The following is a 57,671-nucleotide window of genomic DNA, read 5'->3' as shown; positions in this document are numbered from 1 at the left end:
GCGGTGGCTCTGCAGACCGCGCCCAGCACGGTGTTCGGCCTGGCGGACGATGCGGCGAGGGCGCTGGGCGCCCTGGAACAGGTGATGCCCGCTCCGCTGCGTGCGGCCATGGAAGCCTTGCGCCTGACCAGGCTCCAGAACTACTGGGACTTCTCCGCACCACCCATCGACTCGACCGCGCTCACCGCCGTGGGGGCCGCAGTCCACCGCCGCCACGTGCTCGTCACCGAAACGCTGCGCGCCGACGGCTCACGCCCGGAACCTGGCGACGACGACTTCCTGCCCGCCCGCCGCATCGAGCCCCACCACCTGGTCGTCTGGGCCGGTCGTTGGTACCTGGTCGCCTACGACCTCGCAGACCACGAGTGGCGGGTGTGCCGCGTCGACCGCCTCCACCCGCGCCCAACGACGCGCCGCTTCACCGCACGCGAGCTTCCCGGAGGCGACCTCGCCCAGTTCGTCATGAGCAGCCACGACCGCGGGGACACCCCCGCCGCCTGGCCATGCACCGGCAGCGCCCGACTCCGCCTTCCCGCCGGCGTCGTCGCCCGCTGGGCGCCAGGCGGCTCGGTCGTCGAACACCTTGACAGCGAGCACTGTCGACTCACTCTCGGCGCCTGGTCCTGGGCTGGGATCGCCGGCATCCTTGCCACCTTCGATGCCGAACTCACAGACCTTCGCCCGCGCGAACTCGTCCAGGCATGCCGACGCCTCGCGCACCGATGGGTCGTCATTGCGGAGACCGGCGACAGCGACAACCCGACCCGTCTCCCCTAGCTGTAGCTGATGAACCGGCAGGTTCCTGACTTCATGGGCCGGTGCGGGTCGCTGGGGCGCCGCGCGGCGCGTGGGTCGCCGAGCCGGGCGGGGCCGCTGTGCGGGCGCTTGGGTCGGTCGGGCGCGACGGGGTGGCCGGTGGGGCGCTCGTGGTCGGCTCGTTTCGGCTACGCGTCGCGCCTGTGGAGCAGCAGGCTGCCGGTCAGCAGCGCGGCCGCGGCCCACGTGGCGAGCACGCCCAGGCCGGCCCATGGGCCGATGGGCAGCTCGTGCAGGTGGACGGTGGCTTGGACCGCGAGTCCGGCGGTCATGGGCGCGATCTGCTGGAGGTGGCGGTGCCACTCCGGGTCGCTGACCACCTGGGTGACGACCGGGAAGAGGTAGAGCAGCCCGAGCACGATCCCGATGGCGGTCGCCGCCTCCCGTACCGCCGTCGCCACGCCGAGGCCGATCAGGGCGATCAGGACCAGGTAGAGGACCGAGCCCAGGGCCGCGCGCAGGGTCGGGCCGTCGGCCAGGGACAGCGGGGCGTAGCCGTGCGCCTCGGTGAATCCGTTGCCGGGGAGGATGTAGCGGCCGGCGAGGAGGGAGGCCAGGATGGCAGCCGTCCCGGAGGCCAGGACGACCGTGGTGAGGACCGTCGCCTTGGCGGTGAGGACGGTGAGCCGGTTGGGCACCGCCGTGAGCGTGGTGCGGATCATCCCGGTGCCGTACTCGCCGCTGACGGCCAGTACCGCGACGACGGCGATGACCGCCTGCCCGACGGTGACGCCGGTCAGGGCGAGCCGGACGGCGTCCTGGCCGCACCACGAGTCCGGGCACTTCACGGCCTTGGCGGTGCCGCAGCCGACGGCCACGGTCAGCGCGACGGCGAGCAGGAGCAACCTGCCCGTGCCGCCCGCGGTGCGCAGCTTCGTCCATTCCGCGCGCAGGGCGCGGCCGAAGTCCCCCCGCCACGCGCCGTCCGCCGTGCTCGTGCCTCGTGCACCGCCCAGGAGACTCATACGTCCCTCCCGCGCAGCCGCACCACGGCCAGGCCGAAGGCGAGCGCCGCGTATCCGCACAGCACGGCGAGGCCGGCCCAGGGCGCCAGGGGGTAGTAGCCGGTCGACGGCTCGTACACGCTGAGCACCTGCGTGTACCGAGGCAGGGTCTGCTGGATGGCGAAGCCCGCTGCCGGAGTGACCCGCAGCAGCCACTCCGAGACGGCCGGGGGCAGTACGCCGGAGGTGGCGAGCAGGAAGGGCAGCACGATCGACGCGATGACCAGGGCGACCGCCGTACCGCTGCGCCGCAGCAGGGCACCGGCGCCGAGAGCGAGCACGGCGGCGGCTGCGCAGAGCAGGCCGGTGCCGACCATGACGCGCACTTCGGTCGCCGACGTGACGGGGAAGACGTGGAAGCCCCTGCCGCGCGCGCCGCGTTCCCCGATGGGAAGGGTGATCACGGCGGCCACCAGGCCGATGGCGAACGCGACACCCCCGGCCACCAGCGCCTTGGCGCCAAGCACCCGGCCCCGCTGGGGGGTTGACGCCATGGTCGTACGCAGCAGACCTCTCCGGTACTCGCCGGTGATGAACACCGTGCCCACGGCGATCACCACGATCAGCCCGGCGAAGGTGCCGACGAGGAAGTTCTCGACGGAGAAGCCGGCACCCATGACGGGCCCGCCGACGACGGGTGCGATGTCACCGGCTCCGGTCACGGTGAACCCGCCGCCGTCGGTCCGGGTGAAGCCGCCCTCGGTGGTGTTCGTGTAGCTGCCGGAGGTGCCCGCGTCGCCACCCACCTGTGTGCCGCTCCACGCACTTGGGGACCAGCCGCCGGTGAGGCCGGGAGGGCCGAAGGTGCCGGTGGCCACGGCGGGGCTGAAGCCCGTGCCCGCCGCGGTGTCCTGCTTCGCCTGAGGTGACGTGGCGAAGAGCCCGGCCCGCACGGTGCGCGCAAGCCCGGGCAGCTAGGCATGGCCGACCTCGGTCCAGTGGGAGCCGTCGGTGGAGGTGTGACCGGTGAGGATGTCGCCGGAGCGGACCAGTCGCAGCCAGCGTGGGGACTCCTGGGTGATTCTGCCGGATGGGCCCGCCGTGTCGTGGGTGTAGTCGTACTGCATGCGCACGCCGTGGCCGCCGGTGGCCATGACCGCCGCGTACGGGGATCCCTGGGTGAGGCTTTCCTTGACGATGACCCCTGCCTTCGCCCAAGGCTGGGCGCCCTGGGCCGTCTTGCCGTTTCCCGTGTCGGCCACGCCGGTCAGGGAGCGCAGGGCAACGGTGAGGGAGCCGTCGCCGGTGAGCGTCCTGTGGACGAAGTAGAAGCTGTCGTTGACGGCCTCGCCGCCGGGGCCCTTCGGATACGTGGCGGAGTCGGCGCCGCGACCGCCGGGGGCGGGGGCGGCCGTGCCGAGCAGGCCGACCACGATCGTCGCCAGGAGCGCCCCCGCCATGGCGAGGACCCAGCCGCGTACCGTACGGAACTTCGTCCACTCGGCGTGCAGCGTCCTGAGGAACCCACTCTGCGCAGCGCGCCTCGGGGCCGGGGGGCGAGGGGGGACGGTGGCGGTCATCGCGCGGCCTCCCCCGCCGGGATGCCCCGGTACTCCACCGCGTCCCGGGTGAGCTCCATGTACGCCTCTTCGAGCGTCGCCCGGTGCGTGGACACCTGGGAGAACGGCACCCCGTTCCGGGCGAGCAGGGCCACGATCTCCTCGTCGGGCAGGCCCGTGACGTCGAGGGTGCCGGGGCCGGTGGCGCGAACGGTGGCGCCCGCGCCGTGCAGGACCTGGGCGGCGCGCGCAGGGGCGGAGGTACGCAGGGTGACCCGGCCGCCGGACACCTCGGCGAGCAGCTCGGACACGCTGGTGTCCGCGACGACCCGGCCGCGGCCGATCACCACGAGATGGTCCGCGGTGTCCTCGAGTTCGCCCATCAGGTGACTGGAGACCAGGACGGCGCGGCCCTGCCGGGCCAGCGACGACAGGAAGCCGCGCATCCACACGATGCCGTCGGGGTCGAGGCCGTTGAACGGCTCGTCCAGCATGACGACCGGCGGGTCGCCGAGCAGCGCCGCCGCGATCCCCAGGCGTTGGCGCATGCCCAGCGAGAAGCCGCCGGCCTTGCGCCGGGCCGCCGTGCCCAGGCCGGTCTGGTCGATGACCTCGTCCACCCGCCGGGCCGGTACGCCCTGTGAGTGGGCCAGCCACAGCAGGTGGTTGCGGGCGGTGCGGCTCGGCTGCAGCGCGGAGGCGTCGAGCAGTGCCCCCAGGTGCCGCAGCGGGCGACGCAGCGTGCGGTACGGCACCCCGTCGACCAGGGCCTTTCCCTCCTCGGCCGCGTCAAGGCCCAGGATCACGCGCATGGTGGTGGACTTGCCCGCGCCGTTCGGGCCGACGAAGCCGGTCACCCGTCCGGGCCTCACGGTGAATGTCATCCCGTCCAGGGCAAGCTGTGGCCCGAAGCGTTTACGCAGGCCGATGACTTCGATCGTCGCCTTCGTACTCTCATCGCTCATGAGCCCCACCCTGTGGCGGAGCGAGTTACAGGGGCCGAACGGCCACTGTCATCTCGCTGTTAGGCGCCTCGGTCTAGCCTGGGCCGGTACGTGTTCTGATGCGTGTCCTGGTACGTGTTCGGTGCGTGTCCTGGTACGAGTTCTGGTGCGGTGGCGAGGGGGGAGCATGCGGATGACATGGGGTCCGCGCCGACGGCTCGCGGGCCTGAGTGCCCGGCTCGGCCTGCGCCGTGGCACTGCCCGCACCCGCTTCACCGCCTTGTACGTGACTCTGTTCCTGCTGTCGGGAACGGCGCTGCTCGCCATCGTGGCCGTGGTGGCATCCGGCGGATCGCGCTCCAGCCGGACCGCTCCCGATGGCGGCACCTATCAGGCCGCCACGGCGGCACAGGCCCAGGGCCGCATCGACGAGCTGGAGCAGCAACTGGCCCAGGCGCACGACATCCGGTCCCGGCAGATCCTGGTCGGCTCCGCCGTCGCCCTCGGCGTCATGGCGGTGATCTCGGTGGGCCTCGGCTGGTTCGTCGCCGGCCGGGTGCTGCGCCCGCTGCGCGTGATGACAGCGGCCACCCGCCGGATCACCGCCGACAGCCTGCATGAACGCCTGGCCATCGGCGGCCCCGGCGACGAGGTGAAGGACCTCGCCGACACCATCGACGACCTCCTCGGCCGCCTGGAGGGCTCCTTCGACGCCCAGCGCCTCTTCGTCGCCAACGCCTCCCACGAGCTGCGCACCCCGCTCACCACGATGCGGGCCTCCCTGGACGTGGCCCTCGCCAAGCCGGGCCCGGTACCCGAGGCCACGGCCACGCTGGCCGTCCGGATGCGCGCCGAACTCGACCGGGTGGACCGGCTGCTGGAGGGTTTCCTCGTCCTGGCTCGCTCCCAGCACGGCGAGTTCACCGACTCGGCGCACCTCTCTCTCGGCCGACTCGCGCTGACCGCCCTGACCGGGCGGGCGCAGGACATCGCGGCCAGGGGCCTTACCGTGCGTGAGAGCCGGATCGACGACTCCGCGTGGGTGTGGGGCAGCCGGACGCTGCTGCGCCGCGTGGCCGACAACGTGGTCGACAACGCGATCACGCACAACGATCCCGGGGGCTGGATCAGTGTCGCGGTACGGGCCGAAGGAGACGACGCGGGCGCAGTGTCCCTCGTCGTCGAGTCCAGCGGGCCGGTCCTCGACCAGCGGCGGGTGGCGGACCTCGCGCAGCCCTTCCGCCGCCTTGGCGCCGACCGGACCGGCACCGGCCACGGCAGCGGCCTCGGCCTCTCCATCGTCGCGGCCATCACCCGGGCCCACCACGGCACCCTGGACCTGCGCGCCCGCTCCGGCGGCGGCCTGCGCGTCACCATCACCCTCCCCCGTACGGACGGCAGGGAGACGGCGGAAGCCGCCGGCACAGGGACGGGCGTGGCGCGTTGAGAGTCCTGGTGGTCGAGGATGCCCGCCCCCTCGCCGAAGTCGTCGCCGAGGGACTGCGCGACCAGGGCATGGCCGTGGACGTGGCCCACGACGGGCTCGACGCCGCGGCCAAGCTGGACGTCAACGCGTACGACGTCGTCGTGCTCGACCGCGACCTGCCAGGCATCCACGGCGACACCCTCTGCCGGATGATCACCGAGCAGGACGGCCGCGTGATGGTCCTGATGCTGACCGCCGCCGACTCACCCGGCGACCGCGTCAGCGGCCTGACCCTGGGCGCCGACGACTACCTCGCCAAGCCCTTCCACTTTCCCGAACTCGTCCTGCGTATCCGCGCCCTGGCCCGCCGCCGCCCCGCCGCCCGGTCCCGCACCCTGAGCACGGCGGGCATCGAACTCGACCCGATGCGCCGCACCGCCAGCCGCGACGGCCGCCCACTCGACCTGTCCGTCAAGGAATTCGCGGTACTCGAAGCCCTCCTGGACGCGAGCCCCGCCTTTCTCAGCACGGAGAACCTCCTCGAACAGGTGTGGGACGAACACGCCGACCCGTTCACCAACACCGTCACGGTGACCATCAGCCGCCTGCGCCGCAAACTCGGCGCCCCCTCGGTCATCGCCACCACACCCGGTGTGGGGTATCGGATCATCGACTCAGGCGCCTCACCTGGCTGAGCAGCCGCCAGGGGCCGGACGCGGTCACCATCCCCGCGATGCGCAGGACGGGCGAGGACCCGAACCGACTCCTGCCCGGAGCAGGTCTCGTACGTGGACCGGCTCCTCTCAAGGCCGTCGACAGGATTGGATGTGGGGATGGGGAGATCCACAGTCTGGACACGCGGATGGGGGACGGCAGCGCTGATATGCGCGGCGGCGGTGGTCCTGCTTCCCGTCGTACGGTTCACCGCTGCCGCGCCGCGCGTCGACATGCTGGTCGCGATGGTGATGGCACTCGTGTGCGGCCTGGGGTGGGTGGCGGCCACGCGCCGGGCGCACACCATCAGTCCCTGTCGACATCACGCTCCGAAGGTCAGTAGCGCCCAAATGCTGTGTATGCGAATGAGTTCGGTCCTGCCGCTTCCCGTCCATGAGCCCGTTAGGGTGGCCCGGTGACCGACGCGATCATGGACAGAGTGAACCGCTTCCGGGCCGAGGCGGCATCCCGCGGTCTGCCGTCGGAGGAGGTGGAGGAATGGATACGGGTCGCCCGTCCGGCGGTGTACTTGGCGGAGGGCGGTGATGGTCCCCTCGTGGCCCAGATCGGCGGCGACCCCATGCTGCCGCACGGCGTGCCGAGGCCGTCCGATCACTTCGTGGCCTCCGTCGACCTCGCGGCTCTCCCGCCGGACGTCAATGGCCTCCCGCTTCCCGCCGACGGCCACCTGCTCCTCTTCTCCGGCACCGATGTGCACGGCATCGGCGGACAGGTGTCCGACGCGGTGCTGTACGTCCCCGCCGGGACCCCGACAACCCGGAGCCCCCTCGAACACAGCTGGCGCGAGCCGTACCAGCCGCGTGAGCTCCGCACGGTCTGGCACCAGCCGAGCGCGCAGATGCCGGAGAGCTTCGCCCTCGACAGATGGGGCGACTTCCCCGAGGACGAGCAGTTCGAACTCGCCGACGAACTCAGCGACGCCTGGGCGCACGTGGGCGGCCACCGCCCTGCCTGGGCCTTGCAGATCGGCGGCCACCCCGTCTCGCCCCAGAACGACCCCGTCCACTACGCCCGTGGTTCCGAGGAGGGCGGTCCCTTCGAGCAGGGCGGCACGGCCCACGGAGAGGGCGCCGATGACTGGGCTCTCCTGGCCACCTGGAGGTGCGGCGACGACGTGAGGGAACTGGACTCCGGCGTGGCCCACTGGGTGGTCCGCCGCCGAGACGTGGCGGCCCGGCGCTTCGACCGGGTCCACCGCTACGTCGAAATGGCCTGACCGTGCGGGGCAGGGACGGCCGGCTCCACGACGCTCATCGGCTGCCCTCCGGCCACGCCCATCCGGTCCGTGTCGTCACCATGCCGATCGTTCTGCTTGGGAACCCACTGCCGGCCCCCGGCCCCCGGCCAAGCCCGCCCGTGGAAGGGATACGGCCGTAGGCCCGGAGGGCGCTGCCCACGCCCTGGTGAGCGGCGCCGGGTTTTCCCGGGCAGCGCCCAAGACCCTAGGCAGGCGGGCGGTTCACCGGCCACCAGATCGCGGGGCCGGTCCGGTGGCCGGCAACGCGGGACCTGCCCGCCGCCTCTCATGGCTTGGGTGGAGGGCTCAGCGGAGCAGCAGGGCGCGGATCGCCTCGGTGATCTCGTCGGGCGCCTCCTCGGCCATGAAGTGCCCGGCGTCGGTCAGCCGGTGGTCCAGGTCCGGCGCCCAGGCGTGCCAGACCGATGCGGCGTCGTAGCCCAGTTGCGCGCCCCAGTCCTGCTGGACGACCGTCACGGGCATGGCCAGTTGGGAACCGGCGTCCTGGTCCGCCTGGTCGTGTGTGACGTCGATGCCCGCCGAGGCGCGGTAGTCCGCGACGATCGACGGCACGGCCGCGGCACTGGCCCGCAGGTACGCGGACCGGACCGGTTCCGGCATGGCGGCCGGGTCACCGGCCCAGGCGTCGAGGAAGGAGCCGAAGAAGGCTTCGGCGCTGTTGGTGATCATCGTCTCCGGCAGGCCCGGCGGCTGCGCCATGAGGAACAGGTGGTAGCCGACCGCTGCCGGGACACCGTGCAGGACGTTCCACATGTCCAGGGTCGGTACGACGTCGAGGATGCCCAGGTGCGTGAGGGTCTCGGGATGGTCCAGTCCTGCGCGGAAGGCGACCAGGGCGCCCCGGTCGTGGCCGACCAGGGCGAAGCGCTCATGGCCGAGCGCCGCCGCCAGGGCGACGACATCGGCGGCCATGGTGCGCTTGGAGTACATCTCGGGGCCGGTGGCCGCCGGCTTGTCACTGGCGCCGTAGCCGCGCAGGTCGGGGCAGATCACCGTGTGCTCGCCGACGAGCCGCTCGGCGACGTGCCGCCACATCAGGTGGGTCTGGGGAAAGCCGTGCAGCAGCACGACCGGGCTGCCATTGCCGCCGACGGCGGCAGCCAGCTCCACTCCGTCTGCGCCGGGCAGACGGACATGGTCGAAACCGGGGATGGTGAGAGTCATGAAAGGCCCATTCCTGGGGTCGGGGGACCGGCGAAAGCCCTGGTCCGGGGACTGACGGAATCAGCGTGGGCGACGGCGATCAGCAGCCGATCAGTACGCTTCGGCGCCGCAGACCCGCGGCACGGAAGATGGAGGCATGCGAATCGACGTACTCGGTGCCATGCGGGCCCTCCACGACGACGGCACCCCGGTCGACCTGGGCGGACCCCGCCACCGCGAGGTACTCGCCCGGCTAGTTGCCGCCGGGGGACGGATGGTCCCCACCGACACCCTCGTGGAGGACCTGTGGGCCGAGCCGCCGGTACGCGCCGTGGGTGCGTTGCGTACGTTCGTCGCCGCGCTGCGCCGCGCCATCGAACCTGGCCGGCCGCCCCGCACCCCGCCGCGCCTCCTCGTCACGGAAGGACCCGGCTATGCTCTGCGCCTGCCGCGCGACACCGTGGACGTCCACCGGTTCGAGGACGCCCTGGCCCGCGCCCGGCGTACCCCCGATGCGCTGACCGACCTCGACGCGGCCCTCGCGACCTGGCGCGGCCCCGCCTACGCCGACGTGACCGGCTCCGCGTGGGCCCAGCGCGAACGGGCCCGGCTGGAGGAGCTGAGGCTCGAGGGGGCGGAACTGCGCGCCCGCCTCATCCTCGACTCCGGTACAGGAGCCGAGCTGGTCGCCGAACTGGGCGCCCACGTCACCGAACACCCGTGGCGTGAGCCGGCCTGGGGGCTGCTGGCTCGCGCACTGCACCGGGCAGGCCGTCAGGCGGACGCACTGGCCACCCTCCGCCGCGCCCGCACGATGCTCGCGGACCAGCTCGGGCTCGATCCCGGTGCCGACCTCCGGCGCCTGGAGACGGACATTCTCCGCGGAGCTGCGACCCTCCAGCCCCCACGCACCGTGTGGACCGCGGGCGTACGACTCGGCCCGCGCACCACCGTCGAACTGGCCCGCATCCTGGCCCTGGCGGGTGGTGACGCCCTCATTCACTCGCGGCGCGACCGCCTGGCCGCCGTCCAGGCGGCGGAGCGCACTGGAGACATCGCCCTGACCGCCCGCGTCATCGGCGCCTACGACGTGCCCGCCCTCTGGAGCCGGGCCGACGACCCCGAGCAGTCTCGCGCGGTCGTCGCGGCGGCCGAGCGTACCCTCACCGCACTCGGCACCGACGGCCCTGCCGAATTGCGCGCCCGCCTGCTGGCCACGGTCGCGGTCGAGAGCCGCAGCGCCGATCTGTCCCCCATCGAACAAAGGCGCGCCGGGCAGGCGGCGCGCGAGGCCGAGGCGCTGGCAAGGGAGCTGGGCGATCCAGCCCTGCTGGTGTTCGCTCTCAACGGCGTGTTCCTCCAGTCCTTCACCCGGCCCGGGCTGGCGGCGGCACGGGACGTGATCGGCGCCGAGATCCTCGACGTGGCCGCCCGGCACGAGCTGCCGGACTTCGTCGTGCTCGGCCGGCTCATCCGCCTGCAGTCCGCCTCAGCTCTCGGCGACCTCGACGCCGCGACCGCACATGCCGAGGCCGCCGAGCGGCTCGCCGTCAGCACCGAGGCCTCTCTCGTCCCCGTACTCACCGGCTGGTTCCGGGCCCGGGTCACGGCCGCCCGCAGCACCGAACCGGGCGGGCCGACCGCCGCCACGGCCGCGGCGCACTACCGCGCCGCCGAAGACGCCCTCGCCGAGACAGCGGGCATGCCGGGGGTGCACCGGGGCCTGTTCGCCCTCGCCCTCCTGGGCCTACGTCTCCTGCACGACCGTCCCGCGCCCACCGATCCCGCTCTCGACTGGGGCCCGTACCGCCCCTGGACGCGCCCCTTGGTCCTGCTCGCCCACGACCGTGACGAGGAGGCCCGTGCCGCCCTGGCCATGACGCCCGAACCTCCCCTTGATCACATGCAGGAGGCACTCTGGTGCCTGACCGCCCACGCCGCCGCCCGCCTCGGCCAGCGCCCGGTCGCCGCCCGCGCGGCAACGGCCCTGCGCGCCGCCCGCCTCGAACACGCGGGCGGAGCGAGCGGGATGCTCACTTTGGGGCCGGTGGCGCGGTACCTGGCGGAGGCGGAGGCTTGCGCCAACAAAGGATGACCGACATCGTCCGCAGGCCCCGCCCCCACCTGCCCGCCCCACGCTGACCAGGCAACGGGCCCCCGGACCGGCCCAGCCCCCGTTCGCACAGCCAGGCCGTCAGCACCCCTCCGGAACCCATGCCGGTGACAACAAGCCTGCCCCGCCGGGAGATGCAGCCGGGCGCAGACATCCCCAGCGTGCCTACGTGGCAAGGGGGGTGGGCCAAGCCGCCGTTCGAGGGCGGCTTGCCCAGGCTCCGCTTGGCCTGCCCGCAGAGGCTGCGAGCGGCGGTTCCCGTGGAGGGGCTGTGCGCGGGGGGCCGGTCAGGGCGTGTCGCCGGAATGGCAGAAGCGGCACGTCACGCCGGGGCCGGGGGTGCGGGGTTCCCCGGGGCGGGTCGTACAGCGACCGCCCGCCGGGGCACCGCCCGAGCTCGGTGGCCAGAGCGGCGTCGTCGTCAATTTCCTCTGTCCGCCATCCCGTGATGTCCAGCAACAGTCCGTTCAGCGGCCCGCCTCTGAGCGCGGCGTAGCTCTGTCCGGGGCGCGGGCCCGGGTTGGGGTCGTCGTGGTCGTGGCCGTACACCCGGCCGCGCAGCATCTGCCCATCCTCGCTGTTCATGCACTCTGGAGGTTCGCCGTGGTCCCAGTCTCGGGCGGTGCGGCCTCGCGCCGATGGTCGGCGGCTCCTTACTCTCCCCGTCGGCGGAATGGAGCTGGAAGTCGACGACGACGCAACCAACCTGTCCGTCATCGGTGCGGCCGATCCAGACGGGGTAGGTCCCGTCGCCCCGGCCGGCGCGGAAGGCGATGAGGTTCGGCTCGGGCTCCGTGCTGGGCAGTTCGACGCTGAAACGGCTGTCGAGGGGTATGAACAGGTCCTCGTCCAGCCGGTCTTCGAACACCGTCCGCGTCGCATCCATGAAAGCCGCTGTGCCGGTATTCACGCCAGCCCGTAGAACTGGCCCTCGCCGAGCAGCCCCAGGTCCTCGTCGGGCCGGAGGGCCATTTCCCACTCGCGGGGCGGGATGTCGGCGGGGGCTCTCCGATCCAGCCGGGGTCCGAGACCGCCATCTGTCCTGACGTGATCCGCAGCAGGCCGGCGTCAACGGGCTCGACGACGGCCGGCCCATCCGGAGTGTCGCACGCACCCGGACTGAACAGTTACTCGATTCCGGTGGCGCGCAGCGGTCCCGATCCTTCGTCCACCGACACGTCGTTCAGGACGACGGTCGTGGCGGGCTCGTGGCCCTGCTGGGCGAGGAGCGGCGCGAACACCTGCCAGTCGCCGAATTCCGGTACGGGGTAGAGGAAGTCCTCGACGGGCGCCGGGAACCGCCGCACGGGGACGCTCGACGGGCCGGATGCTCGAGCATGCAGTGGCTCCGTCAACACTCCCCTCGGCCCGGCGAACTCGGTCCTCACCTCGACCTGCCCGTCGGCCGAGACGGCCGTGGTCTCCTGGACATCCCACTGCTGGGACGAGTACTCCATCGGGTGTTCCGGTGAGCCAACAACATCCCTGTGCCGTGCGGCTTGAGGTCGGTCATCTGCATGCGCCAGGACCTGTCGTCGAACAGATACACCCGCCACATCCGGCGCGGCCAGTACTCGACCAGTCTCAGCGGTCGCTCCCGTGCGGACAGCAGAACCGCGTAGTCCATCCCGGCAGCGTGTCTGCGTGCCTCGACCGCGCGCGACATCGGGTCCGGATGGGTCGCCGATGTTCTCGTTCTGGGCGACGAGGTGATCTGGGCCATGGACCTGGCCGACGGAGGGACCGCTCTCGTCCTGTGGGGACTTCTCCGAGACCAGCAGACCTACGAACTCACGCCACCAGCGGCAACAGTCGGATAGAGCCTCTCACCGATCGCAAACCGGATCGACCAAAGCCCACTTCTCAGGGAAGATCCCATCCGCACTGCCCTATGACGCTGAGGAGCCACCTGTGATCACGCAAGGAGTACAGGTCACAGGCCGGTGCAGTGCCTGCGGAGGCACGACGACCTGCGATGTCGGTCAGTTCTTCCACCACGGCATGCTCCGCTGGGGCACCGAAGGACACTGCGCGGACTGCCCGAATGCGTGGTGCGAGCAAGACAGCGGCCCCGTCACGCCCGAGAACATTCGACAGGCCCTGCTGCAAGCGCACGGACCCACACGGCTTCGCCTGTCTGGAGACGTGCCGAGCCTCCTTCCCGTGCTGCAGGCACTCCGCAGTGCACAGGCACTGTCCCTGGGCGAAGCACGGGCACAGGCCGCGGAACTCGCCGGAACGGGTCTCGTCGGCACACGCGTCGAGATGGAGATCCTGGCGATTCACCTTCGGAGACGAGCGATCGCGGTAAGCGTTGAACCAGCGGCGTAAGCCCGTCTGGACAGCGTCTGCTGCTGGCTTGACACCGGCATTGAGAAGTCTTAGAGCAACAGTCTGGAAGAGGGTGTGGTAGTCACAGGCGCTGCCGCGAGCGTGTCCAGCAGAATTTAGTGCCGCATCGGGCAAGGTTCGCCCTGCTGGCAGCCCCACCCGGACCCGGGGCAAGTCCTTCGTGATACGTTTCTGCCGCCGTGCACTGCTGCGAACCAAGGAGGTGAGACCCATCAACGCTTTGACAGGTCGGGCCTCCCTCCCCTGCATGGCCTAGGGAGTGCCCGCAGAGGCATCCCGAAAGGCTTGAAACGCTATGCGCTTCATCTCTGACACGTCGTCCGACGGCGTCCGCGAACAGCTCTTTACCCTCAGTGAGATCCCCGGCGTGCTGTGGACGCCGGAAGGTGCCGTCGACGCTCGTCCACTCGTCTTGATGGGACACGGTGGCGGTCAGCACAAGAAGGCCCCCGACATCCTGGCCCGTGCACGCCGCTTCGTGACAGAGCTCGGTTTCGCGGTCGTGGCGGTCGACGTGCCCGCCCATGGCGACCGGCCGAAGGTCGAGGAATACGACCGGATCGCGACCGAGAACCAGGCTCGCATCGAGGCCGGTGAAGAGCTGGCTCCGCTGATCGCCGGTTTCCAGGCGCTCGTGGCCCGCCAGACCGTGCCGGAATGGCAGGCGACCCTGGACGCGGTCCAGCAGCTCGACTATGTGGGCGCTGGTCCGGTGGGCTACTGGGGGGTTTCGTTGGGGTGCGGACTCGGCGTTCCGTTCGTCGCTGCCGAACCCCGAGTCCGCGCGGCGGTACTGGGCTTGGGCGGGGCATTGGCCTCGGCCGAGGCTGCCGCGGCCATCACCGTCCCGGTGGAGTTCTTGGTGCAGTGGGACGACGAGCGGGTGCCGCGAGTGCAGAGCATGGCGCTGTTCGACGCCTTGGCCTCGACCGAGAAGACGCTGCATGCCAATCCCGGCAAGCACGGGGAGATCCCGGCATTCGAGCTGGACAGCACGCTGAGGTTCTTCTCCCGGCACCTCGGCTAATACCCGCCGCCCGTGGTCCGTGGCGCGCCGTTGTCTGCGACTACTTCTCCCCGCACCTGACGACGAAGCGGTGCCAGCGTGTCGGCGACTGGGTGACGGCCAACAACGTCGAGATCGCCCACACCCCGACCAACAGCTCCTGGCTCAACCGGATCCAGGCCCAGTTCACCGCCCTGCGCTACTTCACCCTCGACGGCACCGACCACGCCGACCACGAGGAACAGGGCAGCATCATCCGCCGCTACATCATCTGGCGAAACCGCCACGCCGACGACCAGCGCCTGCGCGCCGTCCTCGGCAGGGCAAACGTTGCCTGATACGGCACTAGCGGCGTCGCGGATGGCTGCGCCGGCGTCCATTCCGGCGGTTGGTGGTGTCGCGTGGACGGCGTCGCCGAGTGCGGTGATCTGGCCTGCGGGCCATGGTGCCAGGTCGGCTGCGCGGGTCGAGGCGGCGTTGCAGCGGAAGGCGGCCACGCTGTGTGAGTCGGCGCGGGCGACGACCTCGAGCGTGTGCTCGGCCCAGCCCCCCTCACGGAACCGGTCCACCAGCGCGGCCTGCAAGTCGGATCTCGGCATGGTTGAGCGGGTGGGCGGGGCAGCGGGGCGTCCCGTCAGGTGGTGGCAGTGATGCTCCGCAAGCGACTCCCACGTCCCGGCGTACGTACCCTGTTTGCGATTGGGGCAGTGAAACGCTCCCCTCGTGTGACGTCGACGGCCCGATGGCCGCCCGCCTCCTGGTGGAGTCGGGCGGCCATCGGCGATCGGCATGTCACTGACCCGGCAGACCCGCCTGCTGCCGCGGCAGGCCGGAACGGTCAGTCGGGGGCCTGGCAGTTGTCGATGTAGGCTTCAGCGGCCACCGAGAACGTGGCCTCGACGGGGAACGCGTCTCCCGGTGCGACGAGCGCGGCTTCCCCGCGGCAGTAGATGTCGGTGAAGGCCCACCAGTAGGCGCCGGTGTTGTTGCGCACGCTGTGCGCCCCGTCCGGCATCCCCGTCTCGCGCAGGTCGTCGTGGTACCGCTGGAAGCTCTGCCGCGTCCCGCTCTCGTTGGGTCCCGCCCAGGCGCAGAAGTAGTTCCTCGGGCAGCCGGCCGCCTCCGCCGCCGACGTCGTGGGAGCAGTGCCGAGGCCCAGCGAGAGCATCGCCACGGCGGGCAGTGCGAGGCGCATCAGGCCCGTCCCGGGAATCCGGCGCTTGATCATGACGCTGTCCTTTCGTCCGTTGTCCGCACCCCCTTGGTGCGGACGACGGAACTGTCACGCGCCCGCTGTCCCGGGCACATGAGGCGCCGGCCTCATTCCCGTCCCGGTTTCCGTCCCGGCTCCTCGCCCAGCCCAGCGTTGCGGGCGCGGGCCACGGCCTCGGCCCGGTCACGGACGCTGAGCTTGGTGAAGATGTGCGAGACGTGGTTGCGGACCGTCTTCTCCGCGAGGAACAGGCTCCGTGCGATCCGCTGGTTGTCGTACCCGCGGGCCAGCAGGTCCAGGATTTCCCGCTCCCGGTCGGTCAGTTCAGGGAAGGCGCGGGGGGCCGCCGGTCCGGCGGGCCGGGTGAGGAAGGCCGTCAGCCGGTCGGCGACGCTTCCGCTGAACACGGCACCGCCCGCGGCCACCGTTCGCACCGCGTGCAGAATCTCCGAACGGCCCGCCAGTTTGACCAGATAGCCCCGGGCCCCGGCTTTGAGGGCCGCCAGGACCGTGGGGTCGTCCTCCGACATGGACAGCACGAGGACGGGCACGCCGGGCAGTCGGCGGATGGCGTCCAGGCCGCTCATGTCGGGGAGGCCGAGGTCCATCACCACGAGATCGGGTCGGAGTTCGGTGGTGAGTCGGATCCCTTCCTCCCCGGTGGCGGCCGTGGCGATCACCTCGATGTCGTCGGTGGCGGACAGGGCCGCGGCGATTCCGTCCAGATAGAGCGGGTGGTCGTCGCAGAGCAGAACGCGCAGGGTCATCGTCGTACCACCGCTCAGTCCAGTGTGCGCGGCAGCCGGGCGTGCACCCGGGTGCCGCGCACCCCGTCGTCGCGAGCACCAGCCGTCAGCGCACCACCGATCTCCTCGGCGCGCTCGGTCATGGATCCCAGGCCGACACCGCCGGGCCGCCGGCCGTCCTCGATGCCGATCCCGATGCCATCGTCCACGACCTCCAGGACCAGGTCGTGGTCGTCGACGACCAGGCTCACCGTGGCGGTGGACGCCTTGGCGTGCTTGACGACGTTGGTCAGGGCCTCGGCGGCGATGCGGTAGGCGGCGACCTCGCAGGCCGCTGCGAGGTCGGGAACCGCGTCGGGGATACGGGCCTGGACGCGCAGCGCCGGGTGCTCGGCGCGCAGCGTCAACCGCCGCAGTGCCTCCGCCAGCCCGTGCTCGTCCAGATCAGGGGGCCTGAGCCCGTCGACGAGCCGGCGCACCTCCGTGATGCTCTGCATGGTGTCGGCGCCCGCGTCACGCAGCAGGTCCCTGATCCGCTCCTCATCCGCCGACCCGACCTGCTCGGTCGCGGTCTCCAGCCGGAGCCGTACCGAGGCCAGGGTGGGACCGAGCCCGTCGTGCAGATCACGGCGGATCCTGCGGCGCTCCTCCTCCCGGGAGGCGACCACGCGCTCCCGGCTGGCGCGCAGTTCCTCGCGCAGGCCGAGGCCCTGGACGAGCGGCGCCAACTGGCCTCCCAGCACGTCGAGTACGGCCGCGTCGTGGGTGTCGAGCCGACGCTGCCCCGGCCGCAGCAGCACGCCGAGCCGGCCCACGGTGTCGCCCTGGTGGAACAGTGCGACGAAGTGGTGCGGCCGTGTCTCGTCCGGCTTGAGGGGATCACCGGCCCGCGCCAGTTCCCGTGCCCCGTGCCGGGTGTGGGCCCACAGCACGGCACCGGGCATGCCCAGCCGGGTCACGACGGTGTCGCACACGGTGTGGGCGACCTCATCGGCGGGCATGCGCCGGGCCAGGCCGTCGGAGAGGGCGTGCAGCATTTCGTACGGCTTGGCGCGGCGGCCGTAGAAGAGCAGGTCCACGATGCGCAGCAGGAGGGCGGTCGCGGGGCGCAGGGCGAGGGCGGCGAGGGCGGAGGCCAGCGCGGCGTTGGTGACGGGCGATCTGCCGGGCAGGGTCGAGAGGATCTCGTAGAGCCCGCGGTAGCAGTAGAAGAGCCCCAGGACCAGCGCGAGGGCGACGAGCACGGGGCGCAGGACACGGTCGAGCCCGGTGAGGTCGTGCGGTACGACGGCGGTGACGGTGCCAAGGGCGAGCGCGGCGGAGGCCGGACCGAGCATCAGCAGGTACATCCAGTGAGGTGGGCTGCCGTCCTGGCCGATGTCCTGGGCCTTGTCGGCGATCTGGACGCCCCAGTAGGTGCCGTAGCAGACGGCCATCACGGTGAGTTGGCGACGGACGAGACCGTCGGCCCGCCACAACCGCCACACCAGTCCGGCAAGCACCGCGACGGCGAAGAGCCGTGGCATCCACACGACCGGCTCGGTGATCGCCTCCCACCACGGCAGATGACGCGCCACGGTCCACCCGGACCATGCCGGGTCCCGCGAGCGCAGCCCGTACCACGCGATCGGGGCGAGATAGACCGCGTACACGCATGCCATCGCGGCTACGGCCACGCGCCAGCCCAGCGCGGGCTTCGCACCGTCCGGGAACCACAGGGGCAGGACGGCGAGGGTGCCGTGCAGGCCGAGGACGGCGACTCCCATGACCAGCCGCTGCCAGCCGATGTGGAGGTGACCGCCCACCCCGTCGAGCCCCCCGAGCGCGGGCGCCGTCCGTTCCAGCATCACCGCGACGGTGAACAGGCCCGTGGCCGCGGAAACAGCGAACAGGCACCGCGCCAGGGGAGCGAGCCGGTCCGAGCGGCGCAGCACGACGTAACCGGAGGCGAGGAAGCAGCAGGCGAGGGCCAGATTGCGGCCGATCCGCCACTCCTTGCGGGCGAACTGACCGAGGTCGCCCGTCGTGGCGATCAGTATGAGCGTGGCGGCGACGAGCGTGACGCAGACGCCGAGCGCGCAGCGGTCGATGAACGCGCCGCGGCGAGCGACGACGGGGGGCAGTGGCGGACGTACGGATGGGACGTCCGCGTCGGGCGGCGCGGGTGGGCCGCCGGGAGAATGTGATGACACTCAGTAGTCATGCGTGCGCGCAGCGGTCGGTAATCCACCCGCACGGTGGATGAGGGAGCGTCAGGGGCGCACCACCGGGACCGGGACCGGGACCGGGACCGGGACCGGGACGGGGACCGGGACCGGGACGGGGACCGGGCGGCAACGGGACGCCGGACTCAGGCGCCCGGGACAGCGGGCACAGCACTGTGGGCCACGAAGCACCCAGCGCGCTCACCACCGTAAGAGCGCCTCAGTGACCGGAGGTCACCATGCCCACGCTGTACACGCCCTTCCGGGGCTCCTACGGAATCATCCGGGGATTCACCGGCACCGACTACCGTCGCCACCACACGGGGGTCGACTACCGCACCCCGCGCGGCACCCCGATCCTCGCCTCCGGGGCCGGCACCGTGGTGAAGTCGGTGAATCTCACCCACTCCTACGGCCGGTACATCATCGTCGCCCACGCCGACAGGACGTTCACCGTCTATGCCCACCTCAGCAAGCGGCAGGTCTCGGTAGGGGCCCGGGTCGCGGCAGGCCAGCAGATCGGCCTGTCCGGAAACACGGGCAATTCCTCCGGCCCTCACCTCCACTTCGAGGTCCGCAAGGGGCGCAACAGCTCCAGCGCCACGGTGAACCCGCTCCCGCTGCTGCGGGGCAACCCGCCGGTCGTCGTGGCCCTGGCCGATCTGCCGGGGACGACGGCCGTGTCGGCCGACCTGGTGGACGAACCCGACACGGCCGAGGCGGCCGGTGACGTGCCCGCGGCCGACTCCTGCGGGAGCGCGCAGAGCGGCGACGAGGAGGCGGTGACGATGCTCTAGCCACGCCTGCCCTCGCTGACTCCCCGGGGGCCCAGGGCGGGGCGCCCGGGGTCACAGCACGACAGACTCGACGAGCCGGCGGCGGCGTACGGCAGGGGCCGCACAACGGGTGCCGGCGGTGTACGGCAGGGGCTCGAGCGTAACGAGCGCGGCGGTCCCGGGGGGTGGGTGACGTCCCACCCCGGGTGAACCTCCGCCCGAATTCCCCCACCTCGGCGGTGGTCAGCCGCTCGTGCAGTCCTCGTTGGCCTTCTTCCGGGCGCTGGAGAACTCGACCCGTACGGTGTCGTCCTTCTCCAGCACCCACAGAGTCCCGCGCCGGGGGCTCCACTCCGGTCCCACGAGGAACACCCGGTCGCCCGACATGTGGAAGAGCCGGAGTCCCGCGTAGCGGAAGCCGTAGGCGCTGTCCTTGCCGTCGACGACGCGGAAACACGTACCATCGCCGCGGATCATCAGGTCCTTCTCGCTGAAGACGACCACGGATGGAAAAGCGGTGGTGACCGTGCGCGCCGCTTCCGCGGCTCGGCTGCGACCGACGATCTCGGCGTAGGTCGAGGTGGCCCAGAACAGGGAGAAGACGCTGATCAGGACGGTCAGCCCCCACAGGCGCAGTTTCCGGCGACGGTCGGTTTGCGACACACCCGGCGACGCACCCGGCGACGCGCCCGGCTCCTCGCCGGTGGCAGGCAGCGTGCGCGCGTAGGTGGTGAGTACAAAGCCGATGATCAGCGCGAGCGGGACGGCGAGGCCGAAGGTCGAGGGATACGAAGGCAGCAGCGGCAGCATGGCCAGCGGCGGCAGCCACGCGTGGCGCAGGGAACGCGACACCCATGCCACGCGACGCGGCTCACGCACCACCCAGTGGTGCGTGCCCGTGCCCAGCAGGGCGGTGGCCGCCAGCAGCCAGACCGGCATGAACAGGGCGTCCACGCTGCGCAGCAGGTAGTCGACGGTGGACAGCCGCAGCACGGTGTCCCGAAGGCCGAGGGCCCTGGTCTCGGCGTCGCTGCTGGCCCACCCGAAGTAGAACAGGACGGCGGTGAGGACGGACAGCAGGGAGCTCACCGCCCCCAGGAGCTCCAGCCAGGCGGGGAGCTGGGCCGGCGACTCGGGTGAAGGCCCGGCCTCGGGATCCTGCCGCCGCACGGCGGGCGGTGGTGGCGTATCCGGTGATACCGGTGGTCCCGGTGGTGTTGGGGTTGTCGGCGGGGCTTGACGGGCCGGCGGTATGTGCGGCGGATGCGGCGGCTGTGCTTCGTCGGGGCCGGGAGCGGGGGCGGGGCGAGGCTGGGGCCCGGACTCGCTCGGCTGCCGACTTCGCCGGACACGGTCGGCCAGCCTGCGCAGCGCCCGAGGTCTCCCCGGAAAAGGCGTGGTCATCGCGTGATGGGGAGTTCGATGGGCGAGGTCAGTTCGAAGCCGGGCCCCCGTAGCGTGATGCGGACCTTTCCCGGCTGCATGCCGTCCGGGACCGCGAACCTGGTGTAGGCCTTGTGGCAACAGCCCAGGTCCTCCTGCTCCTCGAACGGAACCACCCGCACCTCCGTCCCGCCGAGGAAGGCCTCCTGGACGGTGCTCGGCCATGTCCCCGTGACCCACACCATGTCACCGGGTCGCGCTTCCAGCGGCTGCCGCAGGGCGCCGTTGTCCTCGTACGCGTTGACCTCCGTGATCCGGTACGGGCAGGCGGCCGTTCCCGCGCCCGTGGGCGAGTTCTGGATCACGACACTGCCGCGCGGATTGGCGAGGAGGAAGGAGGCGATTCGCTCGAGCACGTCATAAGCGGCTTCGTATTTGCAGTCCCCGGTGGACTTTCCATTGACGGCTTTGTACGCGTCGATCGCCTTGGCCCACTCGCCCTCCTCACCCTGCACGGCGAAGCAGACGCTGATGAGTCCCCTGATGACGCTCCACGCTGCCGGCTGACTGGCGCGAATGGATTCGCTCGTGACTTCGTACCGGCGACGCGCGTCCGAACACTTGCGCTGCTGGATCAAGTCGTAGAGGTGGTCAGGGTTGCTCGCGTCGAACACGGGGGACTTCGGGCCGGCGCGCAGCCAGGAGAACTCCTCGGTCGGCGGCTCCTCCGTGTGCGTCCCTCCGCCCCCGGATCCTCCGGGGCGCCGCGTCTCCGTCGGGCTCCAGGTCGGCGCCCCTGATCCGCCGCCGGGCTTCCACCGCAGGGGCTCGGAACTCCGGGCACCGGGCCGGGTGGCGCCGGTGGTGGACGAGGCTCCCGGGCGGCCTTCGCCGCGCGTGGGCCCACCGGCGGTCGGACCGCCGGCCGGGCCGCTCGTGGGCCCACCGGTCGGTCCAGGACGCTCGTTCTCGCCCGAAGGGGTGTCACGGTCCGTGTCGTTGTTCCTGGCCGCTCCGTTCTCGTGCGTGGCGGAGCCGCCGTCCGCGCCGCATCCGGAAAAGGCAAGACTGCCCGCGATCACGAGAATGAGCGCCGCAGCAAGGGCGCTCCACCATAGAGAATTAGTTCGAATTCCACTGGAATCAAGATTCACGCCGTCCCCCTCGACATGTGCGACGCGCGGCCGACGATACTCCCAACTCCTCCCCGATTACCAGGCGTTGCCCTCAGGCCTGCTCTTTTCCCGTATCAATCCGTATCCGGCGTATCTCTGCCGAGCAATTGCCTCTCCCTTTCCCGTGGCTCCGGATACGCTGCACCGCACCGCACCGCGGTCCGGCGGCGGGCCGCGGGGTTCCTGTGGCCTCCCGTGCCGCAGAGGGCCGGCAGCACCCCGACCGGGCGCGGGCCTGGCAGGGTGGGACCGGCCTGCGGTGGGTCGAGGAAGTCCTGTCGGCCCAGCGGCGGTCAGCCGGCCGGGGTGCTCTCCTCGGGCCGGCCGGGGGCCTCCCTCGGGTGCTGGGGCCCGATGCGCTTCAGCGCCTCGCACAACGTGCCGGCCTGCCGGCTGCGCGGGCCGCCGAGCCGCCGTTCGTACCTACCGTGCATTTGCCCCGCGAGCTTCCCGCACTTCGGACACCGCGCCGAGAGCGTGCGAGAACGCGCACGCAGCAGCACAACATCCCCGCCGGCGTATTGACTCGATCACCACGTCCGCCAGGTGCGGCAAGACCTGCCGCAACCCCCCGGAGTTGATGCGTTCGGGCCTCCGCGCCGGAGAGGAGCGCGAGGCGGCCCGCCAGGGCTTCATCAACTGCCTCCGCACCGTCGCTGGTATCCCCGGCTGAGCTGGACCCTTGACCTCAACCTTGGTTTAGGTAGCACACTCGCCGCATGGAGACCACAAACAGCAGCACCATTCTCTTCCGCAACACCATGCGCATCACCGACGGCCACCTGGACGGCTTCCGGAACGCCATCGCGCAGGCGGTGGCATTCACTCAAGAGCACGGCCCCCAGCTCATGGTGGACGTCTTCATCGACGAGGAGCGGATGCTGGCGCACAGCTTCCAGCTATACCGCGACTCCGATGCCATCCGCGCCCACTGGCGGCTGTCGGATCCGTACATCCGCGAGGTGATGGAGCACTGCACCGTGGAGCACTTCGAGATATTCGGTGCACCGGACCACGACATCGTGGCGGCCCTCAAGACCCCCGACGGCGAATCCTTCCCCTTCGCCATCTCACCTCGCCTCGCCGGCTTCAACCGTCTTGAGACGCCTGGGCGGGGCGCACTGCGCTCTTAGTGGCAGATCCGGTCAGCTCGGTTACAAGGGCAGCTACCGGCGCGTTCACGCCTACCCGCACAGGAGGCGCACCTCACCGGGGCACGTAACGGCACGGCCGCCTGCGCCGCGCGCTGTCGCCGGATGGATCCTCCGCCGCCCGGAAAGCCTCACCGAGGCCGAAGAACTCCAGATGAAGACCGTCCGGGCAACACTGCCCCGAACTGGACGCTCTCACTGGCCATGTCCGCTCCTTCGCGACCATGCTCACCGAACGCCAGGGCGAGTGCCTGCCGGACCGGCTCGGTGCCGTCCGGCAGGACGACCTGCCAGGCCTGCACACGCCTGCGGCGGGCGTCGACCGCGACGACGAAGCCGTCATTGCCGGCCTGACCCTGCCCTGGAGCTCGGACGCCGTCGAAGGAGTCGTCAACCGGATCAAGATGCTCAAACGCCAGAGTTCGGCAGCGCGGGCTTCGCCTCCTCCGCAAGCCAATGCCCGGGGGGAGAGCCCATCACCACGGCCTACGGCCCGCAGCGGCCCCTGGCGAGAGGGAATTCGCCAACTGCGCGACACGCTTTCCCGTACTGGGCATCACAACCCTGCGTGGTCGCTGCACAGAACCTGAGGCAGAACCCGGGTTCGGACAGCGCCTGTTCATGGTTTCGGGAGGCGCCTTACCCGTTCCATGTTCGATGTGCACGACTTTGCACAGACGGCGATCGACCATGACCTGACCCGGCGGATGCGCCATGAGCACGGGCCGCTGCGTCAGTCGCGAGGTGTTGTGATGTGGGTGATGGCCGCGGCGATCTGGTCGAGGCGGGTCGGGTTGAGGGAGTAGAGGACGTAGTAGCCGTCGCGTCGGGTGGTGGTCAGCCCCGCTTGGGTCATCTGCTGGAGGTGGCGGGAGATCACGGATGGCGAGAGGCCGAGGAGTGTGGCGAGTTCCTGGGTGGTGCGGCTCTGTGCGGCAAGGCAGGTCGCGATGTGAAGCCGTGGTGCGGCTGCCAGGGCTCGCAGTGCGGCCAGGAGTTCCTCCTGGCTCGCGGGGCGGGGGGCGGCGGCCGGGGTGAGCGGGAGTGCCGGGTAGGTGATCCGGAGGGGCCAGGGGGCGTCGCAGGTGACACGGACGTGGGGCCACACGTAATGGCTTGCGGTGAACGTCACCGGCCGGGCGTAGGTGACGGTGATGTCGTGGTCGTGCGGGCGGTCCAGGCGCAGTGTCCGCCGTGCGGGGTCGACGCGGATCTGCGGTACCAGGGTGCGGAGTATCGGGAAGACGCCCTGGTGGGCAATCCGCTGTCCCGCGTCGGCGATCGCCGCGTACAGGGTGGGTTCGACGCGTTCCCATTCCTCGGCGAAGGCGGCGCTCCAGTACTCCTCCAGCACGGTGAGCGCGCCCTCCAGGATCGGCAGGGGATCGCTGAGGATGTCACCCAGCCGTGCGGCGAGGCCGGGGGCGGTCTGCCGGAGCTCGGCGATGGCGGCATCACGGACGGTGGAGTCCTCGACCAGGTCGTGACCTGCGAAACGGGTGGTGTCGACGAGGGTCTGGGCGAGCTCGGCTGCCAGACGCTCGGGCGGTAGCGCGCGCACCGCCGAGAGCTGGTCGCCGAAGTCCGCCTCGTGATCGTCCGCCCGGCATTCGAAGAACGCCGGGATGTAGTCGGCCACCACGAAGCCGTACTCCCGCATCTGCCGACGCAGCGCGGCGGGAAGCCGGCGGCAGCGCCGCACCCAGGGCACGTGCAGCGCATGGTGTCCGGGGTCGGTGAGCACGTGCCAGGAATGCACCGCTTCGAGCAACGGTGAGACGGAGAACGCGAGGTCCTCGGCGGCCGTCTCGGTGAAGCGCATCGAGATCACGATTGCATGATTCCACAATCAGTTGATCGGATCGCGTCGTGTCGATCAGGCTCAGGAACCACCCCTGAAGCCCCAGCGACGCTGCCTCACGCGTCCTGAGCCGAAAGCCGGAGAGGTCCCTATGAGCAAGCACGAAGCGCAGTGGCAGGCGGCTCTCGACGCGGACGGCGGCGCATACACCCTGCACGAGCACGCCCCCGCGCACACCGTTGCCGAACGTCAGGCACTGCCCTTCCCGTGGTCCCAAGCGGTCAAGACGCTCGCCTTCACCACCTCCGCAATCCCGCTTCTCCTGGTGGCCCTGCGCGCGGGCGACCGCGTGGACTTCGCCCGCCTCGCTCTTGCCGTGGGCACCAGCCGTTCCCTGCTGCGCGCCGCCGGCACCGACCTGCTCACGCAAGAGGGCCTGACACCCGGAGGCATCCCGCCGATCAGCCACCGCCCCGGCGTGCCGTGCCTGATCGACACGGCGGTCGCCGAGTCCGATCAGCCGGTCTACTGCGGCGCCGGATCCGCTGCCCGCACGCTGCGAGTGCACCCCGCGGTCCTGGCCCGACTCCCCCGTGCCCACGTCACACCCGTGCGCCGATAGCCCTCGTACCACGCGTACAGCTAAAAACGGGCGACCCGCCGCGCGAGCAGCAGCACCGTGCCGAACCGGATCGCGAGTGTCTGAACGATGGGTTCTCTCGAGGCGTTTGACAGCGCATCCAGCCGATCAGGCCTTCCTGTCAGTGAACTTGGTCGCTCTTCGGCCCGATGCCTTTGATCCTGGTCGGAGTTCCGTCCGGGGCGAACGAGTGGTGGAAGGTGAAGGCATGCGGCGCGGAGCCGTGGTCGTGGAGGTGCTCCAGCCTGGAAACCCCGTCCTGCCAGGTGGGTATCACGCCGTCGGAGACCCACCAGAACGCGTAATTCGGGTGTTCTGACCTCTCGAACCAGTCGTAACGCCTGTTCAGCGCCTCACGGTGCAGACCGGTGTAGATGGCGTCGAAGGCGGAGCGCGGGTCGGTCCAGAGCGAGAGGGACGCGGCCAAGGCGGTGGTTTCCACCGTACGGCCCTTGCCGTACCAGGTCGGTACGGCGAACTCCCCCCATGCGCCCCAGTCCAAGTCGAAGTGTGAGCCCCGGTTGTCGTCCGCCACTTCGGCATGAGCGAGGTATCCGGGGTGCTGGCTGATCTTCCGGTAGATGGCCTCGCCGCTGTCGTGGAATTCGCGTGTGAGAGGGGCGGGATCGGCGAGGGGTGACTTAAGGACGCCGAATGTGTACAGCGCAAGATGGGGCATGCGTCTCTCCCTGGTCGGGGGGCTTGGTGTGGACCCGGTTCGGTGGCTTACGCCTGGGGGCGAGGGTTCGTGGCGCGTGACCAGCTCGTGCCGTCGCGGGTGGCTCAGCCTGAGGAAATCCTGTGCGACCGTGGGCGATCGCCGAAGACCAGGTGAAGGTAGCTGCTTCCGCGGCTCATGTCGAAGTTGCGTTTTCCCAGTCCAAGTGGCCTTGCTCCCGGTCATTGTGGGGGCTGGGGCGGCGACGGGCGGGGCAGGCTGCGGGGTACCACTGATCCACTTCGGCCGATCGGTTCGTCCGCTCCACGCCCGTCCGCCCCGCCCCTGTCCGATAGCCGCGCCGCGTTCGATCCGGTGGACAGCCGTCTCGTCCCAGGTGCGGAGGTCTTCGACTCCCGGCGGGGTAACGCGGGAGCAGGAACAGCCCTTTCACAGCGGCGTGTGCGCAGGCACCGCCTACCTGTGGCACGAGGACGGCGGGCGATGACTGCTGGGGGTGACCATGGAGGGCGGGTCCGGTGCCCGGTCCGTGCCGCCCGGCACGCCACCGGGCGTGCCGTCGGGTGCGTCGACGCGCGACTGCTCGATGTCCTCGGTGTACTGGGGCGGCTGGGGGCCCGCGGAGCCCGTGATCGGCGCGCCGGGGTGGGGGGTGGGGGCCGGGGCGTAGGTCTCTGTTCGGCTGGTGTTGTTCTCCGGCTGCCGTAGGCCCCCGCACGCCCACCGGCTCCAGCAGCCGTAGGAACATTCGATCAGGACCGTGGCCACCACCATGGCGACCGCCATCCCGGCGGAGGGCCTCCTGGTGACGATCAGGACGAGGAAGGTGCCGAGGCAGAGCGCGACGCCCGCAGCGGACAGCACCCACTCGGCTATTCGCCACTTCCTCTGTCCTCGCAGCGTCGACAACCTCCCTCTCCTCCCCCGTCGGCACGCGCCGCGCCAGGCACGGGCCCCGGACCTCCTGGTCCACCGAAGTCCAGCGCAGACAGCCTTGTTCAGCAGGCCCTGTTCCCGCTCCGAACAATCAACGGAGAGGCTGCGCGCCCCCCGTCGGCACGGTGTCGGGGTGGCGCCCGTACGTGGCCGACAGCCGTCTTGTGGTGCGTTCCGTCCCGTCTTTAGCGTGGTCCCGACCATGATCAACGGGTGGGGGCGGGCGCGTGGGACGACGTGAGAAGGAGTTGGACCCCGCGGCGGGGCCGGTGCAGCGCCTGGCGGACGAGCTGCGCCGGTTGCGGCGGGAGGCCGGCAGCCCGACCTACCGGGCGATGGCGAAAACCGCCGGTTATTCGGTCACGGCCCTGTCGCAGGCCGCGGCCGGTGACAAGTTGCCCTCGCTGCCGGTCCTGCGGGCGTACGTGCGGGCCTGCGGCGGGGAGGTCGCGCAGTGGGAGGCCCACTGGCACCGGGTGCTTCACGAGGTTTCACGCGAAGAGGCGGAACGGGACGACGAGGCGCAATGCCCATACCGCGGGCTCGCCCGCTTCGAACCCGACGACGCCGCCTACTTCTTCGGCCGGGAAGAGCTCCTCGACGGCCTGCTGAAGCAGGTCGGCAGGAGCCCGGTGACGGCGCTGATCGGCCCGTCCGGGAGCGGCAAGTCGTCGCTGCTGCGCGCTGGGCTGATCCCTCGGCTGCGGTGCGCGGAGGAGCACGGTCTACAGCCGGCGGCGGCCCTGCGCATCCTCACCCCGGGCGCCCATCCCCTCCGTACGCACGCGGACAAGCTCACGCCGGCCGACGGTCCTGGGCAGACCTGGCTGGTCGTCGACCAGTTCGAGGAGCTGTTCACGCTGTGTCAGGATCCGGTCGAGCGGTCCGGTTTCCTCGACGCGCTGCTGGCGGCAGGAGACGGCGCGCTGCGTGTGGTGATCGCGGTGCGAGCGGACTTCTACGGGCACTGCCTGGAGCACCGCGGCCTGGCGGCGGTGTTGCGGGAGGCCGCCGTGCCGGTGGGGCCGATGGGTCCGGACGAGCTGCGGGACGCCATCGTCAAGCCGGCCATGGTGCGTCAGTTGGTGGTGGAGCGGGCTTTGACGGCGCGACTGGTGGAGGAGGCCGGCCAGGAGCCGGGCAGCCTGCCGCTGCTGTCCCACGCGCTGCTGGAAACGTGGCGGCACCGGCGCGGCCGCGTCCTGAGCCGACAGGCGTACGAGGCAACCGGCGGCCTCAGGGGCGCCGTCGCGCGCACCGCGGAGGAGACGTACGAACGGCTCGGCGCCGAGCAGCGCGAGATCGCCAGGCGCGTACTGCTGCGGATGATCACACCCGGCGACGGGGCGCCCGACACCCGGCGGCCGGTCGCGCGCGAGGAGATCTCCGCTCTTGGCGGGGACGGCACCGCGGAAGTCCTGGAACGGCTGGCACGTGCCCGGCTGGTCATCCTTGACGAGCAGAACGTCGACCTGGCCCACGAAGCACTGATCACCTCGTGGCCACGGCTGCGCGGGTGGGTGGAGCGGGACCGCGAGCGGCTGCGCCTGCACCGGGACCTCACGGAGGCCGCCCGGGTCTGGGAGGCGCTCGGCCGTGACTCCGGCGCGCTGTACCGGGGCGCCCGGCTCGTCGCCCTGGAAGGCGTCTTCGATTCGCCTGCCGGCCGCAGCGACCTGACCGGAACGGAAGCGGCCTTTGTGACGGCGAGCCGCACGGCGCGGGACGAGGAGCAAGGCCGGGCGGCTGCCGTGGCCCGGCGGACGCGCGCTCTCGTGGCCTCCGGGGCGCTGCTTCTGGCAGTCGCCCTGCTGGCCGGGGTGGTGGCCTGGCAGCAGCACCGGGCGGGTGACGAGCAGCGGCGGCAGAACACGGCCCGCCGGGTCGCGTCCGTCGCCGAGAGCCTGCGCTACTCGGATCCCCGCACGGCGCTGCGGCTGAGCGTGGCGGCATGGCGGATCGCCGAGACGGAGGAGACCCGCTCGGCGCTGCTGGGCGGGCTGTTCCAGAAGGCGCGGCCGCCTGCCACCCCGGCGTTCCTGACCGACGACGAGGCGGTACGGTTCGGGCCCGACGGCAGGACGCTGACCGTCGTCCGGGGCGGCCGGGTCGAGCGGTGGGACACGGACTCGGGGCGCAGGGCCAGTAGCCGCGCCTTCGGCGCGCCGCCGGAGGAACTCCACGGGCCGGTTCTGAGTGACGACGGCACGAGCATGCTGTTCCAGAACGGGTCCACTGGCGCCCAGGTGTGGGACACCACGACCTTGCGGCGCACCACCCTGCGTCTGCCGGCGGACTCCGGTCTGACCCACGTCTTTTGGGTGGGGAGCCCCCGACTGATCGCCGTGCACCAGATGGGGCTTCTGGAGCTGTGGGACACGCGCACCGGGCGCCGTGCGGCCAGGCTGGAGGGTGCGGTCTCTGCCGAGCAGCAGTACGCGACGGTCGCGGTCGCGCCGGACGACCGGTACGCGGCCACGTGTGCGGCGGACGGCCGGATCGAACTGTGGGACCTCGCTCGCCGCAGCCGCCTCCCCGGCCGGGGCGTGTCGCTCGCCTCCGGCCGTGGCAACTGCGACGGCGTCAACCTCGCCTTCGCGCAGAAGGGGCACCGTGTGCTGGTCATGGACGCCGAGGGCGTCCACGCGGTCGATGTCCCCTCCGGTCGGGCACGGACCCTGGTCGAGCACTCCGGCCTGACGGAGTTCACGCTCAGCGCGGACGGCGGATTCCTGGCGGCGACCGATGGTGACGAAGTGATGCTGTGGCGCCTGGCGCCGGAGACGGCCCCCGATACCCCGGTCTTCCGCCATCCCCTGGTGAACCAGTCGGCGTCGCACCTGCGGATCGACACCGAGCGGGGGGTGATCCGCTACCTCGGGGGTACGGGCGGCTCCGGGTTCGGCGCGCACACGCTCGACGCGGGCCCGGCGCTGCGGACCGCGTGGCGGAAGACCTGGTCGCCGGCGCAGTACAGCCCCGACGGCCAGTGGCTCGCCACCGAGCGAGCCCGCGGCGAGCAGGGCTTCTTCGAACTCACCGACACGCGTGACGGCGGCAGCGTGCAGCGGCTGCCGTCAGTACCCCGCCCGGAGCCCGAGGCGGGACTGGCCGCGTCCTTCAGCGCGGACGGACGGTTCTTCGCGTACGCGCCGCGCATGACCGGCCCCTCCGCCACCGGTGCGCCACCCCGGGTCCTGGTGTGGGACACGGTACGGCGGCGGCTCGCCGCCACCCTCGAGGTTCCGCGGAAGGGACTGTGGTTCGAAGTGCTCGCGACGGCCACGCAGAAAGGCCGTCCCGTCGTGTACGCGGCCGGCGAGCGCACGGTGTGGGACCTCGGGCGCGGCAGGAAGGTGGTGGAGCACTCCGGCGAGGGCATGCCCGCCCTGACGCTCCGCCCCGATGGGAAGCTACTGGTGGTGAACCACACCGTCATGGTGCGGCTGCCCGACGGCAAGGTGCTGGCGACGCGGCCGGAGATGGACCATGCCACGGCCATGGCGTTCAGCGGCGACGGCAGGCATCTGGCCGTCGCGGAGGACACGGGTGGCCTGGCTGTGTGGGACGGCGCGGGCCGGCAGCGGCTCGGCACCCTGGCGCCCGGCCCCGACTCACCCGAGCGCGGGGACCGGGATACGGTCAGCGCGCTCGCCTTCTCCGCCGACGGCACCACACTCGCCACCGGGTCCAATTACGGAGCGGTCAGGCTGTGGGACATCGGGTCGAGCCGTCCGGTGGGCGGTCTCCTGCCCAGCACTGGTGACCGCGTCGACTCCCTGGCCTTCGACGGAGGCCGTCAACTGGTACGCATCGTCGGGCCGTTCACCGGCCCACAGGTGGTCGACATCGCCCTCGGCCGGGCCGCCGCCCGGATCTGCGCACGCGCGGGCGGACCGCCGACCCCGGCAGACTGGGCGACGCGTGTTCCCGAGGTGCCCTACCGCGACGTCTGCCAAGGCCGATCGGCGCGAGCCGACACCCACGCGTACACGAGCACGCCCGCGAAGAGGACCAGCACGCCCCGATGGCCCCGCCAGGTGGGCCGCCCTGCGGGCCTGCGGCCCGGCCGCGGCCTGAACAAGCATGCATGAGCAGGAACCAGCACGCCATGATCTGGTCGTTCACGGGTGCTTGGGGGGGACCCGGCCGAGGTACGACGGCCCCCGCCCCGGCGCACGACCGATACGGGGGCCGTCCTTCCGACCCCCGTGGCGGGAGGACGGCCCCGGCCCCTTGCGGTGGCCGCCCGGTCAGTACAGCTTGTTGACGGCCGTGGTCGTGGTCTTCTTGAAGGCGGCCACGGGCGCGTCGTCGAAGTCGCCCATCTGTCCCCACTGCACGACGGTGACGGTCCTGCCGTCCCGCCCGACCGACAGCAGAGCGATGTCGGTGGCGCCCCAAGACGTCTCGGTGTGCAGGCCGCGGACGCGGGCACCCTCCTCGACGGGCAGCTTGCCGTAGTCGCGGCCCTCGGCCTCGACGTCGGGCGAGGACTTCTCGATGCGGTCGGCGCAGGTGCGGATGAGGTCGTCGTAGTGCTTCGCCAGGGCCTCGGCCTGGGCGGCTGTGCCCGTCACGACGGTCAACTGCACGGCGCCGGTGTCCAGGTCGGTCCGGAACTCCCGGTGCCGGTAGGCGTAGCCGGGCACGCCCTCCGTGCTCACGCAGAGGCCGAGTGCCTCCGGGAACCCGTCGGTGACCGGCCCGGCGGTCCAGGACGACGTCGGGTGCGGCGGCATCTGGGACGCCGACAGGAAGGTGGGCGCGGCGGCCTTCGGCGCGGCGCCGGCAGCCGGTGCCGTGAGGACCGTGCCCGCCGCGAGGGCGGCGACGGTGAGTGCGGTGAGAGCGCTCATGCGGATGCGCATGGACATGGGTGTTCCCCCGTGGATGAGTGCGTGGACGTGGATGAGTGCGTGGACGTGGATGCTGAATGCCGCGGCGAGGCCGGCTGGTCGGCGCGGGCCTGGCCGGCCCGGGCATGACCGGTGCAGCACGGTGCGGCACCAAAAGCATCAGCGGTCACCGCTGCCGGGCGCAACAGCCGACGGCCGATCAGGCACGGTGGAACCATCCCAGCCCCTCTGACGTGCAGGTATATGGGGTGCCTGGGATACCGTCCCGGGCCGGGTGGGGTCATAAGGGGACGGGGGACCTGTGTCGGCACAGGATGACGGCGACGGCGACGGCGTCGACGCGGTGGCGGAGTTCGCGGCGCTGCTGCGGGCGCTGAAGGAGCGCACGGACCGGAGCTATGGCTCGCTGGCCCGCCGTCTGGGCATGAACACCTCGACGCTGCACCGCTACTGCGCGGGCGACGCGGTGCCGCTCGACTTCGCCCCTGTCGAACGCTTCGCTGCCCTGTGCGGGGCGACCTCGGAGCAACGCCTGGAACTCCACCGCCGTTGGCTCCTGGCAGTGGCGGCCCGCCGCCGACCTCGTACGGCGGGGGCGGCGGCCAGCGCACCGTCCGCCACGGCGGCGGAAGCCGTGAACGACGCGGTGGACGGACCGGGCACAGCGGTGCAGGACATCACCGAACCGGACACGGCGCCGGAGGCCGACGGCGGCCCGGTCGGCACACCGGACACGGCACCGAAGGCCACCGGCAGCCCGGTCGTCGAAACGGACCCGGCGGCCGGGCCACCCGGCGCGCCCACGTCCGCGCCCTCGCCCCCGCTTCCGCGCCGCCCCTGGTACCGCCGGGGACGTCTCGTGGTCGGGCTGGCCTCCGTCTGTGCCGTGCTCGCGACGCTCGGGGCCTTGTCCGCGCTGCCGGACGGGCGGTGGGCGTCCGTCGACGGTCCTGCGCGGGTCGCCGGTCCGACGGCGTCCGATCCGACGGCGTCCGGTCCGACGCCGTCCGGTAGGGAGGAGGCCGGCACGGCGGAGGCCGGGGCGCCGGAGGGACGGGGCGCCTCACCCAGTCCGAGCGGCGCCCCCGCCTCCGAGCGGCCTTCGGGCTCCGCCACCCCGAAGAAGCCGGGCACCTCTCGCCCACCCGGCGCGACATCCGCCCCGCCGCGCGGCGAACAGCCCGGGCTGCCGCTCACCTGGTCCGTCAACTCCCAGGCGTGGCAGCTCGGTTGCGGTCACGACTACGTCATCGCCAAGCCGCCGAGCCAGGTCCCCCCTCCCCCTGCCCCGCAGGACGCGGCGCCCTGGGCGGCGACGCAGAGCGCGGTGCACGGCGGTGAGACGCTCGTGCATCTGTCGGTGCAGGGGCGCAGCGATACGGCCGTGGTGCTGGAGGCGCTGCGCGTGCGCGTGGTCGGCCGTACGGCGCCGGCCAAGGGCAACGCCTACGCCATGGACCAGGGCTGCGGCGGCGCGGTGACTCCCCGGTACTTCGCCGTGGACCTGGACAAGGACCGCCCCATCGCCCGCGCGGTCGCCGGGAACGACTCCGGCACGCCGATCCCGGCGGTGCGCATGCCCTACCGCGTCTCGGCGAAGGACCCCGAGGTGCTGCTGGTCACGGCCGAGACCAGCTCGTGCGACTGCCGTTGGTACCTGGAGCTGGACTGGTCCTCCCAGGGCCGCAGGGGCACCGTGCGCATCGACGACGACGGCCGCCCGTTCCGCACCAGCGCCATCAAGGGCCTGCCCCGGTACACGTACGACACCCTGGGGCGCCGGTGGGGGCCCTACAGCTAATGGAGGCAGCATCGCTCTGGCTGCAACGGCGCACGGCGGCCAAGGGCCAAGGAGACGCGTTCATTCCACCGTCCCGGCCGAGTGCCGTCCGGGCAGAGGGAAGCCGCCCGATGGGATCGTCGGCGGGCCGTTCTCACCCTGGCGTGCTCACCGGGCGCGGTGCGCCCGCAGTACGCGGGCGAGGACGAGGACCGTGTCGTCGTCGGGTGGGCCGCGCAGTAGGCGGGACAGCATGCGGTCCGCCGCCGTCTCCAAGTCGCCGCAGTCGCCGGACAGTTCGGCGCGTACCGCGTCCAGGCCGTCTTCGATGTCCTGGCCGCGGGCCTCGATGAGGCCGTCGGTGTAGAGGGCGAGGACCGCGCCGTCGCCGAGGTCGGCCTCGGCGGTCGCGAAGGGCTGGCCGCCCACGCCGAGGGGGACGCCCAAGACGTCGTCGATCGTCTCGACCGTGCCCTGTGGGTTCCGTACCAGGGGCGGGGGGTGCCCGGCGCTGGCGATGCGGGCGCGTCCGGTGGCGGGGTCGTACTGGATGTACAGGCAGGTCGCCAGTTCGATTCCCGCCTCCTGGGCACAGGCGTCGAGCTCGGCGAGCAGAGCGCCCGGTTCCTCGTTGTGCCGGGCGAGCGCCTTGGCCGTGATGCGCAGCCGGCCCATGGCGGCGGCGGCCGGCACGCCGTGTCCCATGACGTCGCCGACGACCAGGGCGACCCGGCCGCCGGTCAGGCTGATCACGTCGTACCAGTCGCCGCCTACCTCGGTGATGCGGCTGCCGGGCACGTAGCGGTGGGCCACCTGCACGTACGGGCTGGTCGCGAGCGCGCTCGGCAGCAGCGCGCGCTGGAGGGTGAGCGCGATGTCCTGCACGCGGCTGTAGAGGCGCGCGTTGTCCAGGCAGAGCGCGGCGCGGGAGGCGAGTTCACCGGCCAGGCCGTGGTCCTGTTCCGTGAAGGCGGGGCGGGCCCCCGAGCGCCCGAACATGGCGAGGCCCTGGACCGTGTCCCGGGCGATGAGCGGGGCGATGAGAATGCAGGTCAGGCCGCTGTCCCTCAGCAGCCGGGCACGTTCCTCGTGGATGACGGTCCGGGTCACGAACTCGTCGTCCACCGGGACGGCGACGACGCCGCCCGTTCCGAGCATCCGGTGGATCGCGGAACCTGGCGGGTAGGTCACGTGCTCCAGTCCGCTCACGAGTTCGGTGGCGGGCGGGGGCAGGGTGGTGCCGGAGGCGATCCGGCGGGTGATCAGAGGGCGGTCCGGGTCGAACACCTCGTCCTCGTCCATCCACTCCACGACTTCCACGACGGAGGCGTCGGCGAAGTCGGGCACTGCGGCGTGGACCAGCTCCCGGGCGGTCACGTTCACGTCCAGGGTGGTGCCGATCGCGGCCGCGGCCCGGTTCAGCAGGGCCAACCGCTGACGGCCGGCGGTGGCCTCCATGATCGCCTGTTCGCGGTCGGTCACGTCCACCATCAGGCCGCCCACGCCGGGTCGGCTACCGACCGCCCCGCTGAGCGGGAAGAAGCTCACCGACCGCACCTGATCGCGGTCCGGGCAGCCCGGCGTACGCAGGCCCACCAGCGCGCCGACGACCGGGCGCCCCTTCCGGGCGACGTCGCGCAGCATCCGCAGGTACGCTCCGTCGTCGGACGTGATCATGATGTCGTCGATCCGCCGGCCGAGGTGCTCCTCGATCGGCAAGCCGTCCATGTCGGCGAGCGCCTGGTTGAGGTGGACGTAGCGCAGTTCCTCGTCGAGCATGACCAGGCCGATGGGGCAGGTTTCGAAGAGGGAGTCGAGGAAGGCCAGATTGGTCTTCACCCGGTCGAGCTGGTCGCTCCGGCTGGCCAGCGCCATGACCACGGACGTCCCTCCGGCGCCGGTGACCGGAAACACCCGGAATCCACAGTCGAAGGCCGCTCCGTCCCGGTGCCGCGCCCGCAGCCGGCCGCGCCAGTACCCGAGCGTGCGGCCTCGCTCCGCCAGCGACACCGACGCGTCGGCGGGATCCGGGGGCGGGTCGGCGAGGAGGACACCCGTCGGCCGGGACAACACCCCTGCCGGGTCGTGCCCGAAGAGTTCCTGCGCGCCGGGCCCCCAGTAACAGATCCGGTCGTCGTCATCGATGCCGAAGACCGCCACGCGTACGTGTTCCAACAGCGTCCCGGGCTCTGACCAGAGTGGACCGGGAGCCTGCTCACGCCCCGACCGATCCGACGGCACCAGCGTCCCCTTCCACACCTGGCAGGCTGGTCCGAGTCCGCGCGCACGGCACGCCGGCTCGTCACTCCGAGCTCGGCACTCCAGGCACCCGCCCTCCGGCTGGGCACTCCGGCTCGGCACTCGGGTCGGCATTCGGGTCGGCACTCCGGTACGCGGCTCAGGCCCTCTGCCTCCATTGTGCGGACATCGGTCGACTTCGTCCCTTCGGTTCGCCGGTTCGCCGGTTCGCCGGTTCGCCGCGTGGCGAGCCTCGCGTACCCAAGCAGACAATGGTGACTCGGTGACCCGGTGCCCTGAGCAGATGGCAGCGCACCACCAGGCACGCCCAACACCGGTCGTCGTCCAGGAGGCAGCAATGCGCCGGACCGGTCTCAGTGAGGAATCGGCCGAGTACGTCAGCGCTCGCGAAGAGCTACGACAAGCCGAAATCGAACTGATGCGCCATCGCGAACGCGTCGCAGAGCTGCGCCGCCGACTGCCACCAGGGCCTGTCGTCGACGACTACGCGTTCGAGGAAGGCCCCGCCGACCTCCAGGCCGGCGACGCGCCGGTGAGGACCGTACGACTGAGCGACCTGTTCACGCGGCCCGGGCGCGACCTGGTCATCTACCACTTCATGTACGGAAAGCGGCAGACGGACCCTTGCCCCATGTGCACCATGTGGATCGACGGGTTCAACGGGGTCGCGCGCCATGTCGCACAGAGCGTCGATCTCGCGATCGTCGCCGCCGCCGACCTGCCCACGCTCCGCGCACACGCCCGAGACCGGCAGTGGACGAATCTGCGCCTGCTCAGCGCCGGGTCCAACACGTTCAAGTACGACCTGGGCAGCGAGGACGCCGACGGCAACCAGGACTCGACGGTGTCGGTGTTCAACCGAGACGAACACGGGGTGGTGCGCCACTTCTACTCGGCGCATCCGCGCATGTCCGACGACATCGACGAGCGAGGTATCGACCTGCTCTGTCCGGTGTGGCACATCCTCGACCTCACCCGCGAGGGCCGAGGTGACTGGTACGCCGGTCTCGGTTACTAGGACCCTCCTCGGAGATCGCCGAGCGCGGGGATCATGGTCCGGGCGGAATCATGGCGCGGAATCATGGCGCGGAATCATGGTCGGGCGCGTCGGCGGGCATGCTCGTGCGGACGACCGGCAGGTTGTCGACCAGGTGCGCCGGCTCCCCCGCGGTCGCTTCCGGTGTCGGCGTCCCCCGCCATGTCGCGACGCTGCCGAGGAAGGTCACGAAGAGACCCACCGCGGCTCCCCAGAGCAGGAAGCGTGGGCCCTCCGAGGCGATCAAGACACCACCGATGGCCAGCCCCAGGGGTTCCACACCGAACGACAGGGTGCGAAAGGCGCTGTTGACGCGGCCCTGAAGGTGGTCCGGTGTGGCCGACAGCCGGTAGGTCACCAGGGACACCGCGAAGATCGGCCACAGCAGGTTCGTGATCAGGACGCCGGCGGCGAGGAAGACGATCGACGGTGCGGCGGCCATCATGGCCGCCGCGACCGCCCACAGGGCGACTGAGCCGAGTGCCATGGTGCGCAGGCTGATGCGCTCACGAAGCCATGACGCTGCGAACGCGCTGACCACCGTGCCGAGGCCGACCGCGGCGAGGATGAGGCCGATCAGTCCGGCATTGATGTCAAGGTCCTCGGTGGCCAGGACGATGGTGGCCAGGGTCAGCGGCGCCTGAAAAAAGTTGATCAAGGTGACCATCACCATGAGCAGCCGCAGCAGGCGATGTCGCCAGAGGAAAGACATCCCCGCCTTGAGGTCGGCCATCACGGAGCGCTGTCCGTCGGCCGGCCGTTCCTCCTGGAACGACTTGCGTACGAACAGCAGCGAGGCCCCCGAGAGCAGGTAGGTCACGGCGTCGACGGCGTAACTGTAGATGGCGCCGAGCGTGGAGTTCTTGGCCAAGCCGATCAGGGCGCCGGAGAGGGCGGAGCCGCCGACGCCGGCCGCGGAGTCGGCCACCTCGTTGAGAGCGTTGGCCGAGGCCAGATGCTCCTGGGGGACCAGCTTCGACATGGCCGACAGGTGAGACACGGCCGAGAAGACGTGCCCGATCCCTTCCAGGAAGGCGACGGCTGCCAGGTGCGCGATCGTCAGGCTGTCGCAGACGTAGGCGACCGGGATCGTCGCCAGCGCAGCGAAGCGGCCCAGGTCCGCGACGATCATGACGCGGCGGCGGTCCCAGCGGTCGATGAACACACCAGCCAGGAGGTTCAGCAGCAGGTAGGGGGCGAGCCGGGCTGCTCCCACGAGGCCCGCCATAGCGGCTGAGCCGAAGAGGCCGAGCGCGAGGATCGGCACGGCCAGGTTGGAGAGCGCCGTGCCCACCGACGAGACGGTGAACCCGCCCCAGACGATCATGAAGTCGCGGTTCGTCAGCAGTCCGCGCCAACGGCGCCCGGGTGTTGTGACCGGCGGCGGCTCCCCCACCGACGTGTCCTGTGTTGCCATGGTTGCATCCGTCCGTTCTTGTACTCTCGCCGCGCTGGCCGGCCCGCCCGCGTGGACCAGGAGTGGGCCGCGCACCCTCGGAGGCGGTCCGCCTGGCGGCCGACGCAACCTCGGGGGCGATCAACATCCTCCAGGCGCCGGTCCGTTGCTCCGTTTTTGGGTTGTGCAACGGAAAAACTGAAAATACGCACAAGTCCTCCGCTGCGGCCCATACAGTCGGTCCGTGCCCACACCAACGGTGCTCCGGGAACTCCTCAAGACCCTGTTCGCAAGCGTTGTTTGGGCTGCGGTGGCTTGGACCGTGGCCGCGCAGACCGGTGCGGAGGAGGCCGTCCGCTGGACGGTGGCCGTGCTCCTCGCCGGTATGCAACTGGCGGAGCTGGTGAGGCTGGTGCCCGATCAGCGCCTGCGCACCTGGCTGTCAACAGCCGTCGCATCGGCGATCATCCTGGTCGTCTGGGCCATGATCGGGTGGGGTGTGCTTCGGCTCATGGGTGATCGGGTGCATGGCGCGGCCGCCGCACTGGTGGTGGCCGGCGCGGTCGCGTGCGGGTTCCTCTGGCGCTCGGTGGTGCGCCGCCTGCTGACGCCGGCCTTCGTCGTGTTGCTACGGCTCTGGATGGCCGGAGCGCGGTACGGACCTGCCAGGGTGGCGTTCTGGGCCCTGGTCGGCTGGCTCCTGAGCGGTCCGCTGTGTGCGCAGGTGCAGGGCACTCATCCGGTCGTGCTCATGGGCCTGGGCCTGCTGCTGGGGCTGTTCGGTGTCCTCGCTGCCGGCGTGGGCGCCGGAGCGGTGCTCGCCCTGGCGGGTGCCGGTCCCGCTCTCCTGTGGTGGCTGGTGCCGCTCGTGGCCGGAGCGTGTGTCGGCTTCGTCCGCGCCTACTGGCAGGCGCGGCCCCAATGGTGGCGTTACCCGGCGTACTTCGCCGGGCGGACGGGTGGAAAGCCCGGCCCGGGCGCGCGCCTCGTCGACGCGGCGAATGTGCTGGCCGGTCTGGTGCCGGTGGCAGCCGTCGTCGCGACGGGCAGGCCTGGCGGGCTCGGCTCCCTCACGGCCGCCGCAGCGTTCACCGCACTGCATTGGTACGTGTACGCCGAGAGTGGGCGGATGACCCGGGAGAACCGCCAGGAGCTGCGCTTCGCGTCGATTCTGTGGGTCGTCCACCTCACCGTCCTATCCACCGGTCCGGTGGGGGACTGGTTCGTACGGGGCTGGCAGGACCAATCGCTGCTGTACACGCACGCCGTCGCCGTCGCCCTCCTCGGCGCCGGGCTGTTGCACTTCCTGCAATTCGCCTACACCGCCACGCTGGCCCGCGCCTTGACCGTGTTCTCCGGTCCGCGTCTGCGGCTGGCGCTGGGGGCGTCCTACGGCCTCTTCCCCGGACCGGCACTGGCGCTTTTCCTGGCCGCGGGCGTCCACCACCCGGATGAGCGACTGCTGGACGCCGCGCAGTGGCTGATCGGCTCCGCCTTGGTCCTGTCGCTCTACCTGGTCCGGCGCACCGGTGAAGCGCAGGCGAAACTCGATGCCTCGATCTTCGTACACATCGACCCGGTCATGCGCGCCCGTACCCTGTCGGCGTGGCGGCACGATGCGATCGTCGCCAGGCCCGGCTATCCCGACCTCACGCTGCCTCGTACCCTCATCCGGGAGGGGATCGGACACGCGCTCGGCGACCGGTCATCCCCGCCGGTGCGTCTGACCAGGTCCTGGCCGCAGGCCGGCCGCAACACCTGGCAGTTCAGGCTCGACGAATGGCTCATCGCCTGGATCGACGACGCCGCGGAGCTGCTGCGCGACGCGGACAAGGAGGCCCGGGCACGGCTCACCGGCAAGCCCCTGGACCGGTTCCGCGCCGAGCACACGCTGCTCCGCGGATACTGCGCCAGGTCGCTGGCCGAGGTCTATCAGCTCCTCGGTTTCCGTGAGGAAGCGGCGGCTTCCTTCCTCGACGCGGCGGAGATCTGGGGTCAGCCGGAGAACAGCACTCTCGCCGCCGCCTGCCGGCTGGAGGCGGCGATGACGGACTACCTGACGCCCAGCAGGGCCCTGGCCGCACTCGCTCCGCTGGTCGAAGACCCGTCGGTACTGCCGATGCTGCGGCGCCGCGCCCTCATGCTCACCGGAGCGTTCCAGCTCCGGCTCGGCGACACGGAGGCGGCCGAGCGGTCCCTCGCCGAGGGCGCGGCGATCAAGGTCGGGCAGGGCGACGTCATCCAGCTCGGCTTCATGGACAGCCGGATCCAGGGCCGGAGCGTGACGTTCAGCCGCCGGCTGTCGAACGCGCGCGCAGACCACTGGCTCCTCGCGGCGCTGGACCGGGTGTCCCCCGCCGCCCTGTCCATGCTGGGCCTCGAACCCGACGATCCTGACGCATCCGTGTCGCTGCGCGGCGTGGACCTGGACCTCAGATCCGTGTCGTCGACACCGGCCGGCGACGGCTTCGCCACCGCGCTCGGACACTGGTACAGCGGCCGGTACCGACGCGCCATCAAGCATGCGGTCCGGACGGGGCGGACGCTGGAGTGGCTCGGACTGATCCAGGTGGCCTTCACTTTGTACGGTTGGTTCGGGTTCGCGCTGCGCCGCGTCGAACCCCGCGCCGCGCGCGCGTTCCTGATGCACGCGCTCGACTGGTACGAGGAACTGCGCGTGCGCGTCACCGACGACGACCTGCGCATCGCGCTGTTCGAACAGGTCGAGGAGATGTACGAGGTGGCAGTACGCCTGACGACGATTGAGTCCCCTGACCGTACGGATGTGGATGCGGATGCGGATGCCGACCGACCCGCCGAGACCGTCGCCTTCGAACTGACCGAGCGCGCCAAGTCCAGGGTCCTCGCGGAGCTCATGGGCAGCCGGGTGCCCGCCCCGCGCGACCCCGCGCACAAGAAGCTGATCAGGGAAGAGCGGCGCTCGGCCGACCGCTTCGCACAGGCCCGGGAACGGCTCCGCACGGACGGCGCGCGGCGGGAGGCCGTGGTCGAGCTGCGCGACGCCCAGAGCGAGCTGACCCGCTGCTGGACGGAGATGCTCGCGCACGAGTCGCTGGCCGAGTACGCGGGGCTGCGGGCCGGCGTGCCGGTCGGTTACGACGACGTACGCCGGCTCCTCCGCCACGAGCAGTCCCCCACCATCCTGGCCGAGTACCTCGTCACCGAGGAGAGCACCCTGCTGTTCGTCGGCCGGGCCGACCTCGACCGCCCCGTGGTGGTGGACATACCCCTGAGCCGTGCGGACCTCCACGCGCTGTGCGGCAAGGTGTTCACCGGGCCCCGCGCGACACGGCAGCTCCGGCACACCCGGCCGGACACGTGGCAGGACGCGCTGCGCCCCCTGGTCGCTCCGCTGGCCGACTGGTGTGCCCCGGGCGACACCATCTGGTTCGTTCCGCATGACGAACTCCACCATGTGCCCCTGCACGCCGTACGGATGGACGAGCGCACGTGCGTGGCCGATCACCACCCCGTCCGCTACACCCCCAGCGCCTCGACCGGCCCGCACACGGCGCGCAAACCCGATCCAGAACGCGACACCGTGCTGATTCTCGCCGACGGCCGGGCCGACCGCCCACTCATCCACGCCCGGCAGGAGGCCGCGGCGCTCGCCCGCCTCTTCGACGACCGGGTGCGCCTCCTCGTGGGCGAGGCCGCCACCCCCCGGCGCCTCAACCGGGAGCTCACCCGGTCCGCCCGGGCGATCGACGTGGTGCACCTCGCCTGCCACGGGGAGTTCGACCCGGAACAGCCCATGCGGTCGGGGCTGTTGCTGGCACCGGACGGAGCCGACGACGGCCGGCTCAGCGCCGCGGACATTCTCCGTCTCCGGCTGCCGGCGAACCTCGTCACACTGAGCGCCTGCGATACGGGGCGCAACGACCGCCGCTCCGGTGACGAGCTGATCGGCCTCACCAGAGCGCTGATGTACGCCGGCGCCTCTGCCGTCGTGGCGTGCCTGTGGTCGGTGGACGAGCTGTCCACCAGCCTGGTCATGCGCGGCTTCTACCAGGCCCGGCTCTCCGGGATGAACGAGGCCGCGGCACTGCGTCAGGCCCAGATGGACGTGCGCCGGGTGACGGCCGCCGACGTGGTCGAGTACTGCGCCGGAATCCGGTCCGAGCAGCGGGACATGGCCCCCACCCTCGACCTCGACATCGCCACGGCACGGTTCTGGGCACGGGACTACGGAGCGGCCGCGGACGCCTTCGCGGCCGTGACCCGCGAGCAGCTCCCCGGCTCCCCGGTGTGGGTCCGCGCCCGGGGCGGGGCGGTGCAGGCCCGCCGTGCCGCCGCCCACGCCGCGGGCGCCGAGGTCGACTACGACCGGCCCATGTTCGACCACCCGTATTTCTGGGCGCCATTCCTCGTGATCGGGGGCGGACCGTGACGATCGACCCGTTGACCACCTTCGCCCAACTGGCCGACCCGGCCTACACCACCATGGAGGCCACCACCAGCAGCACCTCTGCCGCACCGGCGGATGGATACGTGATCGTCACAGCGAACGGTGTGCCGTTCGCCCTGGCCGAGGCCGGCCAGGTGCGCCGGCTCACCTGTCCGCCGGCGGACCCCGAGGCGGGTCTGCCACCACTTGTCGTCGTCGACGGCGCGCGCACCGTCCCGGACCTCCTCGACGGCCGCTCGCTGACCCTGCTGGACCTGCCCGTCACCGCCATCGCCGTGTCCCGGGAGAACAGTCTCCTCCGCAGCGTCGGCGAGGGCGGCGCCGAAGCCATCGTCGGCGTCGTCCCCGCGACCGTCATCGACCAGTACATCGTCGATCAGGGAGCCGGCCTGCAACCGGTGGTCAAAGGCCCCGGATGGTGGGGCAGTCCACCCGACAAGCTGGGGGGACCGCCCCAGACGGGCCTCGCCACCGTCCGGTGCAGGCGGTGCGGGACGATCAACCGGAACATCCTCGTCTACAACCGGGACGATCCACAGCGGTGCGAGAACGACACCGACGAGCATCCGCTTGAGAGCGGGTGAACGGACGCCATGCTCGGAACCGTGATCAAGGGGAGCGCCGGTCTGTTCGACCGCCGCTTCTTCCTCGGCGCGCTCCTGCCCACGCTGGCCTTCCTCTGCGGTGCCGGCGTACTCACCGCGGTCGTGGCGCGTGGTCCCGGCGGCGCCAGGAAGGCCTGGTCGGCCCTGCCCCTGCTGGACAAGTCCCTCACCGTCGCCGCGGCGATCACCCTCGCCGTCATCGTCGCCACGCTGCTGAGCGGCTCGGCGCTCCACCTGGTGCGCTGGTACGAGGGTTACTGGCCGACTCGACTCGGCAGGCTCATGGCCGAGTTCGGCAGCACCTGGCATCGGCGCCGGCGCGGGGCCCTCGCTGAGGCGGCGCGTACCGACCCGGTCGCACGGGGCATCCTCAACGACTGCTACCCCCCGGCGACGCCGAACGAGCCCGCGTTGCCCACCCGGCTCGGCAACGTCCTGCGGAGCGCCGAAAGGCACCCCCGGTTGCGGTACGGAATCGACACGGTGACGGTGTGGCCCCGCCTGTATCCGCTGCTGCCCGACCGGGTCGTCGCGGGACTGAACGCCGGCCGGGCGACGATGGAGGCCGGCCTCGTCACCGCCACGCTGTTCGCCGCCTTCGCACTCTACGCCGGCACGCTCCTCATGCTCGGCCGGGACCGCTGGTGGCTGTTCGCCTGCTGCTTCGGCGGCGGCATGCTCGTCGCACGGCTCTTCTACCGCACCGCGGTCAGCGCGGCCATCGGCTACGCGGAGCAGTTGAAGGCCGCCTTCGACGTCTACCGGCTCGACCTGCTGCGCCAACTCGACGGGGCCGCCCCGGACGGAGCACCGGGAACCATCCCGCCTCCCTGGACCGCCCCGGCCGACCCGGCGGAGGAGCGGCACAGATGGCAGAGCCTTTCCCTGTTGTGGCTCACCGGCGTTCACGACGCCATCGAGGAGTCCCCACAGCCTCGCCCCCCGGTCGACCGGGGCACCCGGTTCATGATCGTGCCCCTGAGTACCTGGCTCATGGGCGCCGTCGCACTGGTCTGCCTCACCGGGGCCCTCATCCTGGGCAACCCGGCCTGACGCAGCAACGTCGGCGGCAGGGCCGCCGGGGTGGCGTGTCAGACGATGGCGAGCCGGTCCACCAGCAGGTCCACCCTCGGCTCGGTGTGCTCCGGCGGCAGTCGTCCCGCTCGAGTCAGGGTGGCCAGCCCGTGCAGGGCCGCCCAGAACACCTCGGTGAACAGCCCCGGGTGGACGCCGTCCCCGGCGACCTCGCCGAGGCTTTCCAGGAGGGCGGCGAAGGCGTCCTTCAGCGGCTCGGGGGTGTCCTCGCTCGCGAAGGCCAGGCCGCCGTCGAGCTGGAACATGGCGTCATAGACCGCCGGGTTGCGTTCGGCGAAGTCGAGGTAGGTGCGGGCGAGGGCGGTGACCCGGGCGCGGGGGCCGTCCGCGGCGGCGGTCGCGGCCCGCAGCGCCGCGGCCATCTCCGCGGCGCCCTGGAGGGCGACGGCACCGATGATCTCGCGTTTGCCGCGGAAGTGGCTGTAGAGGACGGGCTGGCTGTATTCGATGCGCTCGGCGAGCCGGCGGGTGGTGACCGCGTCCCAGCCCTGCTGCTCGGCGAGTTCGCGGGCCGTCGCCACGATGAGGCGTTCGCGGTCCGCCCGTTCGCGCTGCTTGCGTTCCTGTACCGACATGACTCGATGCTAGCACCGCTAGACAATCGAGCGGCAGCAGCGCTAGCGTTGCTTCATCAGCTAGCAACGCTAGATCTCGGGAGGGGTCATGCTCAACGCACTCCAGGTCTTCACCACCGTGATCGTCGGGGTGATGGTGGGGGTCGAGTTCTCCGTCGCCTTCGTCATCAACCGGATCCTCAACGCACTCCCCGAGGACAGTGGCCAACTCGGTCGCGCTCACGGGGGCCGGATGCTCGGCGCCGTGATGCCGGTCTGGTACATCACCTCGCTCGTCCTCGTCGCGGTCTGGGCCATCGCCGGACGGCACCACCACGGCACCGGCCTCGTCGTCAGCGCCGGTGTGCTGCTGCTCCTCAGCGTGATCATGTCGATCCTGCTGCTCGTCCCGATCAACAACCGGGGCAAGACGTGGACCCCCGAGAACCGGCCCGCCGACTGGAAGGAGCAGATGAACCGCTGGGACCGCTACCACTACGTCCGCGTCGCCGTCATCATCGCCGCCTTCGCCCTGCTGGCCGCCGCCCTCGCCTGATCCCACGGGCCGGCACCGCGCCGGTGGCGTCGCGAAGGGGCAGGGGCCGGGTATGGCGGTGCGAGACCGCGCGGTGGAGTCGTAGCGCGCCGCCTTCCCCGGCAGCGGCGAGGACGGTCGACCAACCTGCCCTGGCCCTGGGAGTGTTGCGGGGGCCGAGTCGGCCGCCGCAGGCCTGAGCGGCACTCGATCGGACCTTCTAGGATCTGCGCCATGGCAACACGACTCGTACAGATCAATATGAAGGCCCATGACGACTCCGCGCTCGGCCGGTTCTGGGCGGAGGCACTCGGTTGGGGTGTCGACAGCGAGGGCCCCGGCGTGACCAACCTGGAGCCCATCGGCTTCTCCTACCCCGACCCCGTGGCCGTTTGCATCGACATCATCGCCCGCCCGGAACCCAAAACGGTCAAGAACCGCGTGCACCTTCATCTGGCCACCACCTCGACTGCCCATCAAGCGGAGTTGGTCGCGCGCTTGAAGGATCTCGGCGCGACGCTCGCCGACGTGGGTCAGGGCGACGTCCCCTGGACGGTCATGGCCGACCCGGAAGGCAACGAGTTCTGCGTCCTGGAGCCCCGTCCGATCCACCAGGACACCGGGCCGATCGCCGCGGTGGTGGTCGACTGCACCGACCCGCGACGGATGGCCCGGTTCTGGGGCGAAGCGATGGACTGGACGGTGCACGAGGTCACCGACGACCACGCGACCATGCGCTCCGCCCAAGGCGTCGGCCCCTACCTGGAGTTCCTCCGCACCCCCGACACCAAGAGCGTGTGGAACCGCGTCCACCTCGACGTCTGCCCCTACCCCGATGGCGACATGGCCGCAGAGGCAGCCCGACTGCGCGCGCTGGGCGCCACCGACCCCGATATCGATCAGTCCGCAATCCACTGGACGGTTCTGGCCGACCCGGAAGGCAACGAGTTCTGCGTCCTCACGCCTCGCTGACCTGGGCAACGACTCCGACTGGTTCCGGGGCAGCGGCGAGCCGTTCCAACTGGTCCTCCAACCGGTGGAGAGTTCCGGCCACCGGCAAGGACACGGTCTGCCGCACCACGCCGCCGATGTGCTCGATCCGCTCGTCGTACGCCCCGGACGTCCACTCCACTGCGGACGTCCGGGGAGACCGGCCTCGGCTCGCTCGTCGGCGGCCCCGAACCGCCGGAGTCCCGCACACCGGTCCCCGGCGGCACCGACGCTGAGCATCGGCTCCGACGGCGATGCAGAGGCTGTCGGACGCGTCGAGGGGGCCATGGGAGGCTCCCAGGTCAGCGGGGCCGGCTCAGCCCGTTTAGGCTTCCGTTCCGGGCCGGCCCGTCGGCCGGTCGGGGATCAGGGGGACGACACTGCGATGAGCAGCACCACCGAGGTGTTCCAGCCGCTTCAGGCGGACGACCCGCCCGTTGTGGCCGGTTACCGCCTCGCGGCCCGGCTCGGCGCGGGCGGCATGGGCCGGGTGTACCTGTCGCACACCCAGGGCGGCCGGCCGGTGGCGATCAAGGTGGTGCGGCCGGAGCTGGCCGATGACCCGGCCTTCCGGCGGCGGTTCCGCCGGGAGGTGGCGGCCGCCCGCAGGGTCAGGGGCGCCTACACCGCGGAACTTGTCGACGCCGACACCGACGGGGTACCTCCCTGGCTGGCGACGCTGTACGTGCCCGGGCCGTCCCTCACGGAGGCCGTCGCCCGGCGTGGTCCGCTGCCGGTGCCGGCCGTGCTGTGGCTGATGGCCGGCGTGGCCGAGGCTCTTCAGGCGATTCACGCCGCGGGGATCGTGCACCGGGACCTCAAGCCGTCCAACGTGCTGCTGGCCGCCGACGGACCGCGGGTGATCGACTTCGGCATCTCGATCGCCGCCGACCTCTCCTCGCACACCGCCACCGGCTCCACCGTCGGCACACCCCACTTCATGGCCCCCGAGCAGGCGACCGCCGGTGAGATCACCCCGGCGACCGACGTCTTCGCCCTGGCCCAGACGGCGGCCTTCGCGGCGCTGGGCGAACCGCTGTACGGGGACGGCATCGCGCCCGTCGTGCTGTACCGGATCGTCCACGAGGAACCCGACCTGTCACGGCTGCCCGAGCCGTTGCGCCCGCTGATCGCCCGGTGCCTGGCGCCCGATCCGGAGGAGCGGGCCACTCAGGCGGAGGTCGTCGAGTGGTGCCGACGGAAACTGGACACGGACGCCGACGCGGGCGCCGGGCCGGCCGTCTGGCGCGAGATCACGGGACCCGAGGCGACCGTTCCGGGCCCGGCGCGTACCCCCGCGGCTCCGTCGACCGCGGCCGCGACGCAGTCGCTGAGGCCCGCCGTGCGGCGGGCGCCTGGACGGCGTACCGCGCTGATCACGGCCGTGGCCGTGACGGCGGGCGCCGTGATGCTGACGGGCCTGACGTGGCTCGCCGGGGACCGGGGGTTCGGCCTTGGTGAGCGGGGCGCGGACACACGTGCTTCGACAACCGGTCCACGCCAGTCCGCACGGTCCACGCCGCCGCCGTCAAGCACCCTGCCCACCGCCGGCGGCTCCCCCCGGGCATCACAGCCTGCCCGAACGCCGCCCCGGCGCCGGGAGCCGCCCTGCTCTCGCCCGTGTGGCTGAACGAGAGGAACTCGCTGAGCCTCCGCGAGCCGATGCTGCCCGAGGACCGCTCGGGCGACATCCGCCTCGACTGCGAGGACGACGTCGACTGCGCGCTGCGGAGCGACACCAGCGTGTTCGTGCAGATGTTCAACGGAAAGGCCGCCACCCTCGCCGCCTGCCGTCACCTCCTCACCGGCGCCACCGGCTCCGCGTACCGCACCTGGCCGCTCGCGGCGGCGGACGACGGCACCCAGCTCTGCGTCAAGAACGCCTCGGGCGACATCGCGGCGCTCACGATCCAGGTCAAGCAGACGACCCTGCGAGAAGCCGCCTTCCTGCAACTGGGCATGAGGGTCTGGAGCAAGGCGGCCTGAGGCGTGTGACAACACGCCCGTCGCACGCACCGGACACATCGTCACCAGGCCCTCGTGTGAGGCGTAGCGGCTACGAACGACGCTCACATCCGTGGGGGACCACTGCCCGCAGTTCCCTCACCAGGGCGCGCACGACCGCGGATCCGGCCAGTTCGGAGGTGGTCACATAGCCGACCCGGCGTGTCGGGCGCTGTGGGCCGAGATCGGTGATCCCGACCGAGTCCGGTGCTCCCGCCAAGGAGAGCGCCGGCATGATCGCCATTCCGTGGCCCGCGCTCACCAAGGAGAGCACCGCTCCGTCGTCCTCGGCCTCGACGGTCGCCTCCGGGATCCAGTCCTGTGCGGCCCACCAGTCGCGGGTGTACGAGCCGCAGTTCTCGGCCCAGTCGACCAGCGGCAGGGAGCGCGGGGCAGCGTGGCCCGCCGCGTGCACCAGGGCGTACGGCTCCGCGAAGAGGCCGCTCGCGACCAGACCCGCTGGAAGCGGCATGGAGCCGCCCAGTGTGGCGATGGCTATGTCGGCTTTTCCGTCGGCCACTTCGCCCGCGGTGCCGCGCCCGACCTCGCGGACGATACGCACCCGGGGTTCGATCCCGGGGTGCCGGGCGCGCAGCCGCTGAAGGACGGGCGGCAGCAGGTGGAGGGCCGCGCTGCGGAATGCGGCGATCCGCAGGTGCCCCTCCGGCGCCTCGGGCCGTGCCGCACCGCGCGCCTCGTCGGTCAGGACGTCCAGCAGGCGCAGGACGCGGCGGGCGTGCGCCACGGCCTTTTCGCCGGCAGGGGTGGGGCGGGCGCCGGTGCGGCCTCGTTCGAAGAGCACGGCACCGATCTTGCGCTCGCTGCCGCGCACCGAGTGGGAGACGGCGGACTGGGTCAGGCCGAGTGTGCCGGCTGCGGCCGAGAAGCCGCCGGTGTCCGCGACCGCCACCAGGACGCGCAGTTCGTGCGGGGCGAGATCGGAGTCGGTCGTTCTGGCCACGGGGCGCTCACCTCAACGTATGAGTACTGCTCATGGAACGGTGTGTCGGATGATCCCAACCGGCTGCCCAGCAGGCACATTCCCGTCCTACGGTCCGGTCATGAACGAAACCGCGCTCACCGTGCACCAGACCGCCCGCCCTCACGGCTTTCCCACCGCCGAGCACTTCACCTTCGTCGAGTCCACGCTTCCCGAGCCCGCGCTCGGCAGCGCGCTGGTGGAAAACCTCTACTGGTCCGTCGACCCCTATCACCGCGAGATGATGGACGACGTGCCCGGCGGCTTCGCGCTCGGCGCGCCGCTGGAGGGCCGTACCATCGGGCGGGTCGTCGCCTCGCGCACGCCTCGGCTGGCCGAGGGTGAGATCGTGTTCCACCGGCAGGGCTGGCGTACGCACGCGGTGGTCACACCCGAGGAGGTCCGTCGGCTGCCCCGTTTCGACGGGGTGCCCCTGACCGCGTACTTGAGCACCCTCGGTGGCACCGGCCTGACCGCCTATGTGGGCCTGACCCGCATCGCCCGGCTCCAGGAGGGCGAGGACGTGTTCGTATCCGCAGCAGCCGGCGGGGTCGGCACGGCGACCGGGCGGTTCGCACGGCTGCTCGGCGCCGGACGGCTCGTGGGCAGCGCGGGGTCGGCAGCGAAGGCCGACCACCTCACGCGTGAGGTCGGCTATGACGCCGCCTTCGACTACCACGACGGGCCCGCCGCCGATCTCCTCGGCAAGGCCGCGCCAGGCGGCATCGACGTGTTCTTCGACAACGTCGGCGGCGAGCAGCTCGCCGCGGCGGTGGGGGCGCTGCGCGAGTTCGGGCGCGTCGTCCGCATCGGCACGATCAGCCAGTACAACACCCCGGCGGCGGCGCCGCCGCGCTTCAACTACGGGGACATCGTGGAGAAGAGCATCCGCATGGAAGGCTTCCTGGTGAGCAACTACCGGGATGTGCAGGAGGAGTTGTACGAGTTCGCGGTACCGCATCTGCAGAGCGGGCGGCTCGCTCTGGACGAGACGGTGGTTGACGGCTTCGAGCACATCGTGGACGCGTTCCTGGGAATGCTGCGTGGCCGCAACACCGGCAAGATCATTGTGCGGGGGCGCACGCGAACCCCGGCCGTGAACTGACGCCTGGCCCCTATCCGTCGAGCAGTCGAGCAGTGGAGCAGTCGGGCAGCGGTGCGGGCCCGGGCCGGAGTCAGCTCCGCGTGGAGGCCGGAGCCGGCCCGGTGCTGTCCCGGCGGGCCGTCAGTGGTCTGTCAGTCCGTCGTCAGCCGCGTTCGCCAGCATCGTTCCCGTCGCTGCGGGGATGGAAGGGGAACGCATATGACGACCGTCGCCTCCGTACCACCCCGGCTTACCGTGCGGCAGAACCTCGCGGGCCTGGTGGCCATGCGTCGGGATCAGGTGGGCTTCCTGCGAAGTGCCGTCCGGGAACACGGCGACATCTTCCGCCTCCGCTTGGGCGGGTTTCCGATGACGGTGCTCAATCACCCGGACTACGTCCAGCGGGTGCTGGTCGACAATCACGCCAACTACACCAAGGAAACGTTCCTCTATACGGCGATCCGGGCGATCCTCGGTGACGCGCTGCTCAGCCACCCGGGCCGTGAGCCGTGGAAGCTGCGTCGCAAATTGCTGCAGCCGCCCTTCCACCGGTCGAGCGTCGCCACGTTCACGGGCAGCATGGCGGAGCTGACCGGGCAGATGCTCACCCGATGGGAGCAGCGCCACTCCGACGAGCCGGTCGATATCACCTCCGACGTCACGGACCTCGCCCTGAAGATCGTCGTCCGCACGCTCTTCGGCACCGACACCGGCGACCGCATCGTCCGTTTCGAGCGTGACTTCCGCGAGGTCAACGGCATGACCGGCGACTTCTTCCGTTTCCCGTTCCCCCCGCTGACCTGGCCGACGCCGTTCAACAACCGGCTGCGTGCCCTGGTCCGCTCCATGAACGGTTTCGTCGACGAGCTGATCCAGCAGCGGCTCGCCGAGGAGGAGAGGGAGGCCGGCGAGGCCCCCGGGCGGCAGGATTTCTTCACCCTCCTCCTGCACGCCCTCGACGAGGAGAGCGGCTCCGGTCTCACGCGCGGTGAACTGGCCAACGAGGTGCTCGGCATGGTCATCGCCGGCTACGAGACCTCCAGCAACTCCATCTCCTGGATCTGCCACCAGCTCGCCCGCCACCCCGACGTTCAGCGGCGCGTCCAGGAGGAGGTGGACCACGTCCTGGGCGGGCGGGTGCCCGGTTTCGACGACCTGGCGAGGCTGACGTACACCCGCATGGTGATCGACGAGACGCTGCGCCTGTTCACCCCGGCCTGGCACACCATGCGCCATGCCGTCGAGGAGGACGAGATCGGCGGCCACCGCGTCCGTGCCGGGGACTCCGTCTACATCAACTTCTTCACCCTCCACCGCCACCCGGAGTTCTGGCCCGATCCCGACCGCTTCGACCCCGGGCGGTTCACGGCCGAGCGCAACGCCGAACGGCACCGCGGGGCCTACCAGCCCTTCGGCAGCGGCCCCCGCCACTGCATCGGCAAGCAGCTCGCCCTCACCGAACTCCTGCTGATCACCGCGATGATCAGCCAGTCCTTCCACCTGGAACAGCCGGCCGGTGCCCCTCACGCGGGCTTCGCCGCACTGCTCACCCTCCAGCCCCAGGGTGGCGTCCACCTACGGATACGGAGCCGCTGACCCATGCCCGCGCCCACGTTCGCAGCCGGCTCCACTCCCCCGAGGGATCTGCCCAGGATCACCGCCCGGGACGGGATCGGCGGAGCCCTCGCCTTCAAACGGGACCAGCTCGGCTTCCTCGCCGGTGGCATCGAGCGGCATGGCGATCTGTTCCGGTTCCGCCCGTTCGGCATCCCTATGGTGATGGTCAACCACCCCGACCACATCCGGCACATCCTGGTGGACAAGGGCGAGCAGTACGACAAGGACGCGGCGATCTTCAAGATCGTCAGGCCCGTACTGCGCAAGGGCCTGATCGCCAACGCCGACATGGACCTGTGGCGCCGTCAGCGACGGATGATGGCACCCCACTTCACCCCCCGCACCGTCGCCGCCTTCGCACGCAACATGACCGACGAGGCCGTGGCGATGCTCGAGCGCTGGGAGCGGCGCGGGCACGCGTCGGGGGGCCGGCGTGCGACGGAGGGCCGGCACGCCACGGGGGGTGAGCTGCTCGATGTCACCGACGAGATCGGCCAACTGGCGCTGAGGATCGTCAACCGCTCGCTGTTCAGCGCCGACGTGGGCGCGTCGGCCCAGGCGTTCGAGCGCGCCTTCGGTGTCGCCAACAGCGTCCTCGGCGCCTTCTTCCGCTTCCCCTTCCCGCCGCTCGGCGTGCCGACGCCCAGTCATCGCCGGCTGCACCGGGCCATCGCCGACATGGACGACTTCGTCTCCGCCTTCATCAGGAAGAGGGTCACCGAAGACGTCCCCACGGGTGAGGAGACCGACCTGCTGACCCTCCTGCTCCACACCGTGGACGAGGAGGACGGCAAGGGGATGGACCTGGAGCAGCTCCACCACGAGGTCCTCAACATCTGCATCGGGGCATACGAGACCACCACCAACACGCTCTCGTGGGCCTTCTACCTGCTCGCCCGCCACCCCGAGGTCGAGGAGCGGCTGCACGAGGAGGTCGACCGGGTACTCGCGGGGCGCGTACCCGAGTTCGAGGACCTGCCGCGGCTGACGTACACCCGCATGGTCATCGACGAGACGCTGCGCATCTACTCGCCCGCCTACCAGTTCATGCGGCGGGCGCGGCAGGACGACGAGATCGCCGGCTACCGCATCCCGGCCGGCAGCAACATGCTGATCAACAGCTACTTCCTGCACCGGCACCCGGAGTTCTGGAAGGACCCCGAGCGGTTCGACCCCGAGAACTTCACCCCCGAGCGGATCGCCCAGCGCCCCAAGCACGCCTACATCCCCTTCGGCAGCGGTCACCGCGTCTGCATCGGCAAGCACTTCGCGCTGACCGAACTCACCCTCGTCCTGGCCGCGGTGGCCCGGGGACACCGCCTGGTGATGCCCGAAGGCGCCCCCGAGGTGCGGCCGGAAGCCCTGATCACGTTGCACCCGAAGGGCGGCATCCACCTGCGCCTCGAACGCCGCTGACCGGCGGAAGGAGACCGTCACGTGCCCGACATACCCTGTCCCTTCCCGTTCTCCGTCAACCCCCATGTCGAGCGGGCCCGTGCGCACCTGGCCGACTGGACCCGCAGCACCGAGCTGATCAGCCGCCCGGCCGCCCGCGAACGCTTCGAGCGCGCCGACTTCGGCTGGTTCGCCGGGCTCGTGTACCCCACCGCGAGCCCTGAGCGGCTGGACCTGATGGCGGACTGGTTCGCCTGGCTGTTCCTCGTCGACGACCAGCTCGACGACGGGGCCTTCGGCCGCTCCCCGGAGCGCGTGGCGGAGGCGGTCGGCCAGATGCGCGCGGTCCTGGCCGGTCCGGGCCCGCTGGGACACCCGGCCCTCCCCCACCTCCCGCCGGCCGTCGCCTCGCTGGCCGACCTGTGGCGGCGCACGGCGGCCGGCGCGTCGCCGCGGTGGCGGCACCGGTTCGCCGTCCACCTCGACCAGTGCCTGACCACCGCGGCCACCTGGGAGGCGGGCAACCGCGTCCACGGGCGGGTGCCGTCGGAGGACTCGTACATCACCAACCGCCGGCACACCGGCGCGATCTACGTCTGCATGGATCTGATCGAGATCGTGGAGGACATCGACGTACCCCCCGCGCTCTACGACGGCGAGCCCTTCCGGGATGCCCTGGACGCCGCCTGCAACGTCGTCTGCTGGGTCAACGACGTCTACTCGCTCGCCAAGGAGCGTTCGCTCGGCGAAGTCCACAACCTGGTCCACCTGGTGCGGCACCACCGCGGACTCGACGACGAGCAGGCGCTGCGGGAAGTGTGCGCCGCCATCGGCCGCGAGACCGACCGGTACCTGGCCGCCGAGGCCCGGGTGGTGCGCGAGCACCCCCGGCAGGCCGAGGTGCTCCTGCCCTGTCTGGCGGGCATGCGGACGTGGATGCGCGGCAACCTGGACTGGTCGCGACGGACCGAGCGGTACGCCCCCGATGCCTCGGCCGGGAGACCGGAGACCTACCTGGAATCGACGCTGATGGGAACGGCCCAGTGACGGCAGGCGCCACGGGCCACGGCTCGCCGACCCGGGCGTGGGACACCGGGGACCCGGCGGTCCGGGCGTGGGTCGCCGGGGACCCGGCGGCGGCCCCGGTCCGGGAGGTGCTCGGGCGGGCCCGGGAGCTGACCGGTCCCGTGCTGCGCAAGGCGGTGGCCCGGCTGCCCGAGCCGGTGCGCTCGATGGCCGGTTACCACTTCGGGTGGCTGGACGCGGCCGGGAACCCCGCCAAGGGCGACCCGGGCAAGGGGGTGCGCGGCGCCCTGGTACTGGCGAGCGCCCAGGCCATGGGGGCACCGGCCGGGCACGCCGTGGGCGCGGCGGCCGGTGTGGAGCTGGTCCACAACTTCTCCCTCGTGCACGACGACCTCATGGACCGGGACAGGATCCGGCGCGGCCGCCCCACCGTCTGGGCGCTCTACGGTGACGCGCAGGCAGTGCTGGCGGGTGACGCGTTGCTGGTCGCCGCGATGGAGGTGCTCTCCGGCAGCCCCCGCGCGGTCCAGGAGCTGTGCGACGCGCTGCTCGCCCTCGTGGGCGGCCAGGCGGCGGACCTCGCCTTCGAGACACGGGACGACGTGGCACTGCACGAGTCCCTGGAGATGGCCGCCGGCAAGACCGCCGCACTGCTCGCCGGCGCGTGCGCGCTCGGGGCGCACACGGCCGGCGTAGCACCGGAACGGGTGAGCGCGCTGCGCCGGTTCGGTCACCACCTCGGCGTCGCCTTCCAGGTGGTCGACGACGTCCTGGGCATCTGGGGCGACAGCGAGGTCTCCGGCAAGGCCGTCGGCGCCGACATCCGGCTGCGCAAGAAGTCGCTGCCCGTGGTGGCGGCGCTCGGCGCGCCCCATCCCGCCGCCCGCCGCCTGGCGGAGCTGTACCACGGTGGCACCGGCCCGCTGGACGATTCCCAGGTACGTGAGGCCACCCGGCTCGTCGAGGAGGCGGGCGGCCGCACCTGGGCCGAGGAGGAGGCGGAGCGCCGCCGTACGAAGGCACACGACGCGCTGGCCGCGGCGGACCCGGAACCGGAGGGTGCCCGGGCCCTGGCCTCGCTGGCCGAACTCATCGTCCGCCGCACACACTGACCTCCTATCGGCCGGACTCGTGGTCGCCGCTCCACAGCGGCCGCCCAGCGGCCAGGGCCGGCCTAGTCGCCGAACCGGGCGGCTCGCAGACGGAGTTGTCCCTTGTCCGGCTTACCGGCGTCGGTCAGTGGAAGGGCTGGGACGAAGTCGATGCGCGTGGGCTCGTACATGGGGCCGCGGCGCGCCCGTATCAGCGCCCGCAGCTCATCCCCCGTCACCGAGCTGCCGGGGGACGGTACGACGGCGGCATGCACCCGTTCCACACCATCCGCGTCCCGTACACCGAACACAGCGCTCTGCCGCACCTGCGGGTGGGCATTGAGCAGATCCTCCAGCTCAGCGGTGTAGACGTGGCCACCGACCACGACGACCATGTCCTTGAGCCGGTCGACGACGGTGAGGTAGCCGTCCCCGTCGAGGAATCCCACGTCACCGGTGTGCAGCCAGCCGTCGCGCAGTACCTGGCCGGTCAGGTCCGGCTGCTTCCAGTACCCCTGCATCAGCGACGCGGACCGCACACAGATCTCTCCAGTACGGCCGGACGGCAGGTCATTGCCGGACGGGTCCCGGATCGCGACCTGTACGCCCGGCACCACACGGCCTGCCGACCGCAGCCGCTCCGGCCGTGCCGGATCGTGGTCCTCCGGCGCCAGGACACTGATGCTGCCCGACTCGCTCTGCCCGTAGAACTGCATCAGAATGGGACCGAAACGCTTCAGCGCGTCCCCGATCCGGTTCGGAGAGGCCGTGCATCCGCCGTAGACCACGCACCGCAGACTGGACGCGTCGGCCGTGGCCCCGTCCGGATGGTCCAACAACTGGTACAGCAACGGCGGCAGCAGGAACAGATCGGTGATGCGTTCGGCCTCGATCGCTCTCCACACAGCAGCCGGATCGAAGCCGTCGAGAAGGACCACACTGCCCCGATGGCGCAGCGCCACGTCGGCCAGTGCCCCCGCGCCATGGGCAAGGGTGGTGGCAACCAACAACCGGGGGGCGGGGTCCGCCAGCATCCGGGCCCCGGTGCCCGCGCCGGGCCTCGTGATGGCCGGCATCCCGCTGAACGGAACGCAGATGCCCTTCGGATGTCCCGTGGTGCCGCCGGTGTGACGGATGATGCAGATGTCATCCGGCTCCGCCCTGCTCGAGAACGGGGTCACCGCTCGTCCCTCGGCCATGGCCAGGAGATCTTCCCCAAGCGGTGCGGGCCCCAGGCTCAGCACGCGCGGGACGGAGGTCAGTTCGGTGATCTCGCCGGCGCGTAAGGCCGACCCGGGATCGACCACCAGAGCGGCGCTGTCCACATCACGCACGATGGCCGCTTGCGCCTCCGCCGACAGCCCGCTGTAAAGATGGCTGACCCTGCACCCCAGCAGATGGGCGGCGTAACGCGCACACAGAGCCTCGGGCAGGTTGCCGCACAGCAGCGTCACGCCCTGACCACGCCGCAGACCCGCATCATGCAGAGCCCACGCCAAGCGGTGTACGAGATCCCTCACCTCCCCACCGGTCAGGCTCCGCTGCCCCCGCACCAGGGCCTCGCGATCCGGCTCCTTGCCCAGCGCGTCGAGGATGTCCTCCACGTACATACGAAAACCGTGGCCGGTTACGGGCACGGTCACCTCCTGCGTCCGGTCTTGATCCCTCGCCCACCGCGAGGCTAATCACCACGCCCCACCGCCACCACGACACAGGGCAGGATCAAGCCTTGTGCTCCACGTTGCTCCGCGGTCCGGTTATCGCCTTCGCCGCGGGGGCGTTGTGTCGCGAGGGTCGGAGGGGCGGGGGGGGGGGGGGGGGGGGGGGGGGGGGGGGGGGGGGGGGGGGGGGGGGGGGGGGGGGGGGGGGGGGGGGGGTTGTTGGGGGGGGGGGGGGGGGGGGGGGGGGGGGGGGGGGGGGGGGGGGGGGGGGGGCGT

The 57,671-nt window shown here is 71.4% G+C and carries 47 protein-coding genes and 2 pseudogenes (1 of these 49 cut by a window edge); 26 read left to right on the top strand and 23 right to left on the bottom strand.

Annotation, left to right across the window (positions count from 1 at the left end; all coding sequences use genetic code 11):
- Positions 1-777: the 3' portion of a helix-turn-helix transcriptional regulator gene (locus tag ACZ46W_RS34370; protein WP_468346144.1), read on the top strand. Its footprint begins 246 nt before the window's first position; 777 of the gene's 1,023 nt are visible here — the last part of the coding sequence; the start codon falls outside the window, past its left edge; the stop codon is at positions 775-777.
- Between the two features lie 167 nt (positions 778-944).
- On the opposite strand, the gene ACZ46W_RS34365 is transcribed toward ACZ46W_RS34370, so the two are convergent.
- Genes ACZ46W_RS34365 through ACZ46W_RS34350 form a run of 4 tightly spaced genes read right to left on the bottom strand, consistent with a single transcriptional unit; the run spans position 945 to position 4,284 of the window.
- Positions 945-1,781, bottom strand: a complete 837-nt coding sequence (locus ACZ46W_RS34365; protein WP_468346142.1) for an ABC-2 transporter permease — start codon at positions 1,779-1,781, stop codon at positions 945-947.
- The gene (locus tag ACZ46W_RS34360) at positions 1,778-2,713 is read right to left on the bottom strand and encodes a hypothetical protein (RefSeq protein WP_468346140.1); all 936 of its coding nucleotides are present in this window, start codon (positions 2,711-2,713) and stop codon (positions 1,778-1,780) included. Before ACZ46W_RS34360 ends, ACZ46W_RS34365 begins: the two co-directional genes overlap by 4 nt.
- Before the next feature lie 21 nt (positions 2,714-2,734).
- Positions 2,735-3,340 carry a hypothetical protein gene (locus ACZ46W_RS34355; RefSeq protein ID WP_468346138.1) on the bottom strand — a complete coding sequence of 202 codons (606 nt, stop codon included), beginning with the start codon at positions 3,338-3,340 and terminating at the stop codon, positions 2,735-2,737.
- Positions 3,337-4,284 carry an ATP-binding cassette domain-containing protein gene (locus tag ACZ46W_RS34350; RefSeq protein WP_468346136.1) on the bottom strand — a complete coding sequence of 316 codons (948 nt, stop codon included), beginning with the start codon at positions 4,282-4,284 and terminating at the stop codon, positions 3,337-3,339. Before ACZ46W_RS34350 ends, ACZ46W_RS34355 begins: the two co-directional genes overlap by 4 nt.
- 172 nt (positions 4,285-4,456) lie before the next feature.
- Between ACZ46W_RS34350 and ACZ46W_RS34345 the strand changes: the two genes are divergently transcribed.
- The 3 genes from ACZ46W_RS34345 (at position 4,457) to ACZ46W_RS34335 (ending at position 7,640) form a co-directional block, all read left to right on the top strand.
- Entirely contained in the window at positions 4,457-5,710 is a 1,254-nt protein-coding gene (locus ACZ46W_RS34345) for a sensor histidine kinase (protein WP_468346134.1), read from the top strand.
- A complete protein-coding gene (locus ACZ46W_RS34340) occupies positions 5,707-6,384 on the top strand; it encodes a response regulator transcription factor (protein ID WP_468346132.1) in 678 nt (225 codons plus the stop codon). Before ACZ46W_RS34345 ends, ACZ46W_RS34340 begins: the two co-directional genes overlap by 4 nt.
- Positions 6,385-6,818: 434 nt before the next feature.
- Positions 6,819-7,640, top strand: a complete 822-nt coding sequence (locus ACZ46W_RS34335) for a DUF1963 domain-containing protein (protein ID WP_468346130.1) — start codon at positions 6,819-6,821, stop codon at positions 7,638-7,640.
- Positions 7,641-7,967: 327 nt separating this feature from the next.
- Here ACZ46W_RS34335 and ACZ46W_RS34330 read toward each other — a convergent pair whose 3' ends face one another.
- Entirely contained in the window at positions 7,968-8,846 is an 879-nt protein-coding gene (locus ACZ46W_RS34330; RefSeq protein ID WP_468346128.1) for an alpha/beta fold hydrolase, read from the bottom strand.
- Positions 8,847-8,982: 136 nt separating this feature from the next.
- Between ACZ46W_RS34330 and ACZ46W_RS34325 the strand changes: the two genes are divergently transcribed.
- Complete coding sequence (locus ACZ46W_RS34325; RefSeq protein WP_468346126.1) at positions 8,983-10,920, top strand: BTAD domain-containing putative transcriptional regulator; 1,938 nt, start codon at positions 8,983-8,985, stop codon at positions 10,918-10,920.
- 439 nt (positions 10,921-11,359) lie between these two features.
- On the opposite strand, the gene ACZ46W_RS34320 is transcribed toward ACZ46W_RS34325, so the two are convergent.
- Complete coding sequence (locus ACZ46W_RS34320) at positions 11,360-11,713, bottom strand: DUF4241 domain-containing protein (protein ID WP_468346162.1); 354 nt, start codon at positions 11,711-11,713, stop codon at positions 11,360-11,362.
- Between ACZ46W_RS34320 and ACZ46W_RS34315 the strand changes: the two genes are divergently transcribed.
- Complete coding sequence (locus ACZ46W_RS34315) at positions 11,612-11,860, top strand: hypothetical protein (RefSeq protein WP_468346164.1); 249 nt, start codon at positions 11,612-11,614, stop codon at positions 11,858-11,860. The two genes, ACZ46W_RS34320 and ACZ46W_RS34315, sit on opposite strands and share 102 nt — an antisense overlap.
- A 205-nt stretch (positions 11,861-12,065) precedes the next feature.
- Here ACZ46W_RS34315 and ACZ46W_RS34310 read toward each other — a convergent pair whose 3' ends face one another.
- Positions 12,066-12,395: a hypothetical protein gene (locus tag ACZ46W_RS34310; RefSeq protein ID WP_468346124.1), complete on the bottom strand. Its 330-nt coding sequence runs from the start codon at positions 12,393-12,395 to the stop codon at positions 12,066-12,068.
- A 1,190-nt stretch (positions 12,396-13,585) separates the two neighbouring features.
- On the opposite strand from ACZ46W_RS34310, the gene ACZ46W_RS34305 reads away from it, so the two are divergent.
- Both ACZ46W_RS34305 and ACZ46W_RS34300 read left to right on the top strand, forming a co-directional pair.
- A complete protein-coding gene (locus ACZ46W_RS34305; protein WP_468346122.1) occupies positions 13,586-14,317 on the top strand; it encodes a dienelactone hydrolase family protein in 732 nt (243 codons plus the stop codon).
- Between the two features lie 26 nt (positions 14,318-14,343).
- Positions 14,344-14,634: pseudogene (locus ACZ46W_RS34300) on the top strand (IS630 family transposase); the annotation flags it as partial.
- Between the two features lie 500 nt (positions 14,635-15,134).
- On the opposite strand, the gene ACZ46W_RS34295 reads toward ACZ46W_RS34300, so the two are convergent.
- The 3 genes from ACZ46W_RS34295 to ACZ46W_RS34285 form a co-directional block, all read right to left on the bottom strand.
- A complete protein-coding gene (locus tag ACZ46W_RS34295; RefSeq protein WP_468346120.1) occupies positions 15,135-15,524 on the bottom strand; it encodes a peptidase inhibitor family I36 protein in 390 nt (129 codons plus the stop codon).
- A gap of 92 nt (positions 15,525-15,616) precedes the next feature.
- Positions 15,617-16,276 (bottom strand): response regulator, encoded by a 660-nt coding sequence (locus tag ACZ46W_RS34290; protein ID WP_468346118.1) that lies wholly within the window; start codon positions 16,274-16,276, stop codon positions 15,617-15,619.
- Positions 16,277-16,290: 14 nt separating this feature from the next.
- Positions 16,291-18,447, bottom strand: a complete 2,157-nt coding sequence (locus ACZ46W_RS34285) for a sensor histidine kinase (protein ID WP_468346116.1) — start codon at positions 18,445-18,447, stop codon at positions 16,291-16,293.
- Positions 18,448-18,698: 251 nt separating this feature from the next.
- Here ACZ46W_RS34285 and ACZ46W_RS34280 point away from each other — a divergent pair, with 251 nt between their 5' ends.
- On the top strand, positions 18,699-19,256 hold the full coding sequence (locus tag ACZ46W_RS34280; protein WP_468346114.1) for a M23 family metallopeptidase: 558 nt from the start codon (positions 18,699-18,701) through the stop codon (positions 19,254-19,256).
- 222 nt (positions 19,257-19,478) lie between these two features.
- Here the strand turns inward: ACZ46W_RS34280 and ACZ46W_RS34275 are convergent, their stop codons facing one another.
- The 3 genes from ACZ46W_RS34275 to ACZ46W_RS34265 all read right to left on the bottom strand — a co-directional run bounded on the left by ACZ46W_RS34275 (position 19,479) and on the right by ACZ46W_RS34265 (position 22,227).
- Entirely contained in the window at positions 19,479-20,405 is a 927-nt protein-coding gene (locus ACZ46W_RS34275) for a hypothetical protein (RefSeq protein WP_468346112.1), read from the bottom strand.
- 230 nt (positions 20,406-20,635) lie between these two features.
- Entirely contained in the window at positions 20,636-21,292 is a 657-nt protein-coding gene (locus tag ACZ46W_RS34270) for a hypothetical protein (RefSeq protein WP_468346110.1), read from the bottom strand.
- A gap of 794 nt (positions 21,293-22,086) precedes the next feature.
- A complete protein-coding gene (locus tag ACZ46W_RS34265) occupies positions 22,087-22,227 on the bottom strand; it encodes a hypothetical protein (protein ID WP_468346108.1) in 141 nt (46 codons plus the stop codon).
- A gap of 285 nt (positions 22,228-22,512) precedes the next feature.
- Between ACZ46W_RS34265 and ACZ46W_RS34260 the strand changes: the two genes are divergently transcribed.
- Together ACZ46W_RS34260 and ACZ46W_RS34255 are read left to right on the top strand one after the other, a co-directional pair.
- Positions 22,513-22,926: a hypothetical protein gene (locus ACZ46W_RS34260; RefSeq protein WP_468346106.1), complete on the top strand. Its 414-nt coding sequence runs from the start codon at positions 22,513-22,515 to the stop codon at positions 22,924-22,926.
- A gap of 242 nt (positions 22,927-23,168) precedes the next feature.
- A complete protein-coding gene (locus ACZ46W_RS34255; RefSeq protein WP_468346104.1) occupies positions 23,169-23,534 on the top strand; it encodes a hypothetical protein in 366 nt (121 codons plus the stop codon).
- 143 nt (positions 23,535-23,677) lie between these two features.
- Here ACZ46W_RS34255 and ACZ46W_RS34250 read toward each other — a convergent pair whose 3' ends face one another.
- The gene (locus ACZ46W_RS34250; protein WP_468346160.1) at positions 23,678-24,766 is read right to left on the bottom strand and encodes an ArsR/SmtB family transcription factor; all 1,089 of its coding nucleotides are present in this window, start codon (positions 24,764-24,766) and stop codon (positions 23,678-23,680) included.
- A 130-nt stretch (positions 24,767-24,896) separates the two neighbouring features.
- Between ACZ46W_RS34250 and ACZ46W_RS34245 the strand changes: the two genes are divergently transcribed.
- Positions 24,897-25,367, top strand: a complete 471-nt coding sequence (locus ACZ46W_RS34245; protein WP_468346102.1) for an aminoacyl-tRNA deacylase — start codon at positions 24,897-24,899, stop codon at positions 25,365-25,367.
- A gap of 139 nt (positions 25,368-25,506) precedes the next feature.
- Here the strand turns inward: ACZ46W_RS34245 and ACZ46W_RS34240 are convergent, their stop codons facing one another.
- Both ACZ46W_RS34240 and ACZ46W_RS34235 read right to left on the bottom strand, forming a co-directional pair.
- A complete protein-coding gene (locus ACZ46W_RS34240) occupies positions 25,507-26,064 on the bottom strand; it encodes a DUF3291 domain-containing protein (RefSeq protein WP_468346100.1) in 558 nt (185 codons plus the stop codon).
- Positions 26,065-26,520: 456 nt separating this feature from the next.
- Positions 26,521-26,973, bottom strand: a complete 453-nt coding sequence (locus ACZ46W_RS34235) for a hypothetical protein (RefSeq protein WP_468346098.1) — start codon at positions 26,971-26,973, stop codon at positions 26,521-26,523.
- Positions 26,974-27,227: 254 nt separating this feature from the next.
- Between ACZ46W_RS34235 and ACZ46W_RS34230 the strand changes: the two genes are divergently transcribed.
- A complete protein-coding gene (locus ACZ46W_RS34230; protein WP_468346096.1) occupies positions 27,228-31,094 on the top strand; it encodes an nSTAND1 domain-containing NTPase in 3,867 nt (1,288 codons plus the stop codon).
- 159 nt (positions 31,095-31,253) lie between these two features.
- Here the strand turns inward: ACZ46W_RS34230 and ACZ46W_RS34225 are convergent, their stop codons facing one another.
- The gene (locus tag ACZ46W_RS34225) at positions 31,254-31,877 is read right to left on the bottom strand and encodes a hypothetical protein (protein WP_468346094.1); all 624 of its coding nucleotides are present in this window, start codon (positions 31,875-31,877) and stop codon (positions 31,254-31,256) included.
- Between the two features lie 283 nt (positions 31,878-32,160).
- Here ACZ46W_RS34225 and ACZ46W_RS34220 point away from each other — a divergent pair, with 283 nt between their 5' ends.
- Positions 32,161-33,660 (top strand): helix-turn-helix domain-containing protein, encoded by a 1,500-nt coding sequence (locus ACZ46W_RS34220; protein ID WP_468346092.1) that lies wholly within the window; start codon positions 32,161-32,163, stop codon positions 33,658-33,660.
- A gap of 147 nt (positions 33,661-33,807) precedes the next feature.
- On the opposite strand, the gene ACZ46W_RS34215 is transcribed toward ACZ46W_RS34220, so the two are convergent.
- The gene (locus ACZ46W_RS34215) at positions 33,808-35,814 is read right to left on the bottom strand and encodes a SpoIIE family protein phosphatase (protein ID WP_468346090.1); all 2,007 of its coding nucleotides are present in this window, start codon (positions 35,812-35,814) and stop codon (positions 33,808-33,810) included.
- A 367-nt stretch (positions 35,815-36,181) separates the two neighbouring features.
- On the opposite strand from ACZ46W_RS34215, the gene ACZ46W_RS34210 reads away from it, so the two are divergent.
- Entirely contained in the window at positions 36,182-36,916 is a 735-nt protein-coding gene (locus ACZ46W_RS34210) for a DUF899 family protein (RefSeq protein ID WP_468346088.1), read from the top strand.
- A 61-nt stretch (positions 36,917-36,977) separates the two neighbouring features.
- Here ACZ46W_RS34210 and ACZ46W_RS34205 read toward each other — a convergent pair whose 3' ends face one another.
- Complete coding sequence (locus tag ACZ46W_RS34205; protein ID WP_468346086.1) at positions 36,978-38,351, bottom strand: MFS transporter; 1,374 nt, start codon at positions 38,349-38,351, stop codon at positions 36,978-36,980.
- Positions 38,352-38,652: 301 nt separating this feature from the next.
- On the opposite strand from ACZ46W_RS34205, the gene ACZ46W_RS34200 reads away from it, so the two are divergent.
- Genes ACZ46W_RS34200 through ACZ46W_RS34190 form a run of 3 tightly spaced genes read left to right on the top strand, consistent with a single transcriptional unit; the run spans position 38,653 to position 44,417 of the window.
- Entirely contained in the window at positions 38,653-42,741 is a 4,089-nt protein-coding gene (locus ACZ46W_RS34200) for a CHAT domain-containing protein (protein WP_468346084.1), read from the top strand.
- Positions 42,738-43,343: a hypothetical protein gene (locus ACZ46W_RS34195; protein WP_468346082.1), complete on the top strand. Its 606-nt coding sequence runs from the start codon at positions 42,738-42,740 to the stop codon at positions 43,341-43,343. The genes ACZ46W_RS34200 and ACZ46W_RS34195 overlap by 4 nt, the downstream gene beginning before the upstream one ends.
- Positions 43,344-43,364: 21 nt before the next feature.
- Positions 43,365-44,417 carry a hypothetical protein gene (locus ACZ46W_RS34190; protein ID WP_468346080.1) on the top strand — a complete coding sequence of 351 codons (1,053 nt, stop codon included), beginning with the start codon at positions 43,365-43,367 and terminating at the stop codon, positions 44,415-44,417.
- A gap of 38 nt (positions 44,418-44,455) precedes the next feature.
- Here the strand turns inward: ACZ46W_RS34190 and ACZ46W_RS34185 are convergent, their stop codons facing one another.
- The gene (locus ACZ46W_RS34185; protein WP_468346078.1) at positions 44,456-45,034 is read right to left on the bottom strand and encodes a TetR/AcrR family transcriptional regulator; all 579 of its coding nucleotides are present in this window, start codon (positions 45,032-45,034) and stop codon (positions 44,456-44,458) included.
- Between the two features lie 88 nt (positions 45,035-45,122).
- Here ACZ46W_RS34185 and ACZ46W_RS34180 point away from each other — a divergent pair, with 88 nt between their 5' ends.
- Together ACZ46W_RS34180 and ACZ46W_RS34175 are read left to right on the top strand one after the other, a co-directional pair.
- Complete coding sequence (locus ACZ46W_RS34180; protein ID WP_468346076.1) at positions 45,123-45,569, top strand: anthrone oxygenase family protein; 447 nt, start codon at positions 45,123-45,125, stop codon at positions 45,567-45,569.
- 213 nt (positions 45,570-45,782) lie between these two features.
- Positions 45,783-46,520, top strand: coding sequence for a VOC family protein (locus tag ACZ46W_RS34175; protein ID WP_468346074.1), 738 nt, complete (start codon positions 45,783-45,785; stop codon positions 46,518-46,520).
- Here the strand turns inward: ACZ46W_RS34175 and ACZ46W_RS34170 are convergent.
- Complete coding sequence (locus ACZ46W_RS34170) at positions 46,507-46,680, bottom strand: hypothetical protein (RefSeq protein ID WP_468346072.1); 174 nt, start codon at positions 46,678-46,680, stop codon at positions 46,507-46,509. The two genes, ACZ46W_RS34175 and ACZ46W_RS34170, sit on opposite strands and share 14 nt — an antisense overlap.
- A 243-nt stretch (positions 46,681-46,923) precedes the next feature.
- On the opposite strand from ACZ46W_RS34170, the pseudogene ACZ46W_RS34165 reads away from it, so the two are divergent.
- Positions 46,924-48,524, top strand: a pseudogene (locus ACZ46W_RS34165) (serine/threonine-protein kinase).
- 70 nt (positions 48,525-48,594) lie between these two features.
- Here ACZ46W_RS34165 and ACZ46W_RS34160 read toward each other — a convergent pair.
- Complete coding sequence (locus tag ACZ46W_RS34160) at positions 48,595-49,503, bottom strand: LysR family transcriptional regulator (protein WP_468346070.1); 909 nt, start codon at positions 49,501-49,503, stop codon at positions 48,595-48,597.
- A gap of 100 nt (positions 49,504-49,603) precedes the next feature.
- On the opposite strand from ACZ46W_RS34160, the gene ACZ46W_RS34155 reads away from it, so the two are divergent.
- From ACZ46W_RS34155 to ACZ46W_RS34135, 5 genes are all read left to right on the top strand, one after another.
- Positions 49,604-50,626, top strand: coding sequence for an NADP-dependent oxidoreductase (locus ACZ46W_RS34155; RefSeq protein WP_468346068.1), 1,023 nt, complete (start codon positions 49,604-49,606; stop codon positions 50,624-50,626).
- Between the two features lie 198 nt (positions 50,627-50,824).
- Entirely contained in the window at positions 50,825-52,201 is a 1,377-nt protein-coding gene (locus tag ACZ46W_RS34150; RefSeq protein WP_468346066.1) for a cytochrome P450, read from the top strand.
- 3 nt (positions 52,202-52,204) lie between these two features.
- Positions 52,205-53,638: a cytochrome P450 gene (locus ACZ46W_RS34145; protein WP_468346064.1), complete on the top strand. Its 1,434-nt coding sequence runs from the start codon at positions 52,205-52,207 to the stop codon at positions 53,636-53,638.
- A 21-nt stretch (positions 53,639-53,659) separates the two neighbouring features.
- On the top strand, positions 53,660-54,664 hold the full coding sequence (locus ACZ46W_RS34140; protein WP_468346063.1) for a terpene synthase family protein: 1,005 nt from the start codon (positions 53,660-53,662) through the stop codon (positions 54,662-54,664).
- The gene (locus ACZ46W_RS34135; protein WP_468346061.1) at positions 54,661-55,755 is read left to right on the top strand and encodes a polyprenyl synthetase family protein; all 1,095 of its coding nucleotides are present in this window, start codon (positions 54,661-54,663) and stop codon (positions 55,753-55,755) included. Before ACZ46W_RS34140 ends, ACZ46W_RS34135 begins: the two co-directional genes overlap by 4 nt.
- A gap of 62 nt (positions 55,756-55,817) precedes the next feature.
- Here ACZ46W_RS34135 and ACZ46W_RS34130 read toward each other — a convergent pair whose 3' ends face one another.
- On the bottom strand, positions 55,818-57,344 hold the full coding sequence (locus tag ACZ46W_RS34130; protein ID WP_468346059.1) for an AMP-binding protein: 1,527 nt from the start codon (positions 57,342-57,344) through the stop codon (positions 55,818-55,820).
- Positions 57,345-57,671 lie beyond the last annotated feature (327 nt).

The organism is Streptomyces sp. NPDC031064 (assembly GCF_055570965.1).
The sequence above is the reverse complement of the archived record's forward strand: the minus strand, read 5'-3'. Positions and strand labels throughout refer to the sequence as shown.

Coding starts and splice junctions, on each gene's coding strand:
- ACZ46W_RS34365 (WP_468346142.1), bottom strand. CDS start 1,781: ATGAGTCTCCTGGGCGGTGCACGAGGCACGAGCACGGCGGACGGCGCG.
- ACZ46W_RS34355 (WP_468346138.1), bottom strand. CDS start 3,340: ATGACCGCCACCGTCCCCCCTCGCCCCCCGGCCCCGAGGCGCGCTGCG.
- ACZ46W_RS34350 (WP_468346136.1), bottom strand. CDS start 4,284: ATGAGCGATGAGAGTACGAAGGCGACGATCGAAGTCATCGGCCTGCGT.
- ACZ46W_RS34345 (WP_468346134.1), top strand. CDS start 4,457: ATGACATGGGGTCCGCGCCGACGGCTCGCGGGCCTGAGTGCCCGGCTC.
- ACZ46W_RS34330 (WP_468346128.1), bottom strand. CDS start 8,846: ATGACTCTCACCATCCCCGGTTTCGACCATGTCCGTCTGCCCGGCGCA.
- ACZ46W_RS34325 (WP_468346126.1), top strand. CDS start 8,983: ATGCGAATCGACGTACTCGGTGCCATGCGGGCCCTCCACGACGACGGC.
- ACZ46W_RS34315 (WP_468346164.1), top strand. CDS start 11,612: ATGGAGCTGGAAGTCGACGACGACGCAACCAACCTGTCCGTCATCGGT.
- ACZ46W_RS34310 (WP_468346124.1), bottom strand. CDS start 12,395: ATGGAGTACTCGTCCCAGCAGTGGGATGTCCAGGAGACCACGGCCGTC.
- ACZ46W_RS34305 (WP_468346122.1), top strand. CDS start 13,586: ATGCGCTTCATCTCTGACACGTCGTCCGACGGCGTCCGCGAACAGCTC.
- ACZ46W_RS34295 (WP_468346120.1), bottom strand. CDS start 15,524: ATGATCAAGCGCCGGATTCCCGGGACGGGCCTGATGCGCCTCGCACTG.
- ACZ46W_RS34290 (WP_468346118.1), bottom strand. CDS start 16,276: ATGACCCTGCGCGTTCTGCTCTGCGACGACCACCCGCTCTATCTGGAC.
- ACZ46W_RS34280 (WP_468346114.1), top strand. CDS start 18,699: ATGCCCACGCTGTACACGCCCTTCCGGGGCTCCTACGGAATCATCCGG.
- ACZ46W_RS34265 (WP_468346108.1), bottom strand. CDS start 22,227: ATGCACGGTAGGTACGAACGGCGGCTCGGCGGCCCGCGCAGCCGGCAG.
- ACZ46W_RS34260 (WP_468346106.1), top strand. CDS start 22,513: ATGGAGACCACAAACAGCAGCACCATTCTCTTCCGCAACACCATGCGC.
- ACZ46W_RS34255 (WP_468346104.1), top strand. CDS start 23,169: ATGCTCACCGAACGCCAGGGCGAGTGCCTGCCGGACCGGCTCGGTGCC.
- ACZ46W_RS34250 (WP_468346160.1), bottom strand. CDS start 24,766: ATGCGCTTCACCGAGACGGCCGCCGAGGACCTCGCGTTCTCCGTCTCA.
- ACZ46W_RS34245 (WP_468346102.1), top strand. CDS start 24,897: ATGAGCAAGCACGAAGCGCAGTGGCAGGCGGCTCTCGACGCGGACGGC.
- ACZ46W_RS34240 (WP_468346100.1), bottom strand. CDS start 26,064: ATGCCCCATCTTGCGCTGTACACATTCGGCGTCCTTAAGTCACCCCTC.
- ACZ46W_RS34225 (WP_468346094.1), bottom strand. CDS start 31,877: ATGTCCATGCGCATCCGCATGAGCGCTCTCACCGCACTCACCGTCGCC.
- ACZ46W_RS34210 (WP_468346088.1), top strand. CDS start 36,182: ATGGCAGCGCACCACCAGGCACGCCCAACACCGGTCGTCGTCCAGGAG.
- ACZ46W_RS34205 (WP_468346086.1), bottom strand. CDS start 38,351: ATGGCAACACAGGACACGTCGGTGGGGGAGCCGCCGCCGGTCACAACA.
- ACZ46W_RS34185 (WP_468346078.1), bottom strand. CDS start 45,034: ATGTCGGTACAGGAACGCAAGCAGCGCGAACGGGCGGACCGCGAACGC.
- ACZ46W_RS34180 (WP_468346076.1), top strand. CDS start 45,123: ATGCTCAACGCACTCCAGGTCTTCACCACCGTGATCGTCGGGGTGATG.
- ACZ46W_RS34175 (WP_468346074.1), top strand. CDS start 45,783: ATGGCAACACGACTCGTACAGATCAATATGAAGGCCCATGACGACTCC.
- ACZ46W_RS34155 (WP_468346068.1), top strand. CDS start 49,604: ATGAACGAAACCGCGCTCACCGTGCACCAGACCGCCCGCCCTCACGGC.
- ACZ46W_RS34150 (WP_468346066.1), top strand. CDS start 50,825: ATGACGACCGTCGCCTCCGTACCACCCCGGCTTACCGTGCGGCAGAAC.
- ACZ46W_RS34145 (WP_468346064.1), top strand. CDS start 52,205: ATGCCCGCGCCCACGTTCGCAGCCGGCTCCACTCCCCCGAGGGATCTG.
- ACZ46W_RS34130 (WP_468346059.1), bottom strand. CDS start 57,344: ATGTACGTGGAGGACATCCTCGACGCGCTGGGCAAGGAGCCGGATCGC.